This window comes from Micromonospora sp. LOL_025, from assembly GCF_048060285.1.
Taxonomy (GTDB): domain Bacteria; phylum Actinomycetota; class Actinomycetes; order Mycobacteriales; family Micromonosporaceae; genus Micromonospora.
In genome coordinates this window covers 1-56,215 of sequence record NZ_JBHMIR010000019.1, presented here as the reverse complement: position 1 = coordinate 56,215, position 56,215 = coordinate 1, and the positions used below count along the sequence as shown (strand labels likewise).

57 protein-coding genes (1 of these 57 cut by a window edge) are annotated in these 56,215 nt (G+C 74.2%); 48 read left to right on the top strand and 9 right to left on the bottom strand.

The window, feature by feature from the left end; genetic code table 11:
* The 12 genes from pyrF to ACFHW0_RS21650 form a co-directional block, all read left to right on the top strand.
* On the top strand, positions 1–723 hold the 3' portion of the coding sequence (gene pyrF / locus ACFHW0_RS21705) for an orotidine-5'-phosphate decarboxylase (protein ID WP_416610323.1). Its footprint begins 117 nt before the window's first position; only the last 723 of its 840 coding nucleotides appear in the window; the start codon falls outside the window, past its left edge; it ends in the stop codon at positions 721–723.
* Positions 724–898: 175 nt separating this feature from the next.
* Entirely contained in the window at positions 899–1,216 is a 318-nt protein-coding gene (mihF, locus tag ACFHW0_RS21700; protein WP_007458370.1) for an integration host factor, actinobacterial type, read from the top strand.
* A 25-nt stretch (positions 1,217–1,241) separates the two neighbouring features.
* On the top strand, positions 1,242–1,775 hold the full coding sequence (locus tag ACFHW0_RS21695) for a guanylate kinase (RefSeq protein ID WP_416610322.1): 534 nt from the start codon (positions 1,242–1,244) through the stop codon (positions 1,773–1,775).
* A 46-nt stretch (positions 1,776–1,821) separates the two neighbouring features.
* Positions 1,822–2,085 (top strand): DNA-directed RNA polymerase subunit omega, encoded by a 264-nt coding sequence (gene rpoZ, locus ACFHW0_RS21690; protein ID WP_007075826.1) that lies wholly within the window; start codon positions 1,822–1,824, stop codon positions 2,083–2,085.
* 14 nt (positions 2,086–2,099) lie between these two features.
* The gene (coaBC, locus tag ACFHW0_RS21685; protein WP_416610320.1) at positions 2,100–3,308 is read left to right on the top strand and encodes a bifunctional phosphopantothenoylcysteine decarboxylase/phosphopantothenate--cysteine ligase CoaBC; all 1,209 of its coding nucleotides are present in this window, start codon (positions 2,100–2,102) and stop codon (positions 3,306–3,308) included.
* Between the two features lie 88 nt (positions 3,309–3,396).
* Entirely contained in the window at positions 3,397–4,590 is a 1,194-nt protein-coding gene (gene metK / locus ACFHW0_RS21680; protein WP_091632919.1) for a methionine adenosyltransferase, read from the top strand.
* Positions 4,587–6,590 (top strand): primosomal protein N', encoded by a 2,004-nt coding sequence (locus ACFHW0_RS21675; RefSeq protein ID WP_416610426.1) that lies wholly within the window; start codon positions 4,587–4,589, stop codon positions 6,588–6,590. The genes metK and ACFHW0_RS21675 overlap by 4 nt, the downstream gene beginning before the upstream one ends.
* A gap of 256 nt (positions 6,591–6,846) precedes the next feature.
* A complete protein-coding gene (locus ACFHW0_RS21670; protein ID WP_416610317.1) occupies positions 6,847–7,830 on the top strand; it encodes an AAA family ATPase in 984 nt (327 codons plus the stop codon).
* A 144-nt stretch (positions 7,831–7,974) separates the two neighbouring features.
* On the top strand, positions 7,975–9,246 hold the full coding sequence (locus tag ACFHW0_RS21665; RefSeq protein WP_416610316.1) for a cytochrome P450: 1,272 nt from the start codon (positions 7,975–7,977) through the stop codon (positions 9,244–9,246).
* A 42-nt stretch (positions 9,247–9,288) separates the two neighbouring features.
* Complete coding sequence (gene def / locus ACFHW0_RS21660) at positions 9,289–9,849, top strand: peptide deformylase (RefSeq protein WP_121395221.1); 561 nt, start codon at positions 9,289–9,291, stop codon at positions 9,847–9,849.
* A gap of 4 nt (positions 9,850–9,853) precedes the next feature.
* Positions 9,854–10,780 (top strand): methionyl-tRNA formyltransferase, encoded by a 927-nt coding sequence (gene fmt / locus ACFHW0_RS21655; RefSeq protein ID WP_416610313.1) that lies wholly within the window; start codon positions 9,854–9,856, stop codon positions 10,778–10,780.
* Positions 10,777–12,390, top strand: a complete 1,614-nt coding sequence (locus tag ACFHW0_RS21650) for a transcription antitermination factor NusB (RefSeq protein WP_416610311.1) — start codon at positions 10,777–10,779, stop codon at positions 12,388–12,390. The genes fmt and ACFHW0_RS21650 overlap by 4 nt, the downstream gene beginning before the upstream one ends.
* A 119-nt stretch (positions 12,391–12,509) precedes the next feature.
* Here the strand turns inward: ACFHW0_RS21650 and ACFHW0_RS21645 are convergent, their stop codons facing one another.
* Entirely contained in the window at positions 12,510–13,232 is a 723-nt protein-coding gene (locus ACFHW0_RS21645; protein ID WP_416610309.1) for a VOC family protein, read from the bottom strand.
* 171 nt (positions 13,233–13,403) lie between these two features.
* Here ACFHW0_RS21645 and ACFHW0_RS21640 point away from each other — a divergent pair, with 171 nt between their 5' ends.
* On the top strand, positions 13,404–15,146 hold the full coding sequence (locus ACFHW0_RS21640; protein ID WP_416610307.1) for a M28 family peptidase: 1,743 nt from the start codon (positions 13,404–13,406) through the stop codon (positions 15,144–15,146).
* Positions 15,147–15,192: 46 nt separating this feature from the next.
* On the opposite strand, the gene ACFHW0_RS21635 is transcribed toward ACFHW0_RS21640, so the two are convergent.
* Together ACFHW0_RS21635 and ACFHW0_RS21630 are read right to left on the bottom strand one after the other, a co-directional pair.
* Positions 15,193–16,083, bottom strand: a complete 891-nt coding sequence (locus ACFHW0_RS21635; protein WP_416610305.1) for a septum formation family protein — start codon at positions 16,081–16,083, stop codon at positions 15,193–15,195.
* A 110-nt stretch (positions 16,084–16,193) separates the two neighbouring features.
* Positions 16,194–17,081, bottom strand: a complete 888-nt coding sequence (locus ACFHW0_RS21630; RefSeq protein WP_416610304.1) for a septum formation family protein — start codon at positions 17,079–17,081, stop codon at positions 16,194–16,196.
* A gap of 247 nt (positions 17,082–17,328) precedes the next feature.
* Between ACFHW0_RS21630 and rpe the strand changes: the two genes are divergently transcribed.
* The 28 genes from rpe (at position 17,329) to argH (ending at position 45,162) form a co-directional block, all read left to right on the top strand.
* Positions 17,329–18,009, top strand: a complete 681-nt coding sequence (rpe, locus tag ACFHW0_RS21625; protein WP_121395207.1) for a ribulose-phosphate 3-epimerase — start codon at positions 17,329–17,331, stop codon at positions 18,007–18,009.
* Position 18,010: 1 nt separating this feature from the next.
* Positions 18,011–18,967 carry a response regulator gene (locus ACFHW0_RS21620; protein WP_121395205.1) on the top strand — a complete coding sequence of 319 codons (957 nt, stop codon included), beginning with the start codon at positions 18,011–18,013 and terminating at the stop codon, positions 18,965–18,967.
* 414 nt (positions 18,968–19,381) lie between these two features.
* Positions 19,382–20,443 (top strand): bifunctional diaminohydroxyphosphoribosylaminopyrimidine deaminase/5-amino-6-(5-phosphoribosylamino)uracil reductase RibD, encoded by a 1,062-nt coding sequence (gene ribD / locus ACFHW0_RS21615; protein ID WP_366644324.1) that lies wholly within the window; start codon positions 19,382–19,384, stop codon positions 20,441–20,443.
* Position 20,444: 1 nt separating this feature from the next.
* Entirely contained in the window at positions 20,445–21,125 is a 681-nt protein-coding gene (locus ACFHW0_RS21610; protein WP_416610301.1) for a riboflavin synthase, read from the top strand.
* Positions 21,125–21,823, top strand: coding sequence for a nicotinamide riboside transporter PnuC (gene pnuC / locus ACFHW0_RS21605; RefSeq protein ID WP_416610299.1), 699 nt, complete (start codon positions 21,125–21,127; stop codon positions 21,821–21,823). The genes ACFHW0_RS21610 and pnuC overlap by 1 nt, the downstream gene beginning before the upstream one ends.
* A 76-nt stretch (positions 21,824–21,899) precedes the next feature.
* Positions 21,900–23,165, top strand: a complete 1,266-nt coding sequence (locus tag ACFHW0_RS21600) for a bifunctional 3,4-dihydroxy-2-butanone-4-phosphate synthase/GTP cyclohydrolase II (protein WP_416610297.1) — start codon at positions 21,900–21,902, stop codon at positions 23,163–23,165.
* Positions 23,166–23,167: 2 nt separating this feature from the next.
* A complete protein-coding gene (gene ribH, locus ACFHW0_RS21595; RefSeq protein WP_416610295.1) occupies positions 23,168–23,665 on the top strand; it encodes a 6,7-dimethyl-8-ribityllumazine synthase in 498 nt (165 codons plus the stop codon).
* Between the two features lie 107 nt (positions 23,666–23,772).
* Positions 23,773–24,036, top strand: a complete 264-nt coding sequence (locus ACFHW0_RS21590) for a phosphoribosyl-ATP diphosphatase (RefSeq protein WP_416610293.1) — start codon at positions 23,773–23,775, stop codon at positions 24,034–24,036.
* A gap of 45 nt (positions 24,037–24,081) precedes the next feature.
* Positions 24,082–24,927: an ATP phosphoribosyltransferase gene (gene hisG, locus ACFHW0_RS21585; RefSeq protein WP_416610291.1), complete on the top strand. Its 846-nt coding sequence runs from the start codon at positions 24,082–24,084 to the stop codon at positions 24,925–24,927.
* 44 nt (positions 24,928–24,971) lie between these two features.
* A complete protein-coding gene (locus tag ACFHW0_RS21580) occupies positions 24,972–25,964 on the top strand; it encodes a DMT family transporter (RefSeq protein ID WP_416610289.1) in 993 nt (330 codons plus the stop codon).
* Positions 25,961–26,434 (top strand): PH domain-containing protein, encoded by a 474-nt coding sequence (locus tag ACFHW0_RS21575; protein ID WP_416610287.1) that lies wholly within the window; start codon positions 25,961–25,963, stop codon positions 26,432–26,434. Before ACFHW0_RS21580 ends, ACFHW0_RS21575 begins: the two co-directional genes overlap by 4 nt.
* 337 nt (positions 26,435–26,771) lie before the next feature.
* Entirely contained in the window at positions 26,772–27,395 is a 624-nt protein-coding gene (gene infC / locus ACFHW0_RS21570) for a translation initiation factor IF-3 (RefSeq protein ID WP_089000940.1), read from the top strand.
* Between the two features lie 19 nt (positions 27,396–27,414).
* On the top strand, positions 27,415–27,609 hold the full coding sequence (gene rpmI / locus ACFHW0_RS21565; protein ID WP_007458415.1) for a 50S ribosomal protein L35: 195 nt from the start codon (positions 27,415–27,417) through the stop codon (positions 27,607–27,609).
* A gap of 31 nt (positions 27,610–27,640) precedes the next feature.
* Positions 27,641–28,033, top strand: a complete 393-nt coding sequence (gene rplT / locus ACFHW0_RS21560; protein ID WP_416610284.1) for a 50S ribosomal protein L20 — start codon at positions 27,641–27,643, stop codon at positions 28,031–28,033.
* 32 nt (positions 28,034–28,065) lie between these two features.
* Positions 28,066–28,911, top strand: coding sequence for a TrmH family RNA methyltransferase (locus ACFHW0_RS21555; RefSeq protein WP_416610282.1), 846 nt, complete (start codon positions 28,066–28,068; stop codon positions 28,909–28,911).
* A gap of 213 nt (positions 28,912–29,124) precedes the next feature.
* Complete coding sequence (gene pheS / locus ACFHW0_RS21550; protein ID WP_416610281.1) at positions 29,125–30,213, top strand: phenylalanine--tRNA ligase subunit alpha; 1,089 nt, start codon at positions 29,125–29,127, stop codon at positions 30,211–30,213.
* Positions 30,214–30,252: 39 nt separating this feature from the next.
* The gene (gene pheT, locus ACFHW0_RS21545; protein ID WP_416610278.1) at positions 30,253–32,799 is read left to right on the top strand and encodes a phenylalanine--tRNA ligase subunit beta; all 2,547 of its coding nucleotides are present in this window, start codon (positions 30,253–30,255) and stop codon (positions 32,797–32,799) included.
* Positions 32,800–33,060: 261 nt separating this feature from the next.
* Positions 33,061–34,266 carry a nucleotide sugar dehydrogenase gene (locus ACFHW0_RS21540; protein WP_416610276.1) on the top strand — a complete coding sequence of 402 codons (1,206 nt, stop codon included), beginning with the start codon at positions 33,061–33,063 and terminating at the stop codon, positions 34,264–34,266.
* A complete protein-coding gene (locus ACFHW0_RS21535) occupies positions 34,263–35,057 on the top strand; it encodes a glycosyltransferase family 2 protein (RefSeq protein ID WP_416610274.1) in 795 nt (264 codons plus the stop codon). Before ACFHW0_RS21540 ends, ACFHW0_RS21535 begins: the two co-directional genes overlap by 4 nt.
* 8 nt (positions 35,058–35,065) lie before the next feature.
* Complete coding sequence (locus ACFHW0_RS21530) at positions 35,066–36,091, top strand: NAD-dependent epimerase/dehydratase family protein (protein WP_416610272.1); 1,026 nt, start codon at positions 35,066–35,068, stop codon at positions 36,089–36,091.
* A gap of 190 nt (positions 36,092–36,281) precedes the next feature.
* Positions 36,282–37,283, top strand: a complete 1,002-nt coding sequence (gene argC / locus ACFHW0_RS21525; protein ID WP_416610270.1) for an N-acetyl-gamma-glutamyl-phosphate reductase — start codon at positions 36,282–36,284, stop codon at positions 37,281–37,283.
* A 55-nt stretch (positions 37,284–37,338) separates the two neighbouring features.
* Complete coding sequence (argJ, locus tag ACFHW0_RS21520; RefSeq protein WP_416610268.1) at positions 37,339–38,511, top strand: bifunctional glutamate N-acetyltransferase/amino-acid acetyltransferase ArgJ; 1,173 nt, start codon at positions 37,339–37,341, stop codon at positions 38,509–38,511.
* Positions 38,508–39,572: an acetylglutamate kinase gene (argB, locus tag ACFHW0_RS21515; protein WP_416610266.1), complete on the top strand. Its 1,065-nt coding sequence runs from the start codon at positions 38,508–38,510 to the stop codon at positions 39,570–39,572. Before argJ ends, argB begins: the two co-directional genes overlap by 4 nt.
* Entirely contained in the window at positions 39,569–40,996 is a 1,428-nt protein-coding gene (locus tag ACFHW0_RS21510) for an acetylornithine transaminase (RefSeq protein ID WP_416610264.1), read from the top strand. The genes argB and ACFHW0_RS21510 overlap by 4 nt, the downstream gene beginning before the upstream one ends.
* Positions 40,993–41,970, top strand: coding sequence for an ornithine carbamoyltransferase (gene argF / locus ACFHW0_RS21505; RefSeq protein WP_416610263.1), 978 nt, complete (start codon positions 40,993–40,995; stop codon positions 41,968–41,970). Before ACFHW0_RS21510 ends, argF begins: the two co-directional genes overlap by 4 nt.
* Positions 41,967–42,482 (top strand): arginine repressor, encoded by a 516-nt coding sequence (locus tag ACFHW0_RS21500; protein ID WP_416610261.1) that lies wholly within the window; start codon positions 41,967–41,969, stop codon positions 42,480–42,482. Before argF ends, ACFHW0_RS21500 begins: the two co-directional genes overlap by 4 nt.
* Positions 42,479–43,684, top strand: coding sequence for an argininosuccinate synthase (locus ACFHW0_RS21495; protein ID WP_416610259.1), 1,206 nt, complete (start codon positions 42,479–42,481; stop codon positions 43,682–43,684). The genes ACFHW0_RS21500 and ACFHW0_RS21495 overlap by 4 nt, the downstream gene beginning before the upstream one ends.
* Positions 43,685–43,698: 14 nt before the next feature.
* Complete coding sequence (gene argH, locus ACFHW0_RS21490) at positions 43,699–45,162, top strand: argininosuccinate lyase (protein WP_416610424.1); 1,464 nt, start codon at positions 43,699–43,701, stop codon at positions 45,160–45,162.
* Between the two features lie 40 nt (positions 45,163–45,202).
* Here argH and ACFHW0_RS21485 read toward each other — a convergent pair whose 3' ends face one another.
* Entirely contained in the window at positions 45,203–45,559 is a 357-nt protein-coding gene (locus tag ACFHW0_RS21485) for an MmcQ/YjbR family DNA-binding protein (protein WP_121398845.1), read from the bottom strand.
* 50 nt (positions 45,560–45,609) lie between these two features.
* On the bottom strand, positions 45,610–46,026 hold the full coding sequence (locus tag ACFHW0_RS21480; protein ID WP_416610257.1) for a DNA-binding protein: 417 nt from the start codon (positions 46,024–46,026) through the stop codon (positions 45,610–45,612).
* 99 nt (positions 46,027–46,125) lie between these two features.
* Between ACFHW0_RS21480 and ACFHW0_RS21475 the strand changes: the two genes are divergently transcribed.
* From ACFHW0_RS21475 to ACFHW0_RS21465, 3 genes are all read left to right on the top strand, one after another.
* A complete protein-coding gene (locus ACFHW0_RS21475) occupies positions 46,126–46,755 on the top strand; it encodes a DNA-3-methyladenine glycosylase (RefSeq protein ID WP_416610422.1) in 630 nt (209 codons plus the stop codon).
* Positions 46,756–46,921: 166 nt separating this feature from the next.
* Positions 46,922–48,031 carry an LLM class flavin-dependent oxidoreductase gene (locus ACFHW0_RS21470; protein WP_416610255.1) on the top strand — a complete coding sequence of 370 codons (1,110 nt, stop codon included), beginning with the start codon at positions 46,922–46,924 and terminating at the stop codon, positions 48,029–48,031.
* On the top strand, positions 48,028–48,651 hold the full coding sequence (locus tag ACFHW0_RS21465) for an FMN reductase (protein ID WP_416610253.1): 624 nt from the start codon (positions 48,028–48,030) through the stop codon (positions 48,649–48,651). The genes ACFHW0_RS21470 and ACFHW0_RS21465 overlap by 4 nt, the downstream gene beginning before the upstream one ends.
* A 43-nt stretch (positions 48,652–48,694) precedes the next feature.
* Here the strand turns inward: ACFHW0_RS21465 and ACFHW0_RS21460 are convergent, their stop codons facing one another.
* The 3 genes from ACFHW0_RS21460 to ACFHW0_RS21450 form a co-directional block, all read right to left on the bottom strand.
* The gene (locus tag ACFHW0_RS21460) at positions 48,695–49,576 is read right to left on the bottom strand and encodes a universal stress protein (RefSeq protein ID WP_416610251.1); all 882 of its coding nucleotides are present in this window, start codon (positions 49,574–49,576) and stop codon (positions 48,695–48,697) included.
* Between the two features lie 128 nt (positions 49,577–49,704).
* Positions 49,705–50,601 (bottom strand): universal stress protein, encoded by an 897-nt coding sequence (locus ACFHW0_RS21455; RefSeq protein WP_416610249.1) that lies wholly within the window; start codon positions 50,599–50,601, stop codon positions 49,705–49,707.
* A gap of 289 nt (positions 50,602–50,890) precedes the next feature.
* The gene (locus tag ACFHW0_RS21450) at positions 50,891–51,145 is read right to left on the bottom strand and encodes a hypothetical protein (RefSeq protein WP_416610247.1); all 255 of its coding nucleotides are present in this window, start codon (positions 51,143–51,145) and stop codon (positions 50,891–50,893) included.
* 96 nt (positions 51,146–51,241) lie between these two features.
* On the opposite strand from ACFHW0_RS21450, the gene ACFHW0_RS21445 reads away from it, so the two are divergent.
* The 3 genes from ACFHW0_RS21445 to ACFHW0_RS21435 all read left to right on the top strand — a co-directional run bounded on the left by ACFHW0_RS21445 (position 51,242) and on the right by ACFHW0_RS21435 (position 53,872).
* The gene (locus tag ACFHW0_RS21445; RefSeq protein WP_121395152.1) at positions 51,242–51,724 is read left to right on the top strand and encodes a GNAT family N-acetyltransferase; all 483 of its coding nucleotides are present in this window, start codon (positions 51,242–51,244) and stop codon (positions 51,722–51,724) included.
* 52 nt (positions 51,725–51,776) lie between these two features.
* The gene (locus ACFHW0_RS21440; RefSeq protein WP_416610245.1) at positions 51,777–52,421 is read left to right on the top strand and encodes a hypothetical protein; all 645 of its coding nucleotides are present in this window, start codon (positions 51,777–51,779) and stop codon (positions 52,419–52,421) included.
* A gap of 131 nt (positions 52,422–52,552) precedes the next feature.
* Positions 52,553–53,872 (top strand): hemolysin family protein, encoded by a 1,320-nt coding sequence (locus ACFHW0_RS21435; RefSeq protein WP_416610243.1) that lies wholly within the window; start codon positions 52,553–52,555, stop codon positions 53,870–53,872.
* Between the two features lie 4 nt (positions 53,873–53,876).
* On the opposite strand, the gene ACFHW0_RS21430 is transcribed toward ACFHW0_RS21435, so the two are convergent.
* Entirely contained in the window at positions 53,877–54,260 is a 384-nt protein-coding gene (locus ACFHW0_RS21430) for a PaaI family thioesterase (RefSeq protein ID WP_192581459.1), read from the bottom strand.
* Positions 54,261–54,365: 105 nt separating this feature from the next.
* Here ACFHW0_RS21430 and tyrS point away from each other — a divergent pair, with 105 nt between their 5' ends.
* Positions 54,366–55,652: a tyrosine--tRNA ligase gene (gene tyrS / locus ACFHW0_RS21425; RefSeq protein WP_416610241.1), complete on the top strand. Its 1,287-nt coding sequence runs from the start codon at positions 54,366–54,368 to the stop codon at positions 55,650–55,652.
* Positions 55,653–56,215: the final 563 nt, after the last annotated feature.

Genomic DNA, 56,215 nt, shown 5'->3' with positions numbered 1-56,215 from the left:
GGGCTTGACCGGTTCGCCCGGACGGTCACGGAAGCCCTCGGTGACCGGGTCGCGGTGATCAAGCCGCAGTCGGCCTTTTTCGAGCGGTTCGGCTCGAAAGGTATCGCGATTCTTGAGTCAACTATCCGACAGTTGCGCGAAGCCGGCTCGCTCGTTCTGCTGGACGTCAAGCGCGGCGACATCGGCTCGACCGTCGCCGCGTACGCCTCGGCGTACCTCGACCCATCCAGCCCGGTCCATGCGGACGCGGTGACCGCGAGCCCGTACCTCGGTGTCGGCGCGCTCGCGCCGATGTTCGAACTGGCCGCCGAGCACGGCGGCGGGGTCTTCGTGCTGGCGCTCACCTCCAACCCCGAGGGCGCCGCCGTGCAGCGCGCGCGCACCGCCGACGGACGCACCGTCGCGCAGGCCGTCATCGACGAGATTTCCCAGCTCAACGCGGGTGCGCAGCCGCTCGGCAGCGTCGGGCTGGTGGTCGGCGCGACCATCGGTGACACCGGTCACGACCTCTCCGCCGTGAACGGTCCGCTGCTCGCCCCGGGCCTCGGGGCGCAGGGCGCCACCGCGGCCGATCTGCGCGTCGTCTTCGGCTCCGCCCTGCCCGCCGTGCTGCCCTCGTACTCCCGGGAGGTGCTGGGTGCGGGCCCGGATCCGGATGCGCTGCGGGCCGCCGCCGACCGCGCCCTGACCGGCTGCCGGGCCGCCCTCGCCGCTGGTGACTGACTGACGGCTCGGTCACCTTTGTAAAGATCATCGCGCGTCCACGTTGCCGAATGCGCCGTCGACCGCTAGTTTTCCCCGCGCTGGGAACCACGGACCCCTTGGTTCACAGCGACACCACGTTTCACAGATGCGGCGGTGCGTCCCGCCCGTCGCGATAGGGACCTGAGGAGAACTGGTGCCGCTCCCGTCACTGACCCCCGAACAGCGCGCTGCCGCGCTGGAGAAGGCCGCGGAGATCCGCAAGGCCCGTGCTGAGCTGAAGGAGCAGCTCAAGCAGGGCAAGACCACCCTCGGAGCCGTCCTCGAGCGTGCCGAGTCCGACGACGTCGTCGGCAAGCTCAAGGTCTCCGCCGTGCTGCAGGCGATGCCGGGTATCGGCAAGATCCGGGCCACCCAGATCATGGAGAAGCTCAAGATCGCCGACAGCCGTCGCCTGCGTGGCCTCGGCGAGCAGCAGCGCAAGGCACTGCTTGGAGAGTTCGCCGCCAACTGAGCCTGGCTGCGTGTAGAAACAAGCAGTGAGCACGGATGACGAGGCGCGCCCGGCGGCTCGGCTCACTGTCCTGACGGGGCCTTCGGGCTCCGGCACGGAGAGTGTCGTCGAGCGCGTCCGGGCGCGTTCTCCGTCCGTGTGGATCCCGGTGCCGGCCACCACGCGATCTCGCCGGGAGGGCGAGCTGGACGGCGTCGACCGGCTCTTCCTGACCCCCGCCGAGTTCGACCGGATGGTCGCCGCCGGGGAGCTGCTGGAGTGGAGCCGGGCCGGGCCCCACCGGCGGGGCACCCCCCTCGGACCGTTGCGCTCCCGGCTCGCCGCCGGTCAGCCGGTGCTGATCGGCCTCGACCTGGCGGGCGCGCTGCTGGTCCGGGCGGTGCTGCCCGACGCCCGGCTGGTGCTGCTGCACCCGCCGGGGAACCTCCCCCCGCAGGCCACACCGGCCGCGTTCGCACACACCCTCGCGCACGACCTCACCGGGCGGGTCGTCGACGAGCTGGTAGGCTTGTCCGGTTCTTCTTTCCTGGCTCCGGCGCCACCGCACACGCGCGGTTGACCGCCAGCACCGCCACGCGCGGTGCGATAGACGCAGAGGTTAATTCGTGGGATCCATCGCAAACCCCGAAGGCATCACCAACCCGCCGATCGACGAGCTCCTCGAGAAGACGACCTCGAAGTACGCGCTGGTGATCTTCGCCGCCAAGCGCGCACGCCAGGTCAACGCCTACTACAGCCAGCTCGGTGAGGGTCTGCTGGAATACGTCGGCCCGCTGGTCGAGACCACGCCGCAGGAGAAGCCCCTCTCCATCGCCATGCGCGAGATCAACGCGGGCCTGCTCACCGCCGAGCCGACCGACCAGCCGTAATCCGCCCCGCGTCGATGTCCCCCCGGATCGTCCTCGGGGTAGGCGGCGGCATCGCCGCCTACAAGGCGTGCGAGCTGCTGCGGCTCTTCACCGAGTCGGGCCACCAGGTCCGGGTCGTGCCGACCGCGTCGGCGTTGCGCTTCGTCGGGGCCCCGACCTGGGCCGCGCTCTCCGGCCAGCCCGTCGCCGACGACGTCTGGTCGGACGTGCACGAGGTGCCGCACGTCCGGCTCGGTCAGCAGGCCGACCTGGTGGTGGTCGCGCCGGCCACCGCCGACCTGCTGGCCAAGGCCGCCCACGGCCTCGCCGACGACCTGCTCACCAACACGTTGCTGACCGCCCGCTGCCCGGTCGTGCTGGCCCCGGCCATGCACACCGAGATGTGGGAGCACCCGGCCACCGTCGCCAACGTCGCGACGCTGCGCTCCCGGGGCGTGCGCGTCGTCGAGCCCGCCGTCGGCCGGCTCACCGGCGCCGACACCGGCAAGGGCCGGTTGCCCGACCCGGCGGAGATCTTCGCGGTCGCCCGCCGGGCCCTCGCCCGGGGCGTCGGGGCACCCGCCGACCTGACCGGGCGGCACGTGGTGGTGACCGCCGGTGGCACCCGCGAGCCCCTCGACCCGGTCCGCTTCCTGGGCAACCGCTCGTCGGGCAAGCAGGGCTACGCCTTCGCCCGCTGCGCGGTGGCCCGGGGCGCCCGCGTCACGCTGATCTCGGCAAACGTCTCGCTGCCCGACCCCGCCGGCGTCGACCTGGTCCGGGTCGGCACCACGGGCGAGCTGCGCGACGCCACGCTGGCCGCGGCGGCCGAGGCCGACGCGGTGGTGATGGCGGCGGCTCCGGCCGATTTCCGTCCCGCGACCTACGCGCCTGGCAAAATCAAGAAGTCGGACGACGGCAGTGCGCCCACCATCGAGCTCGTCACCAACCCGGACATCGCGGCCGAGCTGGGCCGGCGCCGTCGCCCGGAGCAGGTGCTGGTGGTGTTCGCCGCGGAGACGGGCGACGCCGAGGCCAACGGCCGGGCCAAGCTCGCCCGCAAGCGGGCGGATCTCGTCGTGATCAACGAGGTCGGGCCCGACAAGGTCTTCGGCGCCGAGACCAACGCGGCGACGGTCATCGGCGCGGACGGTTCGGTCAGCCGGATGCCCGAGCGGTCCAAGGAGGACCTCGCCGACGGCGTCTGGGATCTCGTGGTGGCCCGATTGCCCGGCCGTTCCTGACGGCTGGAACCGGGCACGACCGAAGAGGCCAGGCGCTGACGCGGATGACTACACTGCCGCGGAACGACTTCCACAATTTAGGAGTGCCGTGACACGCCGCCTCTTCACTTCCGAATCGGTCACGGAAGGCCACCCGGACAAGATCGCTGACCAGATCAGCGACGGCATCCTCGACGCCCTGCTCGCCGAGGACCCACGCAGCCGCGTCGCCGTGGAGACCCTGATCACCACCGGTCAGGTGCACATCGCGGGCGAGGTGACCACCAAGGCGTACGCCGACATCCCGACCATCGTCCGCCGGACCATCCTCGACATCGGCTACGACTCGTCGAAGAAGGGCTTCGACGGCGCCTCCTGCGGCGTGAGCGTCTCCATCGGCGCCCAATCCGAGGACATCGCGCAGGGCGTCGACAACGCCTTCGAGCTGCGTACCGGGGCGTCGGAGAGTGCGCTGGACGCGCAGGGCGCCGGCGACCAGGGCATGATGTTCGGCTTCGCCTGCTCCGAGACGCCGGAGCTGATGCCGCTGCCGATCGCCCTGGCGCACCGGCTGGCCCGGCGGCTCTCCCAGGTCCGCAAGGACGGCACGATCCCGTACCTGCGCCCCGACGGCAAGACCCAGGTCACGATCGAGTACGAGGGGCTGCGCCCCGTCCGGCTCAACACGGTGGTCGTCTCCAGCCAGCACGCCGCGGACATCTCGCTGGACTCGCTGCTCACCCCCGACGTGCGCGAGCACGTCATCGCCCCGGAGCTGGAGAGCCTCGGGCTAGACACCGAGGGCTACCGGCTGCTGGTCAACCCGACCGGCCGGTTCGAGATCGGCGGGCCGATGGGCGACGCCGGCCTCACCGGCCGCAAGATCATCGTCGACACCTACGGCGGCTACGCCCGGCACGGCGGTGGCGCGTTCTCCGGCAAGGACCCGTCGAAGGTGGACCGCTCGGCGGCGTACGCGACGCGTTGGGTGGCCAAGAACGTGGTCGCCGCCGGCCTGGCCGAGCGGTGCGAGGTCCAGGTCGCGTACGCGATCGGCAAGGCCCACCCGGTCAGCCTCTTCGTCGAGACGTTCGGCACCGAGACCGTGCCGGTCGCCTCGATCGAGAAGGCCGTCTCCGAGGTCTTCGACCTGCGCCCGGCCGCCATCATCCGGGACCTGAACCTGCTCCGCCCGATCTACCAGCAGACCGCCGCCTACGGCCACTTCGGCCGGGAGCTGCCGGACCTGACCTGGGAGAGCACCGACCGGGCCGCCGACCTCAAGTCGGCCGCGGGAGCCTGACCGGCACCAGGCGCAGCGACCGGCGACCCGCGGACGGGTCGCCGGTCGCTCGCGTCTGCGTCGACGTCCCCCTGGCCCACCTGGACCGCCCGTTCGACTACCTCGTTCCGGCCGAGTTGGACGCCGACGCCGTCCCCGGCGTACGCGTGAAGGTCCGCTTCGCGGGGCAGCTCGTCGACGGCTGGCTGCTGGAGCGGGCCGACGACTCGGGACACACCGGCCGGCTGGCGTACCTGGAGAAGGTCGTCTCGCCCGAGCCGGTGCTCGCGCCGGAGGTCGCCCGGCTGGCCCGGGCGGTCGCGGACCGCTACGCCGGCAGCCTCGCCGACGTGCTCCGCCTCGCCGTTCCGCCCCGGCACGCCCGGGTGGAGAAGGACGTCCGCGCCCGCGCCGCCGTCCCCGGCGTGGACTCCGCCGTTCCCGGCGTGGACTCCGCCGTTCCCGGCGTGGACCTCGACGCCTGGCGGGACTACCCGGCCGGGCCGGCCCTGCTGCGGGCGCTCGCCGACGGGCGGGCCCCGCGGGCGGTCTGGTCGGCGCTGCCGGGGGAGGACTGGCCCGCCCGGTACGCCGAGGCCGTCGCCGCCACCGTGGCCGGCGGCCGGGGCGCGGTGGTGGTCGTCGCCGACAACCGCGACCTGGACCGCCTCGACGCCGCCCTGCACGACGCCCTGGGCCCGGGGCGGCACGTCTGCCTCTCCGCCGCGCTCGGTCCCGCCCGGCGCTACCGGGCGTTCCTCGCCGCCCGGCGCGGCGACGTGGCGGTGGTGGTGGGCACCAGGGCCGCGATGTTCGCCCCGGTCGCCCGGCTCGGGCTGGTGGCGATCTGGGACGACGGCGACGACCTGCACGCCGAGCCCCGGGCCCCCTATCCGCACGCCCGCGAGGTGCTGCTCACCCGCGCCCAGCTCGGCGACGCCGCAGCGCTGGTGGGCGGGTACACCCGCACCGCGGAGGCGCAGCTGCTGGTGGAGACCGGGTGGGCCCGGGAGGTGGTGGCCGACCGGGCCACCGTCCGGGCCCGGATGCCGGCGATCGCGCCCACCGGCGACGACCCGCAGCTGGCCCGGGACCCCGGGGCGGCCACCGCCCGGCTGCCCAGCCTGGCCTGGACCACCGCCCGGGACTCGCTGCGGGCGGACCTGCCGGTGCTGGTCCAGGTGCCCCGCCGCGGCTACCTGCCCTCGGTGGCCTGCGCCGAGTGCCGCACCCCGGCCCGGTGCCCGCACTGCGCCGGCCCGCTCGCGCTGCCCTCTGCCGAGGGCACCCCGGCCTGCCGCTGGTGCGGGCGGGTCGCCGCCGCGTACGCCTGTCCGGAGTGCGGCGGGCGGCGGCTGCGCGCCTCCGTCACCGGCGCCCGGCGCACCGCCGAGGAGCTGGGCCGGGCCTTTCCCGGCGTGCCGGTGCGCACCTCCGGGCGGGAGGAGGTGCTGGCCGCGGTCCCCGGCGGCGCCGGCCTGGTCATCGCCACCCCCGGGGCCGAGCCGGTCGCCGAGGGCGGCTTCGGGGCGGTGCTGCTGCTCGACTCGTGGGCCCTGCTCACCCGGGCCGACCTGCGGGCGGGGGAGGAGGCGCTGCGCCGCTGGCTGGCGGCCGCCGCGCTGGCCCGTCCCGCCTCCGCCGGCGGCCGGGTGGTGGTGGTCGCCGACGGGGCCCTCGCCCCCGTGCAGGCGCTGCTGCGTTGGGACGCCGGCTGGTTCGCCGCCCGGGAGTTGGCCGAACGGCGGGAGCTGGGCTTCCCGCCGGCGGTGCGGATGGCCAGCGTCACCGGCCTGCCGGCCGCGGTGGCCGACCTGCTGGCCGAGGCCCGGCTGCCGGCGGAGGCCGAGCTGCTCGGGCCGGTGCCGGCCGACGGGGAACGGGAGCGGATGCTGGTCCGGGTCCCCCGGGCCCGGGCCGGCGCGCTGGCCGGCGCGCTGCACTCGGCGGCGGGGGTGCGCACCGCCCGCAAGGCCGCCGAGCCGGTCCGCCTCCAGGTCGACCCGCTGGCCCTCTTCTGACCGGCGTCCCGGCCGGTCCGGCGCCGCTTCCACCGCCCGACCTGGCCCGTCGTCGCACGCCGTGTCCGGCGGTGTGTCGACACGCGGGTGATAGCATCGCCCGTCATGCCCGGGCGTACGACGGCTCCAGGTCGCGGCGCGGCGCCGGACGCGCCGAGCCGGGGTCGTCGCAGGATCGCGCGACGATGGCGGGAGCGCGTCGGTTCGGCGCGGTGTCGATGATTCCAAACAGCCGGTGATCAGGGGTGGACCAGTCGTGACCGTTCGTCAGTCGATCGTCTTCAATGGTGACCTCGGCAGCGGCAAGAGCACCGTCTCCGTGGTCATCGCCGAGCGGCTCGGCCTGCGCCGGGTCAGCGTCGGCGACCTCTACCGCCAGATGGCGCAGGAGCGGCAGATGACCGCGCTCCAGCTCAACCTGCACGCGGAGCTGGACCAGGCCGTCGACGGCTACGTCGACCAGCTCCAGCGGGACATCGCGGCCTCGGGCGAGCGGCTGGTCATGGACTCCCGGCTGGCCTGGCACTTCTTCACCGACGCGCTCAAGGTGCACATGATCACCGAGCCGGGCGAGGCGGCCCGCCGGGTGCTCGCCCGCCCCTCCGGCCCGGCCGAGAGCTACGCCTCGATGGAGGAGGCCAAGGCCAAGCTGCGCGAGCGCAGCGAGAGCGAGCGGGGCCGGTTCATCGTCCGCTACGGGGTGGACAAGGCCCGGCTGCGCAACTACGACCTGATCTGCGACACCACCCGCGCCTCGGCCTCCGAGGTCATCGAGCACATCATCGACGCGTACGAGGGCCGGCTGTGCGCGGACGTGCTGCGCGACGCGCCGCCGCTGCTGCTGCTCGACCCGGCCCGCGTCTACCCGACCGAGGACATCGCCCACCTGCGCGACCTGTGGGACTCGGAGTTCGTCGGCGAGGTGGCCGCCGCCGGCGACGAGGCGTTGGAGCCCCTGCGGATCGGCTACACCGGCGAGTACTTCTTCGTCGTCGACGGGCACCGCCGCCTCAGCGCCGCCCTGCAGAACGGCTTCCGCCTGGTGCCGGCCCAGCTCGTCGCCGAGGTGGACGAGCCGGTGGTCGGTGGGATGAGCGCGGTGGACTACTTCGCCGCCCAGGCCCGGCCCGGCCTGATCCACGACTGGGAGGCCGCCCACAAGATCGAGCTGCCGCTGCCCGAGCACGCCCTGCTCGGCGGCGACGCGGTCCTGGCCGGGGAGCCGGGCACCGGCGTCTGAGCCGGGCACGGCCCCGTGCCGCCCGGGCCAGGAAGCGTCGCCGCCGGTCCCCGTGGGCCGGTGCGCCACCCGCCCAACGGGGGCAGCCGGATGTCGCCGCCCGGGGCATGATGAGGTCTCTCGGCCACGGACGGGAGGCTGACCATGGACGCCGCCGATGCTGTCGCGCTGCTCATGTCGCCGGGAGGACGGATCGACCCCTACCCGACGTACGAGCGGCTGCGCGCCCTCGGGCCGGTGGTCCAGGCCGGTCCGGCGATGTACGCGGTCACCGGCTACGCCGAGGCTGACGAGCTGCTGCGTGACCCCCGGGTCGGGGTGCTCGACGACGCGCTGCGTGACCGGTTCATGCCGGGCTGGCGGGACAGCCCCGCCATCGCGTCGATCTCCCGGTCGATGCTGCGCACCGACCCGCCCGACCACAGCCGGATGCGCCGGCTGGCGGCGGGCGCCTTCACCCCCCGCCGGATCGCCGCCCTGCGGGACGTGGTGGCGGCTCAGGCCGAGGAACTGGCCGACGCCATGGCGGAGCGGGGCGCCGGCGGCGAGCCCGTCGACTTCCTGGCCGAGTTCGCGTACCCGCTGCCGGTCGGGGTGATCTGCGCGCTGCTCGGCGTGCCGGCGGCGGACCGGCCGCTGTTCCGGCGCTGGGCGGCGGACCTGACCGGGGTGCTGGAGCCGGTGATCACGCCGGACGAGCTGACCGTGGCCGACCGGGGCGCGAGCGAGCTGCGCGACTACTTCGCCGGGCTGGTCGCGGCCCGCCGGCGCAGGCCGGCCGACGACCTGACCACCGCGCTGGTGCAGGTGCACGACGCCGACGGTGAGCGGCTCTCCGGCGACGAGTTGCTGGCCAACCTGGTGGTGCTGCTGGTCGCCGGCTTCGAGACGACCACCAACCTGCTCGGCAACGGCCTGGCCGTGCTGCTGGCGCACCCGCGCGCGGCCGACGCGTTGCGCGGGCATCCGCAGCTCGCCCCGGCGTACGTCGAGGAACTGCTCCGCTACGACCCGCCGGTGCAGCTCACCACCCGGCTGAGCAGCGCGCCGGTCACCGTGGGCGGCGTCGAGGTGCCCGCCGACGGCTGGATCCTGCTGCTGCTCGCCGCGGCCAACCGGGATCCCCGGCGCTACCCCGAGCCGGAACGCTTCGACCCGTGGCGGGCGCAGAGCCACCCGCTGTCCTTCGGCGCCGGCCCGCACTACTGTCTCGGCGCCGGCCTGGCCCGGCTGGAGGCGCAGGTCGCCTTCCCGCTGCTGCTGCGCCGACTGCCCGGGCTCGCCCTGGCCGCCCCGCCGCGGCACCGGGCCCGACTGGTCCTGCGCGGCTACGAGAGTCTCCCCGTGACCATCGACACGCAACGGTCCGCCCCGCTTCGCGGCACGCCGGCCGGGGCGGCCGACGGCACTCCGTAGACTGGTACGGCACCAGTCCGCCCGCCGAAGGAGCCATGCCGAGTGACCGTCCAGCCCATCCGTCTGTTCGGGGATCCGGTGCTGCGCACGCCGGCCGATCCGGTGGTCGACTTCGACGTCGAGCTGCGCAAGCTCGTCGCCGACCTGACCGACACGATGCGTGAGCAGAACGGCGCCGGCCTCGCCGCGCCGCAGCTCGGTGTGGGCCTGCGGGTGTTCACCTTCGACGTCGACGACGTGGTCGGCCACCTGGTCAACCCGGTGCTGGAGTTTCCCGACGCCGAGGAGCAGGACGGTCCCGAGGGCTGCCTGTCCATCCCCGGCCTCTACTTCGACACCAAGCGCCGGCAGAACGTGATCGCCAAGGGCTTCAACGGCTACGGCGACCCGATGCAGATCGTCGGTACCGGTCTGATGGCGCGCTGCGTGCAGCACGAGACCGACCACCTCGACGGGGTGCTCTTCGTGGACCGGCTGGACCCGGCCGGGCGCAAGGAGGCGATGAAGGCGATCCGCCAGGCGGAGTGGTACGACCCGGCCACCCCGCCGACGGTCAAGCTCAACCCGCACGCCTCCGGCAGCCCCTTCGGCCTGGGTCGGTGAGCCGGTGCGCGTGATCTTCGCCGGTACGCCGGCCGTCGCCGTTCCCGCCCTGGCCGCCGTGGCGGCCTCCCGTCACGAACTCCTCGCCGTGGTCACCCGGCCGGACGCCCCCGCGGGGCGCGGTCGCGGGCTGTCCCGCTCCCCGGTGGGGGCGTGGGCCGACGAGCACGGGATCGAGGTGCTCACCCCCGCCCGGCCGCGTGAGCCGGAGTTCCAGGACCGGCTGCGCGAGCTGGCCCCCGACTGCGTCCCCGTGGTCGCCTACGGCGCGCTGGTGCCGCCGGCCGCCCTGGAGATTCCCCGCCACGGCTGGATCAACCTGCACTTCTCGCTGCTGCCCGCCTGGCGCGGGGCCGCGCCGGTGCAGCACGCCGTGCTGCACGGCGACGAGCTGACCGGGGCGAGCGTGTTCCAACTGGAGGAGGGGCTGGACACCGGTCCGGTCTACGGCACGCTGACCGACGAGATCCGTCCGACCGACACGTCCGGCGACCTGCTGGAGCGGCTGGCCCACTCCGGCGCCGGCCTGCTGGTGGCCGTCCTCGACGCGATCGACGACGGCACGGCCCGGGCCGAGCCGCAGCCCGCCGACGGGGTGTCGCTGGCACCGAAGCTGACCGTGGAGGACGCCCGGGTGCGCTGGTCCGATCCCGCCTTCGCGGTGGACCGGCGGATCCGGGCCTGCACCCCGGCGCCCGGCCCGTGGACGACGTTCCGGGGCGAGCGCGTCAAGCTGGGCCCGGTCACCCCGGTGCCCGACGGTCCGGAGTTGAAGCCGGGCGAGCTGCTGGTGGAGAAGTCCCGGGTGCTGGCCGGCACGGCCACCACCCCGGTGCGGCTCGGCGAGGTCCGGGCGGCGGGCAAGCGGGCGATGCCGGCGACCGACTGGGCGCGGGGCGTCCGGGTCGCCGCGGGGGAGGAAGTCGCGTGACGGGCACTTCGGAAGGGCCCTCGGGCGACCGTCTCTCCGGCGAACGGGGCGGTGAGCGCTCCGACGGCGAACGGCGCGGTGAGCGTTCCGGTGGTGAGCGCTCCGACAGCGGGCGTTTCGGCGGTGAGCGCTTCGGGCGCGAGCAGCGTCCCTCGGGCGGCCAGCGCGGCGAGCGGCCGGCGCGGGGCGGCCAGTGGGGTGCCCGGGCCGGCGGCGACCGCCGCGACGGCGGCCGGCGCCCCCCGGCCCGCCCGACGGTCGACCTGCCCCGCCAGGTGGCCTACGAGGCGGTCGCGGCGGTGCACCGGGACGACGCGTACGCCAACCTGGTGCTCCCGTCACTCCTGCGCGACGCGGGGCTGGTCGGCCGGGACGCCGCCTTCGCCACGGAACTGACCTACGGCACGCTGCGCCACCTCGGCACCCTCGACGCGATCCTCAGCGACGCCGCCGGGCGGGACGTGCAGCGCATCGACCCGCCGGTGCGTGACGCGCTGCGGATCGGGGCCTACCAGCTGCTGCACACGCGGGTGCCGGCGCACGCCGCGGTCTCCTCGACCGTCGACCTGGTCCGGGCGGTGGGCCCCGGCGCGACGGGCTTCGCCAACGCGGTGCTGCGCGAGGTCGCCGGCCGCGACGCCGACGCCTGGGTGACCAAGCTGGCCCCGTCGGCGGAGAGCGACCCCGTCGGGCACCTGGCCCTGGCGTACAGCCATCCGCAGTGGATCGTGCGGGCCTTCGCCGAGGCGCTCGGCGGCGACCTCGGCGAGACCACCCGGCTGCTCATCGAGGACAACGAGCGCCCGCCGGTGCACCTGTGCGCCCGGCCCGGGCTGGCCGATGCGGCGGAGCTGGCCGACGAGGCCGGGGGCGCACCGGGGGCCTTCTCCCCGTACGCGGTCTATCTCTCGGGTGGCGCGCCCGGCGACCTGCCGGCGCTCGCGCAGGGGCGTGCCCACGTGCAGGACGAGGGCTCCCAGCTGGTGGCCAACGCCCTGGCGGTGGCCCCGCTCGACGGCCCGGACGGGCGCTGGCTGGACCTGTGCGCGGGCCCGGGCGGCAAGTCCGGCCTGCTCGGCGCCCTGGCCGCCCAGCGGGACGCGCGGCTGACCGCGGTCGAGGTCTCCGAGCACCGGGCGCGGCTGGTCGAACAGGCCACCCGCGGCCTGCCGGTGACCGTGCTGCACACCGACGGCCGCACCGTCGGCGCGGACCCGAAGCTGCCGGAGGCGCACTTCGACCGGGTGCTCGTCGACGCGCCCTGCACGGGGCTGGGGTCGCTGCGCCGTCGCCCGGAGTCCCGCTGGCGGCGCCAGCCCTCGGACCTGCCGCCGCTGACCCGGTTGCAGCGCGAGCTGCTGGCCGCGGCGCTGCGCGCGACCCGTCCGGGCGGGCTGGTCGCCTACGTCACGTGCTCCCCGCACACCGTGGAGACGCACGTGACGGTGACCGAGGCGGCCCGCCGCTCCGGGGTGCCCGTCGACTTCGTCGACGCCCGGCCGCTGCTGCCGGCGGGCATGCCCGGTCTCGGCGACGGGCCGACCGTGCAGCTGTGGCCGCACCGGCACGGCACCGACGCGATGTTTCTCGCGATGCTTCGCCGCACCTGAGCGGGGCTCCCCACGGGCTCGTCCGGCCGCGACGCGGGGTTGACGGCCGTGGCCCGCTCACCGGGCGTGCCGCGGCCGTGGCCCGCGCACGGTGACCGTCGGGCCCTGAAGGGCACCCCTCACGCCTGGTCGAGGTCCCAGACGAAGCAGAAGGGCTTGCCGGCGGGATCGGCGTACACCCGCCAGTTGTCCCCCTCGCCGGGCAGGCGGGTGGCGCCGAGCGCGAGCGCCGCCGCCTCGGCCGCCGCCACGTCGTCGACCCGCACGTCGAGGTGGATCTGCTGCGGGTGGGCGGGGTCGGGCCAGCGCGGCGGCGAGTAGTCGGCCACCTGCTGGAACAGCACCGGTTGGGCGCCGTCCTCGCCGATCATCGCCATGCCGTCGCCCTCGTAGGTCACCGGCTTGCCGAGCAGCTCCGCGTAGAACACGCTGAGCGCCCTGGCGTCGGGGCAGTCCAGCATCACGCCCGCGAGCGTGGTGCGCGGGTCGTCGGCGTTGAGGCACAGGTCGAACGGGTGCCCGGCCGGGTCTGCCAGGGTGTGCCACCGCTCGTTGCGGCGCAGCAGCGTCGCGCCCAGTTCCTGCGCCCGGGCGGTGGCCACCGCCAGGTCGGGCACGCGCAGGTCGAGGTGGGCCTGCTGGGGGCGGGCGGGATCCGGCCACCTCGGTGCCACGTGGTCCGGCGCGAGCTGGGTCGCCACCCGCCAGCCGTCGTCGGTGGTCATCGTGATCCAGTCGTCCTCGGCGTAGATCTGCCGCCACCCGGCCAGCTCCTGGTAGAACCTCGCCAGGCCGGCGATGTCACGGGTGTCCAGCGCGACGGTCCACAAGGTGCCGATCATCGTCTCTCCCCCTCCGGCGGACGTCGACACATGATTGCCCACCGGTACGACACCACGCCCGTCGGTCCGTCGGCGGTACGCGGGCGCGGCGGGACGCGTCGCCCTTTCGTCTGCTTCCACGAGCGCGCTCCACGGTGGCATCATCAGGCGGCCACCTATCGAGGAGCGTCCATGAAACGAAGAATCCTGACCGCCGGCCTCGCGCTCGCCGTCGTCACCGGCGGCATGGCGGCGCCGACCGTCGCGCCGGCGTCGGCGGCCCCGGCCGCCGGCGTGCTCGCGCCCGCCGCGCAGGCCCTGGCCGCGCCGGACATCGCGATCGCCGACGTCCAGGCCCACCTGACGCAGTTCCAGAGCATCGCCACCCAGAACGGCGGCAACCGGCGGGCCGGGTCCGCCGGTTACACGGCCTCCGTCGCGTACGTCAAGACGAAGCTCCAGGCCGCCGGGTACACGGTGACCGAGCAGGTCTGCACCGACTGCACCTACCGGTCGAACAACCTGATCGCCGAGTGGCCCGGCGGCCCCGCCGACCAGGTCGTCATGTTCGGCGCGCACCTCGACGGCGTCTCCGCCGGCCCGGGCATCAACGACAACGCCACCGGCTCGGCCGCGCTGCTGGAGAACGCGCTGGTGCTGGCCCGGCAGAACCCAACGATGACCAAGCGGGTCCGGTTCGCCTGGTGGACCGACGAGGAGCAGGGCCTCAACGGCTCGGACTTCTACGTGCGTTCCCTCAGCGCCACCCAGCGGGGATACGTCAAGGGTTACTACAACTTCGACATGGTGGGCTCCACCAACGGCGGCTACTTCATCAACCGGATCACCTCCACCACCGCCGCCCCGCTGAAGGCGTACTGGGACTCGCTGAACATCCAGCCCGAGGAGAACGTCGAGGGCCAGGGACGCTCCGACGACTACTCGTTCCAGCAGGCCGGCATCCCGACCTCCGGGTACGCAGCCGGCGCCAGCGCCCGGAAGACCTCGGCGCAGGCCGCCAAGTGGGGCGGCACGTCCGGCTCGGCGTACGACCCGTGCTACCACCGGTCCTGCGACACCACCTCGAACGTCAGCGCCACGGTGCTCAACCGCAGCGCCGACGGGATCGCGTACGCCATCTGGCAGCTCGCCGTGGGCACGGGGACCAACGACTTCTCGGTCGCGGTGAGCCCGACGTCGGGTTCGGTGCAGCGGGGCGCGTCCACCACGGCGACGGTCGCCACGGCCACCACCGGCGGCACCGCCCAGACGGTCGGCCTGTCGGCGACCGGCGCCCCGGCGGGCGTCACCGTGTCCTTCAGCCCGTCGTCGGTCACCTCCGGCGGCTCCGCCACCATGACGGTCAGCGCGTCGGCCTCCGCCCCGGTGGGCACGTACACCCTCACCGTCACCGGCGCGGGCTCCGGCGGCGTCTCGCGCTCGGCCAGCTACACCCTGACCGTCGGCGGGAGCGGCGGCTGCGCCGGTGGGCAGCTCATCGGCAACGGTGGGTTCGAGACCGGCTCGTCGCCGTGGACCGCCTCGTCGGGTGTCATCACGAACGACACCCGCCAGCCGGCGCGGACGGGTTCGTACAAGGCGTGGCTGCTGGGGTACGGCTCGACGCGGACCGAGACGCTGTCGCAGTCGGTGACGATCCCGGCGGGCTGCGCGAGCTACACGCTGTCGTTCTGGCTGCACGTCGACACGGCGGAGACGACGACGAGCACCGCGTACGACCGGCTGGTGGTGCAGGTGGGGACGGCCACGCTGGCGACGTACTCGAACCTGAACGCGGCGGCGGGCTACACGCAGCGGTCGTTCAACGTGGCCGGGTACGCGGGACAGACGGTGACGCTCAAGTTCACCGGCACGGAGGACGCCTCGTTGCAGACCAGCTTCGTCATCGACGACGTGACGCTCCAGGCCAGCTAGGCGCGGCAGGGGTCGGGGCGGCCATCCGCGGTGGCCGCCCCGGGCCTCAGGTGACCGGCAGGCCCCTCGTGCCGGCGCCCTTCACCGACCTGGTGAGGTTGCGGTCGCTGACCCACAGGAAGCACTGCACGCCCCGGTTGCCGTTGCGCCACTCCCGCTCGAACGGGTGGTAGTAGATCGAGCCGGCCCGGTACTGCAGGTCGCCGTTGTCCGGCACCCTGGCGTACTTCGCGATGAGCGTCCGGCACGCCCGGTGCACCTTCCGGGTGTCCCGGCTGAAGTCGTCGTAGCTGGTGTCGGGGGCCTGCCACACGCCGACGAACTCGGCGCGGTGCTTGCTGGTGCAGGCCACCGGCACCATCTCCCGCACCTCGTCGGCCCGCGTCTTCGGGTTGAAGCAGCGGTGGGCGAGCGGGGCGGCGCCGCTCAGCGCGCCCTTCAGGCTGCCCGTGCGGGCCTTCGCGGCGGCCTCGTCGAGGCTGGTCTGCTCGCTCAGGTCGCAGCGGAACCAGCGGGCGCCCCCGCCCCAGGCCTGCGGCGACGGCAGCACCACGGTCAGCCCGAGCCGGCCGGCCCGCCAGTCGCCGCCGACCAGCTCGTTGACCTTGACGTCGCACTCGGCGCGGGCGGCGCGCATGCCGGCCGAGCCGGCCGGCGGGGGTGTGACCCGGTCGGCCCCCGCCCCGGTCAGCGTGCCGACGTGCACGGTCTCCGTGCGGTGCGACGCCGCGCAGTCGACGGGGTGGTACGCGGTGAGGTAGCCGACGTCCTGCACGCCGGCGTGGCAGACCCCGGCGGCGGGCACGAACGCCTGCGGCGCGGCGGGCGCCGGCCAGTCGTCGGTCAGGTCACGGTCGGTGCCGGCCGGGGTGCCGCAACCGGCGAGCGCCAGGGCCGCCACCGCGCCCACCGTGGCCGCCGTCCACCACCGTCGCATCCCGACCTCCCGCCGTTCGAGGGCCGCACCCGGCGGCGGCCAGCGCGGCGGTCCCGCCGGCGCGGAGGCGGCCGGACACGCCACGGTGCGGCAGCATACGGCACCCTCGCTCAGCTCGCGGGCAACCCTTGCGGGCCGGCGCCCCGCATGGAGCGGGTCAGCTTCCGGTCGTCGCTCCACAGGAAACACCGCACCCCCCGGTCGCCCTCCTGCCACTCCCGCTGCGACGGGGGATAGAAGATCGAGCCCGCCCGGTACGGCAGGTCGCTGTTGTTGGGCACCTCGGCGAAGGCGGCGATGAGCGCCATGCAGCGGGTGTGCGCCTGCCGGTGGGACCGGCCGAAATCGGCCCAGGTGATGTCCCGCTCCAGGTAGACGCCGACGAACTCGGCGCGGTGCGGTTCGGTGCACAGCACCGGTGCCATGTAGTTCAGGTTGTCGCCGATCAGCTTGGGGTCGAAGCAGCGGTGCAGCAGCGGGGAGTCGCCGATCATCGCGCCCCGCAGGCTGCCCGTGCGGTTCACCGGCCGGGTGTTGTCGATGCTGCCGGTCTCGCTCAGGTCGCAGCGGAACCAGCGGGCGCCCCCGCGCCACGCGGGGGCGGAGGGCAGCGCGACGGTGAGCGTGACGCGGGCGGCGTGCCAGTCGCCGCCGAGCACCTCGCGGGCGCGCTGGTCGCACTCGGCGCGGGCGGGACGCAGGGTCGCGGATCCCGGTTCGGGCCGGTCGCCGTCGGCGGCCGGGCCGGCGAACCTGCCCACGTGCACGGTCTCGGCCAGGTGGTTGCGGGAGCAGTCCACCGCCTCGTAGGTGCGGGCCTGCACGACGGCGGTGATCCGGGGCAGGCAGGCGTCCGTGGCCGGCACGAACAGCTGCGGCGCCCGCAGCGCCGGCCAGTCGTCGGTGAGGTCGCCGTCGGAGCCGCCCGGTCGTACGCAGCCGGACAGCAGGACCGTCAGCGTGCCGGCCAGCGCCAGCGCCGCGAGCCACCGTCGCATCGTCCGCCCTTCCCGGGAGCTGACGCGTCGACCGCCGCCGGGCCACCGCGCGGGCGTACGGCTCACGTCACCGTCCCTGATGGAGTCTTGCCGCGTTTCGGTCGTCCGGCCAGTCGCGGATGGCCCTTCGTCCGGTTTCGCCGACCCGGGAGGACCAATTCTGCACCACTGGTCACTGCCGGGTCACCGGGTGTCCCGGTGGTGGCGCGCTGCGGGTGGTCGTCGGCCGCGTTCGTACACTGGCCCCGTGACCGTACCGCCGCCGATCGTCGCGCCCAGCATCCTCGCCGCCGATTTCGCCCGCCTCGCCGAGGAGGTCCGTGCCGTCGAGAACGCCGCGGACTGGCTGCACGTGGATGTCATGGACAACCACTTCGTGCCCAACCTGACCATCGGGCTGCCCGTGGTGCAGAGCCTGCGGGCCGCCACCGAGCTGCCCTTCGACGTGCACCTGATGATCGAGGACCCGCGCCGGTGGGCGCCCGGGTACGCCGACGCCGGGGCGTACAACGTCACCTTCCACGCCGAGGCGTGCGACGACCCGGTGGCCCTGGCCAAGGACCTGCGCTCGGCGGGGGCCAAGGCCGGGCTGGCGATCGACCGGGACACCCCGATCGAGCCGTACCTGGAGCTGCTGCCGAGCTTCGACACGCTGCTGATCATGACCATCAAGGCCGGCTTCGGCGGGCAGCGGTTCATCCCGCAGCTGCTGGACAAGGTGCGTACGGCCCGTCGGCACGTCGACGCCGGCCACCTCGAACTGCGCATCGAGGTCGACGGCGGCATCGCCGCCGACACCATCGCCCAGGCTTCCGAGGCGGGTGCCGACGCGTTCGTCGCCGGCACCGCCGTCTACGGCGCCGACGACCCCGCCGAGGCCGTCCGGAAGCTGCGGGCACTCGCGGAGCGCGCCGCCCCCGGAGCCTGACGTGGAACCGGCCGGGGACCGTCCGGACGTCATCCTCGTCGTCGACGACGACGAGGACATCGCGCGTTTCGTCGCGTTCAACCTCCGGCTGCACGGCTTCGAGGTGATCCACGCCAGCGACGGGCAGGAGGCGCTCGAGGTGATCGAGCGCCAGCGCCCCGACCTGGCGGTGGTCGACCTGATGATGCCGCGCATCGACGGGTTGGAGCTGACCCGGCGGCTGCGCGCCGACCCGATGACCTCCGCCCTGCCGGTGATCATGCTGACCGCCAAGGGCATGACGGTGGACAAGGTGCACGGGCTCAGCGCCGGCGCCGACGACTACCTGGTCAAGCCCTTCGACACCGCCGAACTGGTCGCCCGGGTCAGCTCCACGCTGCGCCGCAACAAGGAGTTCCGCGAGGTCTCACCGCTGACCGGGCTGCCCGGCAACAGCCGGATCCGTCGGGAGATCTCCGACCGCGTCCGCAGCGGGGTCGACTACGCCGTCGGCTACATCGACATCGACCGGTTCAAGAGCGTCAACGACCGGTACGGCTTCGTCCGCGGCGACGACTTCATCTCGGCCCTGGCCCGCAGCCTGCACCGGGCGGTGGTCTCCGTCGGGCTGCCGCCGGCCTTCCTGGGGCACGTCGGCGGGGACGACTTCGTCATCGTCTGCGCCCCGGAGCAGGTCCGGCCGCTCACCTCCCGGGTCTCCGCCGACTTCGAGAAGGCCGCCGACTCGCTCTACGACCCGGTCGACGCCGCGCGCGGCTACGTGGAGCTGAAGGACCGCCGGGGCAACATCCGACGGGCCGCCCTGGTCACCCTCTCTATCGGCGTGTCCCTCTCCGACTCCGGCAAGCGGTTCACCGACCCGCTGGAGGCGATCGCGGTCGCCTCCGAGATGAAGACGGTGGCCAAGAGCCAACCCGGCTCGTACGTGGCGGTGGACCGCCGGCGCGGGGTTACCTGATTCGTGCGCTGTTGCTGTGAACTACCACGCCCGGGTGGCGCGACCCCCCGTCCGGCGTGTAACACTTCCCGTGTACCCACCACGCGCTGGCGGGACTCGGTGTAATTCCGAACCGGCGGTGATCCACGGTGTGACCGTGGTAAGCCCGCGACCCGGTCGGCCTCGTGCCGCCCGGTGGACCTGGTGAGAATCCGGGGCCGACGGTTGGGAGCGGGAAACCCCGCCCCAGACAGTCCGGATGGGAGACAGCGCGCGGGACGGACGGGCCCTGCCCGGCCGCTGAGTTCAGCGTGCCGTGCGCGCCCCCCGGGGCGGCCCTGCCGTACCCGGATCTCCGCCGCCGCACGCTCGCGGCCCCATGCCGTTGCCTCCCGTGACCGCCCGCGCGTCGACCGGCGAGTGAGAGGGCAGGGCATGGCCGGCGTCTCCGTCGACGAGGCGATGCGTCGCGCGGTGGAACTCGCCGCGCGCGGTCTCGGCACGACCAGCCCCAACCCGGTGGTCGGCTGCGTGCTGCTCGACGCCGACGGGCAGGTGGTCGGCGAGGGGTTCCACGCCTACGCCGGAGGGCCGCACGCCGAGATCGTCGCGCTCGCCCAGGCGGGGGAGCGGGCCCGCGGCGGCACCGCCGTGGTCACCCTGGAACCCTGCGACCACACCGGCCGCACCGGCCCCTGCAGCACCGCCCTGGTGCGCGCCGGCGTCGCCCGGGTCGTCATCGCCGTGCCCGATCCCAACCCGCTCGCCACCGGGGGCGCCGCCACGCTGCGCGCCGCCGGGATCCAGGTCGACACCGGGGTACGCGCGTGCGAGGCGGAGGCCGGCAACGTCGCCTGGCTCACCTCGATGCGCCGGGGCTGGCCGTACGTGATCTGGAAGTTCGCCGCGACGCTGGACGGCCGGTCGGCGGCGGCCGACGGCACCAGCATGTGGATCACCTCCGAGGCCGCCCGGATGGACGTGCACGCGCTGCGCGGCACCGTCGACGCGGTGCTCGCCGGGGTGGGCACGGTCCTCGCCGACGACCCCCGGCTCACCGCCCGCAACCTGCGCGACGGCACGCTCGCCATCCGGCAGCCGCTGCGGGTCGTGGTGGACACCGACGGGCGTACGCCGGCCGACGCCCGGGTCCGCGACGGCGCGGCGCGCACGTGGATCGCCACCGCGGCGGAGGTCGGCACCGGGCCCGACGGCCGCGTCGACCTGCCGGCGCTGCTCGCCGCGCTGCACCAGCGCGGGGTCCGCGCCGCGCTGCTGGAGGGCGGTCCCAAGCTGGCCGGCGCCTTCCTGGCTGCCGGCCTGGTCGACAAGATCGTCGGCTACGTCGCGCCCCGGCTGCTCGGCGCCGGCCCGACCGCCCTGGTCGACGCCGGTGTGAACACCATCGCCGAGGCCATCGACCTGGAGTACGTCGACGTCACGCAGGTCGGACCCGACCTGCGGATCACCGCGCTGCCCCGGAAGAGGGAGGGCTGACATGTTCACCGGCATCGTCGAGGAGTTGGGTGAGGTCGTCCGGATCACGGAGACGGCGGGTGACTCGGCGCTGGTCGCGGTCCGCGGCCCGCTGGTCACCTCGGACGCCCGGCACGGCGACTCGATCGCGGTCAACGGCGTCTGCCTGACCGTGGTCGACGTCGAGAACGGGACCTTCACCGCGGACGTGATGGGGGCGACGCTGCGCCGCTCCGCGCTGGGCGCGCTGCGCGCCGGCGACCCGGTCAACCTCGAGCGGGCCGCCGCGCTGAACAGCCGCCTCGGCGGGCACCTCGTGCAGGGGCACGTCGACGGCGTCGGCGAGGTCGTCGCCCGCGAGCCGGCCGCGCAGTGGGAGACCGTCCGGTTCCGGCTGCCCACCGCCCTGGCCCGGTACGTGGTGGAGAAGGGCTCGATCACGGTCGACGGCGTCTCGCTGACCGTCGCCGACGTGGGTGCGGACTGGTTCTCGGTGGGACTGATCCCCACCACGCTGAAGCTGACCACCCTCGGCGCCCGGCGCGTCGGCGACCCGGTCAACCTCGAGGTGGACGTGCTCGCCAAGTACGTCGAGCGGCTGCTCGCCGCCCGGCTGGCCGATCCCGCCCTCCCGGACGCCGGCTTGCCCGGCGGGCTGCCGGTCACCCTGCCGGGTGCCGCCGCGCAGGGCGGGGTGGCCTGATGGGCCCGCTCGGGTGGTTGCTCGACGCGCAGATCAGCATCGCCGGCTCGCCGGTGCTGGTCCGCGAGATCGTCGGCAACGGCTTCGGGCTGGCGTCGGCGGTGTTCGGCCTGCGCCGGCTGGTCTGGGCCTGGCCCGTCGGCATGATCGGCAACGCGTTGCTGTTCACCGTCTTCCTGGGCGGTGTCTTCGCCACCCCGCAGGCGCACGACCTCTACGGGCAGGCGGGCCGGCAGGTCTTCTTCTTCTCGGTCAGCGTCTACGGCTGGTGGCGCTGGTCGCGCAACCGCCGCCACGGCGGCGCGGGCGACGGGGCCGCGGTGGCGCCCCGCTGGGCCACCGGCCGGGAACGGCTCGGCCTGCTGCTCGCGGCCGGGATCGGCACCGCCGCGGCGTACCCGCTGCTCGCCGCACTCGGCTCCTGGGGGCCGCTGCCCGACGCCTGGATCCTCACCGGCAGCCTGCTCGCCACCTACGGCATGGCCCGCGGCTGGGTGGACTTCTGGCTCATCTGGATCGCCGTTGACGCGGTCGGCGTGCCACTGCTGCTGCGCGGCGGGTTCTACCCCTCGGCCGCCATGTACCTCGTCTACGGCGCCTTCTGCGCCTGGGGCCTGATCGCCTGGTGGCGCACCTCGCGGGCCGCCCGCCCGGCGCCCGCCCCGATCCCGTCGACCTACTCGGAGGCCGTGGCATGAGCGAGCGAAGCGAGCGAATCATCAGGGTCAGTGCGGTGGTGCCTCATGTCGGCACGGAGCGAAGCGGAGTGCCGGCATGAGCACCTTTGGCAGCATCGAGCAGGCGGTGGCGGACATCGCCGCCGGCCGGCCCGTCGTCGTGGTCGACGACGCCGACCGGGAGAACGAGGGCGACCTGATCTTCGCCGCCGAGCTGGCGACGCCGGAGCTGCTCGCCTTCATGGTGCGCCACACGTCCGGCTACATCTGCGCGCCGCTGACCGAGAGCGAGTGCGACCGGCTGGACCTGCCGCCGCAGCACCACACCAACCAGGACCGGCGCGGCACCGCCTACACGGTGACCGTGGACGCCCGGGAGGGCGTCAGCACCGGCATCTCCGCCGCCGACCGGGCGCACACCATCCGGCTGCTCGCCGACCCCGGCACCGGCCCGGCCGACCTGGCCCGCCCCGGGCACGTGGTGCCGCTGCGGGCCCGCGAGGGCGGCGTGCTGCGCCGGCCCGGCCACACCGAGGCCGCCGTCGACCTGACCCGGCTGGCCGGGCTGCGTCCCGCCGGCGTGCTCTGCGAGCTGGTCAACGACGACGGCACCATGATGCGGGTGCCGGACCTGGAGAAGTTCTGCGCCGAGCACTCCCTGACCCTGATCACCATCGCCGACCTGGTCGCGTACCGGCGGCGGACCGAGAAGCAGGTCGAGCGGGTCGCCGACGCCCGGATGCCCACCCGGCACGGCGTGTTCCGCGCCCTGGGCTACCGCAGCGAGCACGACTCGGCCGAGCACGTCGCCCTGGTCGCGGGTGAGATCGGCGACGGGCACGACGTGCTGGTGCGGGTGCACTCCGAGTGCCTCACCGGGGACGTGTTCGGCTCGGTGCGCTGCGACTGCGGCCCGCAGCTCGACGCCGCCCTGGACCGGGTCGCCCGGGAGGGCCGGGGCGTGGTGCTCTACGTACGCGGCCACGAGGGGCGCGGCATCGGGCTGCTGCACAAGCTCCAGGCGTACCAGCTGCAGGACCAGGGCCGGGACACGGTCGACGCCAACCTCGACCTGGGCCTGCCGGCCGACGCCCGCGACTACGGCACCGGCGCGCAGATCCTCTACGACATCGGGGTGCGCTCGATGCGACTGCTCACCAACAACCCGGCCAAGCGTGCCGGCCTGGAGGGCTACGGGCTGACCGTCACCGGCCGCGAGGGGCTGCCGGTGCGCCCGCACCCGGAGAACGTGCGCTACCTGCGCACCAAGCGGGACCGGATGGGGCATCTGCTGGACGAGCTGGACGAGGTGACCGAGGCCCCGATGGGCCGCCCCGTCCTCGGCGACGAGATCGGAGCGTAGGCATGGCGGGTTTCGGTGAACCGGGCGTGACGGCGGTGGACGCCGCCGGAATGACCGTCGGCGTGGTCGCCGCGCGCTGGCACGGCGAGCTGACCGACCACATGCTCGACCGGGCGGTCGCGGCCGCCGAGGCGTGCGGCGCCCGGGCGGTCACCGCCCGGGTGGCCGGCTCGGTCGAGCTGCCCGTGGTGGCCCAGGCCCTCGCGCGGCGCTGCGACGTCGTGGTCGCGCTCGGTGTGGTGGTCCGTGGCGCCACCGCCCACTTCGACTACGTCTGCCGCTCGGTCACCGACGGGCTGACCCGGGTGGCGCTGGACGAGGGCAAGCCCGTCGCGCACGGCGTCCTCACCGTCGACACCCTCGCGCAGGCCCGGGACCGGGCCGGGCTGCCCAGCTCGGCGGAGGACAAGGGCTGGGCGGCCACCGTCGCCGCCCTCGACGCGGCCCTGGCCATCCGCGCCCTCGCCAGCAACGGCCACCGGGTCGGCTTCGGCGGCTGACCCGGTGCCCGACGTGGGGACGCACCCGTCGTGCGGGCGTTCCCGGTCGGTGAGCGGGGCCTGACCCGGCGCGTCGGGGCCGTCAGGGCGGCTGGAAGAATCGCGGCGTGAAGACGTTCGAGGAGTTGTTCGCCGAGCTGCAGGCCAAGGCCGTCGCGGGCACCCCCGGCTCGGGCACGGTCGCCGCGCTCGAGAAGGGCGTGCACTTCATCGGCAAGAAGGTCGTCGAGGAGGCGGCCGAGTCGTGGATGGCCGCCGAGCACGAGGGGCCGGAACGCACCGCCGAGGAGATCTCCCAGCTGCTCTACCAGGTCCAGGTGCTGATGCTGGCCAGCGGTCTCGACCTGAAGGACGTCTACCGACATCTGTGAGTGCGCCCCGCCGTTGATCAGATTCGATCGAAGGAGCACTCCGTCATGCTGCGTGTCGCCATCCCGAACAAGGGCACCCTGGCCGAGCCGGCCGCCCAGATGCTGCGCGAGGCGGGCTACCGCCAGCGCACCGACCCGAAGGACCTGGTCTGCCGGGACGAGGCCAACGACGTCGAATTCTTCTACCTGCGCCCGAAGGACATCGCCACCTACGTCGGCTCCGGCGACCTGGACCTGGGCATCACGGGCCGGGACCTGCTGATCGACTCCGGCGCTCCCGCCGAGGAGGTCGTCGACCTCGCCTTCGGCCGGGCCACCTTCCGCTTCGCCGCCCGCCCCGACGACATCGCCTCGGTGCGGGAGCTGGGCGGGCACCGGATCGCCACCGCGTACCCGGGGCTCGTGGAGCGGCACCTCGCGGAGCTCGGGCTCAAGGCCGAGGTGATCCGCCTCGACGGCGCGGTGGAGAACGCCGTCCGGCTCGGCGTCGCCGACGTGGTCGCGGACGTGGTGGAGACGGGCGCCACGCTGCGCCAGGCCGGCCTGGTGGTCTTCGGCGAGCCGCTGCTGCGCTCGTCGGCGGTGTTGGTCCGCCGCGCCGACGCCCCGACCCACCCGCAGGCCGCGCAGCTGCTGCGCCGGCTGCACGGGGTGCTGGTCGCCCGCCGTTACGTGATGCTCGCCTACGACGTGCCGGCCGGCCTGCTGGACCGGGCCAGCTCGCTGACCCCGGGCATCGAGTCGCCGACCGTCTCGCCGCTGCACCGCGAGGGCTGGGTGGCGGTGCAGGCGATGGTGCTCCGTGACGACGTGCACCGGATCATGGACGAGTTGTACGAGCTCGGCGCCCGCGCGATCCTGGTCACCAACATCCACGCCTGCCGGCTGTGAGACGCCCGGCCACGCCGGGGGCGGTTACGGGGCGCCCGCCCGCGGTGTCGGGCCTGCCGCCGTGGGCGGCGCTGACCCTGGTCACCCTCGCCGGCGTCGCCTCGGCGGCCCAGGGCGCGATCAACGCCGAGCTCGGCGAGCGGGCCGGCAACGCGACCCTGGGGGCGGTGGTCAACAACCTCGGCGGGGCGCTGCTGGTCGGCCTCGTGGTGCTGGCGCTGCCGTCGGCGCGCACCGGCCTGGCCGCGCTGCGCCGGGCCGGGCTGCCCTGGTGGGCGTACCTGGGCGGGCTCGGCGGCGCGGGCATCGTGCTGGCCGGCGCGTACATCGTGCCGGTGCTCGGGGTGGCGATCTTCACCATCGCCCAGGTCGCCGGGGGCAGCCTCGGCGGGCTGGCCGTCGACCGGGCCGGGCTGGCGCCGGTGGGGCGGCTGGCGCTCACCCGGCCACGGGTGGCCGCGGCGCTGCTCGGCGTGGCCGCCGTGACGCTGGCCCAGCTCGGTCAGCCCGTCGGCGACCTCGCCCTCGGCCTGGTCCTGCTCGCCGTGGCCGGCGGGCTGGGCGTCGCGCTCCAGTCCGCGCTGAACGCACGGGTCTCCGCCGCCAGCTCGGCCGCCGCCGGGATGGTGGTCAACTTCGCCACGGCCACGCCCGTCGTGCTGCTGGTCGCGGCGCTGGCCGGCGCCCTCAGCGGGCCGGGCCCGACCTGGCCGGACGACTGGTACCTCTACACCGGCGGCCTGCTCGGCGTCGTCATCGTGGCCGCCCTGCTGGTCGGGGTCCCGGCGGTCGGTGTGCTGCGCACCGGGCTCGCCCTCGTCGCCGGCCAGCTGGGCGGCGCCCTGCTGCTGGACGCGCTGCTGCCGGGCGGCCCCGGCCTGCGGCTGCCGGTGCTCGCCGGGGCGCTGCTCACCCTGGCGGCCGCCCTGGTCGCCGGTCAGGGGCGCGGCCGCCGGGGTCCCGGGGACTCCGTCCCGCCTGTGGAACGTGTGGCGGCGCCGGAACGGCCCGCATCGGGTGGCAGACTGGTGGGGTGAGCGAAATCGAGTCCGTCCACCTCCGCCCGCGCCGCATCCGAGTGGTCTGCTGGACCTGCGCGGCCGTGCTGTTCGTGGTGTTCAGCCTGCTGGCCACCTCGCTGAGCGGCGCGACGGGCAACGGCTACGGCAGCTTCCAGCGGGGCGACCAGATCGCGATGGTCGGGCTCGGCGTCCTCGGCGCGCTCGCCTTTCTGATCTTCACCCGTCCCCGGGTCGACGCGAACGCGTCGGGGGTGCGCGTGCGCAACGTCGTCGGCTCGTACGAGCTGCCCTGGGAGGTCGTCCGGGGGGTCCGCTTCGACCGGGGTGCGCCCTGGGCCAGCCTGGAGCTGCACGACGACGACCTGCTGCCGATGATCGCCCTGCAGGCCGCCGACAAGGAGCGGGCCGTCGAGGGGGTCCGCGCCCTGCGCCGGCTGCACCAGGCGCACCAGGCCCGGCTCACCGAGGGCGCCACCGGCCGCTGACCCCCGGTGCCCGGTTGGGAGGGTGTCCGGGCGAGGGTGTAGTGTTACGAAGTCGACCAGGCTGTCTTCGTGTGTGCGCATCGCGCCCATGCATGCAGTCTTGAAAGAGGAGCGCCTGCTCCCACCCGAGTCGCCACCACGGTGGCCGGGTCCGGTCACCGGTTCCGGGCACGTCCCGGCACCGGATGCGCGATCATGTGATCGTGCCGACCGGTCGAGCGGGCCCTGGCATGCGCCGGGGCCTTCTGCTTTCCAGGTCGGCTCCCACCCGGGAGCCGCGAGGGTCGGCCACGTAGAGATTCCGACTCGAGGAGGCCCCATCAGCGTCGAACCACGCGTGAACGAGCAGATCCGGGCACGTGAGGTCCGACTGGTCGGCCCCGAGGGCGAGCAGGTGGGCATTGTCCCGCTGGAGCGCGCCCTTCAGCTGGCCGCGGACGTCGACCTGGACCTGGTCGAGGTTGCGCCGATGGCGCGCCCGCCGGTGTGCAAGCTCATGGACTTCGGCAAGTTCAAGTACGAGAGCGCACTGAAGGCGCGCGAAGCGCGGCGTAACCAGCAGCAGACCGTCATCAAGGAGATGAAGCTCCGGCCGAAGATCGACCCGCACGACTACGAGACCAAGAAGGGTCACGTGGTGCGGTTCCTCAAAGCGGGCGACAAGGTCAAGGTGACGATCATGTTCCGCGGTCGCGAGCAGAGCCGTCCGGAGCTGGGTTACCGGCTCCTGCGCCGGCTCGAGTCGGAGATCTCGGAGCTGGGGTACGTCGAGGCCGCTCCGAAGCAGGACGGTCGAAACATGATCATGGTGCTCGCGCCGCACCGCGCCACCAAGGCCGCCGCGGTCGCCGCCACGGCCACCCGGGGCGGGCCCAGGGAGCGGGACGCCGAGGGCGCCCCGGCCGGCGAGCCCGCAGCGGCCGGTGACACCGGCACAGTCGCCGACAACAGCGGCGAGTAACAGGGGAGAGACGTTCCACATGCCGAAGATGAAGAGCCACACGGGAATGGGCAAGCGGGTCAAGGTGACCGGCAAGGGCAAGATCGTTGCCCAGCAGGCCGGCCTCCGGCACAACCTGGAGAAGAAGCCCTCCACCCAGACCCGTCGGCTGACCGGCACCGTGGTGCTGGCCAAGGCCGATGTCAAGCGCATCAAGAAGCTGCTCGGCCGCTGACGCGCGCCACCTTACGTAATTAGGAGTTGAGATGGCACGCGTCAAGCGGGCTGTGAACGCCCAGAAGAAGCGTCGTACCCTGCTGGAGACCGCGAGCGGCTACCGCGGTCAGCGCTCCCGCCTCTACCGCAAGGCCAAGGAGCAGGTGCTGCACTCGATGCAGTACGCCTACCGGGACCGTCGCGACCGCAAGGGCGACTTCCGGCAGCTGTGGATCCAGCGGATCAACGCGGGCGCCCGCGCCAACGGGATGACCTACAACCGCCTGATCCAGGGCCTGCGCCTGGCCGGCATCGAGGTCGACCGCAAGATCCTGGCCGACCTGGCCGTCAACGACGCCACCGCCTTCGCGGCGATCGTCGAGCTGGCCCGGGCCGCGGTCGCGGCCGAGGGCACCGGCGGCGCGGCGGCCCAGGCCGCCTGATCCCCGCGCACCAGCAGATCGAGGCGTCTCCCATGCAGTCACCATCGCGCGGGAGACGCCTCGACGCTGTCTCCGGCCCCTTCACCCCGCGTACCCCCAGGGTGGTCGCCGCCCGCCGGTTGCAGCGCCGCCGGGACCGCGAGGCCGCCGGCCGCTTCCTGGCCGAAGGGCCGCAGGCGGTCCGCGAGGCCCTGGCCCGCCCGGGCGTGGTCACCGAACTCTTCGGTACGCCCGCCGCCCTGGACCGGCACGCCGACCTGGCCGCCGTCGCGGCCCGTGCCGACGTGCCCGTCTCCGAGGCGACCGACGAGGCGCTCGCCGCGCTGGCCGAGACGGTCGCCCCGCAGGGCCTGGTCGCCGTCTGCCGCCACCTCGACGTGCCGTTGGAACGGGCCCTGGCCGACGGGCCCCGCCTGGTGGCCGTGCTCGCCGAGATCCGCGACCCGGGCAACGCCGGCACCGTGCTGCGCACCGCCGACGCCGCGGGCGCCGGTGCGGTGGTCTTCGCCGGCGAGGCCGTCGACCCCTACAACGGCAAGTGCGTGCGGGCCTCGGCCGGCAGCCTCTTCCACGTCGACGTGGTCCGCGCGCCCGACCCGGTGGACGTCGTCGCGGCGCTGCGCGCCGCCGGGCTCACCGTCCTCGCCACCAGCGGCTACGGCGAGGACGACCTCGACGACCTCGCCGACGACGGACGGCTCGCCGCCCCCACCGCCTGGCTCTTCGGCTCGGAGGCGCACGGCCTGCCCGAGGCGCTCACCGCCGCCGCCGACGCCCGGGTCCGGGTGCCCCTGCACGGGCGCGCCGAGAGCCTGAACCTGGCTGCGGCCGCCGCCGTCTGCCTGTACGCTTCGGCGAGAGCACAGCGGCGGCCGTGACCCGGCCGCCCCAGGCACGGACCACAGGGGAGAGCATCCGCCCATGAACGCGCCACGGCGTTCGTTTAGCCAGCCCGCCGGTGTCGGCGGGCGGCGGGCCTGACCTGCTCTCCGCACAACTCCCACCGGCGGGCTGCGGCACAGCCGCGCGTCCGTAGACTCGCTTCGCCGCCCGTGAGGGCTGGCGCCGCCGTGAGGGAGTGCCCGTACGCCATGAGCTACCGCAACGATCCGTACGACCCGAAGCAGGTCGCCCTGCTCGACCCGGCCGCCCTGGCCGAGGCCGTCGCCGCCGCCGAGAAGGCGTTCGCCGAGGCCGGTGACCCGGACGCGCTGACCGCGCTGCGTCCGGCGCACCTCGGCGACCGGTCCCCGGTCTCGCTGGCCCGCCGCGAGATCGGCGCGTTGCCGCCGGCCGCGAAGTCCGACGCCGGCAAGCGGGTCAACGAGGCCCGCCGCGCCATCGACGCCGCGTACGCGGCCCGCCAGGAGGTCCTGGACCGCGAGCAGGCGCAACGGGTGCTGGTGGAGGAGCGCGTCGACGTGACGCTGCCCCACGACCGGCGGCCCCGGGGCGCCCGGCACCCGATCAGCACCCTGATGGAGCAGATCAGCGACCTGTTTGTCGGCATGGGCTACGAGGTGGCCGAGGGGCCCGAGGTCGAGCTGGAGTGGACCAACTTCGACGCCCTGAACATCCCCGCCGACCACCCGGCGCGCGGCCTGATGGACACCTTCCACGTCGCCCCCGCCGACGGCTCCACCCATGCGGCGGGCTCCGGGCTCGTCCTGCGTACCCACACCTCGCCGGTGCAGGCGCGCACCATGCTGACCCGCAAGCCACCGATCTACGTGATCGTGCCGGGCCGGGTCTACCGCACCGACGAGCTGGACGCCACCCACGCGCCGGTCTTCCACCAGGTGGAGGGTCTCGTCGTCGACCGGGGCATCACCATGGCGCACCTGCGCGGCACCCTGGACCACTTCGCCCGGGCGATGTTCGGCGAGGGCGCGAAGACCCGCTTCCGGCCGCACTACTTCCCCTTCACCGAGCCGTCCGCCGAGTTCGACGTCTGGTTCCCCGAGCACCGCGACGGCCCGCGTTGGGTCGAGTGGGGCGGTTGCGGCATGGTCAACCCGCGGGTGCTGCGCGCCTGCGGCATCGACCCCGAGGTCTACTCCGGATTCGCGTTCGGGATGGGGATCGACCGGACGGTGATGTTCCGGCACGGGGTCAGCGACATGCGGGACATGGCCGAGGGCGACGTGCGGTTCACCCGCGCGTTCGGGGCCGGGGCGTAGGCGATGCGGGTACGAGTTACGGAGACGGTGGTCTGAGTCATGCGAGTTTCTGTCAGTTGGCTGAGGGAGTACGTCGACCTCCCCGCCGACCTGCCCACCGGCGACCTGGAGCAGGCCCTGGTCGGCCTCGGCATCGAGGTCGAGTCCGTGGTGGACCTGCGGGAGACCGTCACCGGTCAGCTGGTGGTCGGCGAGGTCCGCGAGATCGAGGAGCTGACCGGCTTCAAGAAGCCGATCCGGTTCTGCCGCGTCGACGTCGGCGACGCCAACGGCACCGGCGAGCCGCAGGAGATCGTCTGCGGGGCGCGCAACTTCGCCCCCGGCGACCGGGTCGTGGTGATCCTCCCCGGCGGTGTGCTGCCCGGCGGCTTCGCCATCGGCGCGCGCAAGACGTACGGGCGCAACTCCAACGGGATGATCTGCTCCGCGCGGGAGCTGGGCCTGGGTGACGACCACGACGGCATCATCGTGCTGCCCGGGGACACCCCGGCCAAGCCGGGTGACGACGCGCGGCCCGTCGTCGGCCTCGACGACGTCGTGGTCGACCTGGAGATCACCCCCGACCGGGGGTACGCGATGAGCGTCCGCGGCCTGGCCCGGGAGCTGTCGCACGCCCTCGGGGTGCCGTTCCGGGACCCGGGCCTGGCGCCCGCGCCCGGCGGCACCGACACGCCGGCGTACCCGGTCGAGGTGCGCGACACCGTCGGCTGCGACCGCTTCGCCGCCCGCCTCGTACGCGGCGTCGACCCGACGGCTCCGACTCCCGACTGGATGCAGCGGCGGCTCACCGTCGCCGGCATCCGCAGCATCTCGCTGCCGGTCGACATCACCAACTACGTGATGCTCGAACTGGGCCAGCCGATGCACGCCTTCGACGCCGACCGGATCGCCGGGCCGCTGGTGGTGCGCCGCGCCGAGGCGGGGGAGAAGCTGACCACCCTGGACGGGGTCACCCGGGCCCTCGCGCCCGAGGACATGGTGATCTGCGACGACACCGGACCGATCTCGCTGGCCGCCGTGATGGGTGGCGAGACCAGTGAGGTCGTCGCCGGGACGACGGACGTGCTCTTCGAGGCCGCCCACTGGGACCCGGTGATGGTCGGGCGCACCGCCCGCCGGCACAAGCTGTTCAGCGAGGCGGCGAAGCGGTGGGAGCGGGGCGTCGACCCGGCCCTGCCGCTGGTGGCCGTCGCGCGGGCGGTCCGGCTGCTCACCGAGCACGCCGGTGGCGCGGCCGGTGACGAGATCCTCGACATCGACCACGTCCGGCCGCGCACCCCGGTCGTCCTGCCGGCCGACCTGCCGACCCGGCGGATCGGCGTGAACTACCCGCCGGCGCGGGTGGCCGCCCTGCTGGAGCAGGTCGGCTGCACGGTCGCCCGGGGCGCCGACCGGCTGGTCGAGGACCCGGGCGAGGTCGGCGTGGCCGCCGGCACCGGCGGCGCCCTCAGCGTCACCCCGCCGACGTGGCGGCCCGACCTGACCGACCCGGCCGACCTGGTCGAGGAGGTGGTCCGCCTCGACGGGTACGACCGGGTGCCGTCCGTGCTGCCGACCGCGCCGCCCGGCCGCGGCCTGACCTGGCAGCAGCGCCGCCGCCGGGCCGTGGCCCGGTCGCTCGCCGAGCGTGGGTACGTGGAGGTGCTCGCGCACCCGTTCGTCGCCCCCGGGCTGGCCGACCAGCTCTGCCTGCCCGCCGACGACCCGCGTCGGCGGGCGGTACGGCTGGCCAACCCCCTGTCGGAGGAGGAGCCGCTGCTGCGCACCACGCTGCTCGGCCCGCTGCTCGGCATCGTGAAGCGCAACCTCGGCCGGGGCCAGCGCGACCTCGCCCTCTACGAGATCGGCGCGGTGTTCCACCCACGTCCCGACGCCGGCCGCCCGCCGGCGATGGGCGTGGACCGGCGACCCACCGACGAGGAGTTCGCCGCCGCCGACGCGGTGGTGCCCGACCAGCCCCGGCACGTCGCCGTCGTCCTGACCGGCGACGTGGAGCCGGCCGGCTGGTGGGGCGCGGGCCGCCCGGCCGGCTGGGCGGACGCCGTGGAGGCCGGGCGGGACGTGCTGGCCGCCGCCGACGTCCCGGCGGACCGGATCGAGGTCCGCGCCGCCGAGCACGCCCCCTGGCACCCCGGCCGCTGCGCCGAGCTGCTGGTCGACGGCACGGTGGTGGGGCACGCCGGCGAGCTGCACCCGGCGGTCGTGGCGGCGCTGGAGCTGCCCCGGCGCACCAGCGCCATGGAACTCGACCTGGACGCGCTGCCGGCCGCCCCGGTGGCGTCCGCGCCGGTCGTCTCGGGCTTCCCTCCGGCGCTGATCGACGTGGCGCTGGTCGTCGACGCCTCGGTGCCCGCGGCGCAGGTGCAGCAGGCCCTCGTCGAGGGAGCCGGCGGGCTGCTGGAGGGGGTGCGCCTGTTCGACGTGTACGCCTCGGAGCAGCTCGGTGCGGGGCGCAGGTCGCTGGCGTACAAGCTCACCTTCCGGGCCCCGGACCGGACGCTGACCGTGGAGGAGGCGGTGGCCGCCCGGGACGCGGCGGTCGCCCGCGCCACGGAACGCTTCGGCGCCACCCTGCGCGGCGCCTGAGCGACGACGAGGGCCCCTTCCGCCGGCGCGGGAGGGGCCCTCGTCGTTCCCGGCCCCGGGTCGCCCGGCTCCTGCGGGCGGGGCCCGGCCGGGGTCGACGACCGGAGGGTGAGCGGGATGTTACGCGGTATAGCGCATCGGCTGAAAGGTCAGCGGCCTTCGCATCTTTGGCTACCCGTGAGTCACATCCGAGCGGTTAACCTGCTTGGATTCCGAATGTAGCCGGAGTCACACCCCCGCCACCCCCACGGGAGTCCAGTCATGTCCGAGGATCCGCCGTTCGCCGCCGTGGACGTCTGCATCGTGGGCGGCTGCGGCCGGGTGGGGTTGCCGCTGGGTGTCGCCTTCGCCTCGCGCGGCCTGTCCGTGCTGCTGTACGACATCAACGCCGACGCGGTCGCCACGGTCAACGCGGCCACCCTGCCCTTCGCCGAGCCCGGCGCGGCCGAGGCGCTCGCGGAGGCGGTCGCCGCCGGCCGGCTGCGGGCCACCACCGACCCGGCGAGCGTCGGTGCCTCCGAGCACCTCGTCGTGGTGGTCGGCACCCCCGTCGACGAGCACCTCAACCCGGACCTGGGTGCGGTGCCCCGGGCTCTGGAGCGCTGCGCCGAGCACCTGCGCGACGGGCAGCTCGTCGTGCTGCGCAGCACCGTCTACCCCGGGGTCACCGCGCTGACCGAGAAGCTGCTCGCCGGCAAGGGCATCCGCGCCGACGTGGCGTTCTGTCCGGAGCGGATCGCCGAGGGGCGGGCGATGACGGAGTTGTTCGCGCTGCCGCAGATCGTCGCCGCCCGTACGCCGGGGGCGCTGGCCCGGGCCGAGAAGCTCTTCCGGCATCTCACCGAGCAGATCGTGCCGCTCGAGCCGGAGGAGGCCGAGCTGGCGAAGCTGTTCACCAACACGTGGCGCTACATCAAGTTCGCCACCGCCAACCAGTTCTGGATGATGGCCAACGACTTCGGGCTGGACTTCGCCCGGATCCGGCACGCCGTCGCGTACGACTACCCGCGCGCGGCGGACCTGCCGATGCCCGGGTTCGCGGCCGGGCCGTGCCTGTTCAAGGACACCATGCAGCTGGCCGCGTTCAACCGCAACAACTTCGTGCTCGGCCACTCCGCCATGTTGATCAACGAAGGGCTGCCGCTGTACCTGGTCTCCCGCCTGGAGGACCGCTTCGACCTCTCCGAGCAGACCGTGGGCATCCTGGGGATGGCCTTCAAGGGCGGCAGCGACGATCCCCGGGAGAGCCTGGCGTACAAGCTGCGCAAGATCCTGGCGCTGAAGACCCGCGAGACGCTCTGCACGGATCCCTACGTGGCCGACGAGCGGCTCGTCGACCTGGAAGAGGTGCTGCGCCGGGCCGACCTGCTGGTCATCGCCGCCCCGCACGAGCAGTACGCCCGCCTGGAGACCGACAAGCCGGTGATCGACATGTGGGGCCTGACCGGGCAGGGGGTGCGGGTGTGAAACCCCGGGTGTCGGTGATCGTCCCGGTCTACAACGAGGGCGACGCGATCGTGCGCTGCCTGGAGCGGATGCTCCGGGAGATGCTGCTCCCCGCCGAGGTGCTCGTCGTGCACGACATGCCCGAGGACACCACCGTGCCGTACGTGGAGGCGGTCGCCCGGACGGATCGGCGGGTGCGGGCGGTGCTCAACACGTACGGTCGCGGTCCGGCCAACGCCATCCGGTTCGGCATCGACGCGGCGCTCGCCCCGGTCGTGGTGGTCACGATGGCCGACGGCTGTGACGACCCCCGCCAGATCGACGAGTTGGCCCGGCTGGTCGACCGGGGTGTGGTGGTCGCCGCCGCCTCCCGCTACATGCCCGGCGGCCAGCAGGTCGGTGGGCCGCGGCTGAAGCGGATGATGTCGCGCTGGGCCGGCCGCAGCCTCTACACCTTCGCCCGGGTCGGCACCCGCGACGCCACCAACAGCTTCAAGGCGTACGACACCGCGTTCGTCCGGGAGGTGGGGATCGAGTCGCGGACCGGCTTCGAGATCGGGCTGGAGCTGACGGCGAAGGCGACCCGGCTGCGGCTGCCGGTGGCCGAGATCCCCACCATCTGGCTGGACCGGCCGCTGGGGGAGTCCCACTTCGACCTCGGTCGCTTCCTGCCCGGCTACCTGCGCTGGTACTTCTTCGCATACGGTCGACGGCTGAGCCGGGAGAAGCTGGCGGGGCGCGGCACTCCGAGCGGGGTCGTGCCCGCCCAACGCGACCCGCAGCACAGCACCGAGTTCGAGAAGACCGCATAGGAGCGCACGTGGCGAAGGTCCTGGTAACTGGTTCGGCCGGCTTCATCGGTGGCTACCTCGTCTCCGAGCTGTTGGACCGGGGCCACGAGGTCGTCGGCGTCGACGACTTCTCCAAGTACGGTCCGGTCACCCACAGCTACGACGAGCACCCCCGGTTCCGGTTCGTCGAGGGTGACGCCCGGGACGCGGACCTGCTCACCGAGCTGCTCGACGGCTGCGAACACCTGGTCGCCGGGGCGGCGATGATCGGCGGCATCTCCTACTTCCACGCGTACGCCTACGACCTGCTCGCCACGAACGAGCGGATCATGGCGGCCACCTGCGACGCGGCGATCCGCGCCCGGCGGGACGGCCGGCTGGCGAAGGTCACCTACCTCTCCTCCTCGATGGTCTTCGAGTCCACCGGGCACTGGCCCAGCCGGGAGGGCGACGAGCGCCGCATCCCGCCGCCGCTGTCGTCGTACGGGTTCCAGAAGCTGGCCGTGGAGTACTACGCCCGGGCGGCCTGGGAGCAGTACCAGGTGCCGTACACGATCGTGCGGCCGTTCAACTGCGTCGGTGTGGGGGAGGGGCGTGCCCTGGGCCAGGCCGAGGTGCTCTCCGGCAACGTCAAGCTGGCCATGTCGCACGTCGTACCCGACCTGGTGCAGAAGATCGTGAAGGGGCAGGATCCGCTGCACATCCTCGGTGAGGGCAACCAGGTCCGCCACTACACCTACGGCGGCGATCTGGCCCGGGGCATCGCCACGGCGATCGAGCACCCGGCGGCGCGCAACGAGGACTTCAACCTCTCCACGGCCGAGTCCACCACGGTGCTGGAGTTGGCCGAGCTGATCTGGCGCAAGATCAAGGGCTCGGACGTGCCGTTCCGGTACGTCTCCGACGAGCCCTTCCGCTACGACGTGCAGAAGCGGGTGCCGGACGTGACCAAGTCCCGGGATTTGCTGGGCTTCACCGCGACCACCTCGCTGGACGAGATGCTCGACGAGGTGATCCCGTGGGTCACCCGGGCGGTCGAGGAAGGCCGCCTCTGAGCAGCACCCGCCGTCCGGGAGCCGCCCGCACCCTCCTGCCCGCTCTCCCGCGCCCGCGGGCGGTGACCGGGTGAATGGGTGGCGGGTGGGCGGCGGGTAGTCGCCTCATCCTCATGCAGTCGGCTGTATGAACTTGCAGGAAGGCGTCGGAACTTGTTAGCCTCCTCTGCATAGTCATGCGGAGGTGGGGATGGGTATCCGAGTCGCGGTCGCCGGGGCGAGCGGCTACGCAGGCGGCGAGCTGATCCGCCTGGTCGCCGGGCACCCGGAGTTCGACCTGGTCGCCGCCACCGCGCACAGCCAGGCCGGGCACCGGCTCGACGTCGTACACCCGCAGCTCGCCGGCCTGGACATGGTCCTCGGCGAGACGGACGCGGCGACGCTGGCCGACGCGGACCTGGTCTTCCTGGCCCTGCCGCACGGTCAGTCGGCCGCCCTGGCGGCGCAGCTCCCGCCCGAGGTGCGCGTCGTCGACCTGGGCGCCGACCACCGCCTCGCCGACCCGTACGCCTGGGCCAACTACTACGGCGGCACGCACGCCGGGCCGTGGACCTACGGCCTGCCCGAGCTGCCCGGCCAGCGGGAGCTGATCGCGGGCGCCACCCGGGTCGCCAACACCGGCTGCTACGCCGCCGCGATCATCCTGGCCCTCGCCCCGCTGGTCGCCGCCGGTGCCGCCTCCCCGGCCGACGTGGTGGTCGTCGCCGCCTCCGGCACCTCCGGCGCGGGCAAGGCGGCCAAGCCGCACCTGCTCGGCAGCGAGGTGATGGGTGACCTGTCGCCCTACCGCGTGGGCACCCACCAGCACGTCCCGGAGATCAAGCAGGCCACCGGCGCGACCGGCCTGTCGCTGACGCCGGTGCTCGCGCCGATGCCCCGGGGCATCCTCGCCACGGTGACGGCCGTGCCGGCCCGGGGCGTCGACCCGCGGGCGGTGCTCGCCGAGGCGTACGCCGGCGCGCCCTTCGTGCACGTCCTGCCGGAGGGCGCCTGGCCGCACACCGCCGCCACCCTCGGCTCCAACTCCTGCCACCTGCAGGCCACGGTCGACGTCGACTCCCGCCGGATGATCGTGCTGAGCGCGCTGGACAACCTCGGCAAGGGCGCCGCCGGCCAGGCCGTGCAGAACGCCAACCTCATGTGCGGCCTGCCGGAGACGACGGGCCTGTCCGTCTGGGGGATCGCGCCGTGAGCGCGAGGAGTGCGGCGCGGCGGAGCCCCGCGGTCGCGAACGAAGGAGTAGCGCCGTGAGTGTCACGACCCCGCGGGGGTTCCGGGCGGCCGGGGTGGCCGCCGGGCTCAAGGCCAGCGGCGCGAGCGACGTCGCGCTGGTCGTCAACGACGGCCCGGACGCCGGTGTCGCCGGCGTGTTCACCGCCAACCGGGTGAAGGCCGCGCCGGTGCTCTGGACCCAGCAGGTGGTACGCGGCGGCGTCGCCCGCGCCGTGGTGCTCAACTCCGGCGGCGCCAACGCCTGCACGGGCCCGGCCGGCTTCCAGGACACCCACGCCACGGCCGAGCACACCGCCGCCGCGCTCACCGGGGCCAGTGCCCGGCTGATGCTGGGCGCCGCCGACGTGGCGGTCTGCTCGACCGGGCTGATCGGCGAGCGGCTGCCGATGCAGAAGCTGCTCCCCGGCGTACGCTCGGCGATCCGCCGGCTGTCGCGCGACGGCGGCGCGGCCGCCGCCGAGGCCATCATGACCACGGACACCCGGCCCAAGACCGCAGTGGCCCGGGGCAGCGGCTGGACCGTCGGCGGCATGGCGAAGGGCGCCGGCATGCTCGCCCCGGCGATGGCCACCATGCTCTGCGTGCTGACCACGGACGCGGTGGCCGGGCCCGAGGCCCTCGACGCCGCCCTGCGGGAGGCGTGCCGGGTCACCGTCGACCGGATCGACTCCGACGGCTGCATGTCGACCAACGACACGGTGCTGCTGCTGGCCAGCGGCGCGAGCGGCATCGCCCCGACCCAGGCCGAGCTGACGGCCGCGGTCACCGCCGCCGCCCACGACCTGGCCCAGCAGCTCATCGCCGACGCCGAGGGCGCCACCAAGCAGATCGCCATCGACGTGGTCGGCGCGGAGAGCGAGGACGACGCGGTCGAGGTGGGGCGGTCGGTGGCCCGCAACAACCTGGTGAAGACCGCGCTGTTCGGCAACGACCCGAACTGGGGACGGATCCTCGCCGCCGTCGGCACCACCGCCGCCGCGTTCGAGCCAGACGCGGTCGACGTCGCCGTCAACGGCGTCTGGGTGTGCCGCTCCGGCGCCGCCGCCGAGGACCGGTCGAAGGTCGACCTGACCGGCCGGGACGTCACCATCCGGATCGACCTGCACGCCGGTGCCGCCGAGGCAACGATCTGGACCAACGACCTGTCCCACGCGTACGTGCACGAGAACTCGGCCTACTCGACATGAACCTCTCCACCGACCTCACCCGCGCCCAGGTCAAGGCGGCCACGCTGATCGAGGCGCTGCCCTGGCTGGCCCGCTTCTCCGGCTCGACCGTCGTGGTCAAGTACGGCGGCAACGCCATGGTCGACCCCGAGCTCCAGCGCGCCTTCGCCGCCGACATGGTCTTCCTGCGCTACGCCGGTCTCCGGCCGGTCGTGGTGCACGGCGGCGGCCCGCAGATCTCCGCCATGCTCGGCCGGCTGGGCATCGCCAGCGAGTTCCGGGGCGGCCTGCGGGTCACCACGCCGGAGGCGATGGACGTGGTCCGGATGGTCCTGGTCGGCCAGGTCGGCCGGGAACTGGTCGGCCTGATCAACGCCCACGGCCCGTTCGCGGTGGGCCTCTCCGGCGAGGACGCCGGGCTGTTCACCGCCGTGCGGCGGCCCGCGTACGTGGACGGGCAACCGGTCGACGTCGGGCAGGTCGGCGACGTGGAGTCGGTCGACGTCTCGGCGGTCACCGACCTGATCGGGGCCGGCCGCATCCCGGTGATCTCCACCGTGGCGCCCGACGCCGACGGGGTGCTGCACAACCTGAACGCCGACACCGCCGCCGCCGCGCTCGCCGTCGCCCTCGACGCCCGCAAGCTGGTCGTCCTCACCGACGTGCCGGGTCTCTACGCCGACTGGCCCGACACCGACAGCCTGATCAGCGAGATCACCGTCGACGAGCTGGCGGTGCTGCTGCCGTCGCTGTCCAGCGGCATGGTCCCCAAGATGGAGGCGTGCCTGCGGGCGGTGCGGCAGGGCGTACCGGCCGCGCACGTCGTCGACGGCCGGGTCGCCCACTCCACGCTGCTGGAGGTCTTCACCTCGGAAGGATTCGGAACCATGGTCGTGAGCGCGAGGAGTGCGGGAGCGGAGCGACCAAGCCCCGCAGTCGCGAACGAAGGGGGTGTCGTGAGCGCGAGGAGTGCGGGAGCGGAGCGACCAAGCCCCGCAGTCGCGAACAACGAGGACACCGTCAGCGCGCGGAGCGGGCCCGTCAGCCCCGCCGCCAGCCAGGAAGGCACGATCGCCGGATGAGCACGCTCGTCGAGCGCTGGGCACAGTCCATGATGGACAACTACGGCACGCCGCCGCTCGCCCTCGTCGCCGGCTCCGGCGCCGTCGTGGTCGACGACGCCGGCCGCGAGTACGTCGACCTCGTCGGCGGCATCGCCGTCAACGCCCTCGGCCACGCCCACCCGGCCGTGGTGGCCGCCGTGTCGAAGCAGGTCGCCACCCTCGGGCACGTCTCGAACCTGTACGTCGCCGAGCCGCCGGTGGCCCTCGCCGAGCTGCTGCTGGCCCTGGCCGGACGGCCGGGGCGGGTCTTCTTCGCCAACTCGGGGGCCGAGGCCAACGAGGCGGCGTTCAAGCTCTCCCGGCTCACCGGCCGCTCGCACGTGGTCGCCACCCGGGGCGGCTTCCACGGCCGGACGATGGGCGCGCTCGCCCTCACCGGCCAGCCGGCCAAGGCCGACCCGTTCCGCCCGCTGCCCGGCGAGGTGACCCACGTCGACTACGGCGACGTGGCGGCCCTGGAGGCGGCGGTCACCGACGCCACCGCGATGGTGATCCTGGAACCGGTGCAGGGGGAGAACGGCGTGGTGGTCCCGCCGGCCGGCTACCTGGCCGCCGCGCGCCGGATCACCGCCCGGCACGGCGCGCTGCTGGTGCTCGACGAGGTGCAGACCGGTGTCGGGCGTACCGGGCACTGGTTCGCGCACCAGGCCGAGGGGATCGAGCCCGACGTGGTGACCCTGGCCAAGGGGCTCGGCGGTGGGCTGCCCATCGGCGCCTGCCTGGCCTTCGGCCGCGCCGCCGAGCTGCTCGCCCCTGGTTCGCACGGCACCACCTTCGGCGGCAACCCGGTGAGTTGCGCCGCCGCCCTCGCGGTGGTGTCGACCATCGCCAGCGAAGGGCTGCTCGACCACGTCAAGCGGGTCGGCGAGCGGCTGCGCCGGGGGATCGACTCGCTGGGCCATCCGCTCATCGACGGCGTACGCGGCGCGGGCCTGCTGCTCGGTGTGGTGCTGGCCGCGCCCGTCGCGAAGGTGCTCGCCGAGGCGCTGCGGGAGGCCGGCTTCCTGGTCAACCCGGTGCAGCCCGGCGTGGTACGGCTCGCCCCGCCGCTGATCCTCACCGCCGCCCAGGCCGACGACTTCCTGGCCGCCCTCCCCGCCGCCCTGGACGCGGCGTCCCCGGCCGCCGCCGGCTCCGTCCCGTCCGCCGGCTCCGTCGCGCCCGCTGCCGGCGCGTCCCCGATCACCGCCACCCGCGCCCCCGGCTCCGGCCCCGGCTCCGCGCCGGATCTTGGTGGGAAACGGCCCCTGGAGGGGCCGGAACCTACCAAGATCTCGACGCCGTCCACCGGGTCCACGCCGTCCACGGCGCCCACGTCCATCGTGCCTACGCCTACCGCGCCCACCGTGGCGATGCCGAGCACGACGGAGGCGGGGGCGTGATCCGGCACTTCCTGCGGGACGACGATCTGAGCCCTGCCGAGCAGTCGGCCGTGCTCGACCTCGCGGCGCGGATGAAGGCCGACCGGTTCGGTCACCGGCCGCTGGCCGGGCCCCGGTCGGTGGCGGTGCTGTTCGACAAGCAGAGCCTGCGTACCCGGTTCTCGTTCGACGTCGGCATCGCCGAGCTGGGCGGGCACCCCCTCGTGGTGGACACCCAGGTCACCCACTTCGGGCGGGGCGAGACCCTGGCCGACGCCGGCCGGGTGCTGTCCCGCTACGTCGCGGCGATCGTGCTGCGTACCCACGGCGACGACCGGATCGCCGAGGTGGCCGACGGCGCCAGCGTGCCGGTGGTCAACGCGCTCACCGACGGCTTCCACCCCTGCCAGCTCCTGGCCGACCTGCTCACCGTCCGCGAGCACTGCGGCGGCACCGCCGGGCGGACGCTGGCCTACGTCGGCGACGCGGCGAACAACCTCGCCCACTCGTACCTGCTGGCCGGTGCGACCGCCGGCATGCACGTCCGGGTCGCCGGGCCGGCCGGCTTCGGCCCCGACCCGGAGGTGGCCGCCAGGGCCGCGAAGATCGCCGCCGGCACCGGGGGATCGGTGCAGGCGCTCACCGACCCGGTCGCGGCGGTGGCCGGCGCCGACGTGGTCGCCACGGACACCTGGACCTCGATGGGCCAGGAGGACGACGGGCTGGACCGGGTCACCCCGTTCCTGCCGTACCAGGTCAACGCCGCGCTGCTCGCCCACGCCGCGCCGGACGCCGTCGTGCTGCACTGCCTGCCCGCGCACCGGGGCGAGGAGATCACCGACGAGGTGCTCGACGGCCCGCGCAGCGTCGTGTTCGACCAGGCGGAGAATCGGCTGCACGCCCAGAAGGCGCTGCTGACGTTCCTCCTCGGGGCCGCGCCCGCCGCCCCGGACGCGGCGGCGCCGGGCCTCGCCGCGACCAGGGAGACACCATGACCGCCCCGCTGACCCGCGCCGCCCGGCACGCCCGCATCGTCGAGCTGATCCGCGACAAGGCGATCCACTCGCAGACCGAGCTGGCCGACCTGCTCGCCGGCGACGGGATCCAGGTCACCCAGGCCACCCTCTCCCGGGACCTCAAGGAGCTGGGCGCGGTCACCGCGCGCGGCGGCGACGGGCGGGCCGTCTACCACATCCCCGAGGACGGCCACCGGCCGCTGCGCGACGCCGAGGCGGCGCCGGCCCGGCTGGTCCGGCTGCTGCGCGAGCTGCTCAACGGGGTCGACGCCAGCGGCAACATCGCCGTACTGCGCACCCCGCCGGGCGCAGCCCAGTACCTGGCCAGCGCGTTGGACCGAGCGGGCCTGCCCGAGATCGTCGGCACCATCGCCGGCGACGACACCATCCTCGTCGTGGCCCGCGAGGCCGTCGGCGGGGCCGCGCTCGGCGACAAGCTCGCCGGCTGGGCCCGCCGCGAAGAGAACGTCGAAGGGAACACCACGCCATGACCGAGCGGGTCGTACTCGCCTACTCCGGAGGGCTCGACACCTCCGTCGCCATCCCGTACCTGGCCGACCGGACCGGCGCCGAGGTGATCGCGGTGGCGGTCGACGTCGGGCAGGGCGGCGAGGACCTCGGCGCGATCCGGCAGCGCGCCCTGGACTGCGGCGCCGTGGAGTCGGAGGTCATCGACGCGCGCGACGAGTTCGCCGCCGAGTACTGCCTGCCGGCCGTCCGTGCCAACGCGCTCTACATGGACCGCTACCCGCTGGTGTCCGCGCTGTCCCGGCCGCTGATCGTCAAGCATCTGGTGGCCGCGGCCCGCAGGCACGGCGGCACCATCGTGTCGCACGGCTGCACCGGCAAGGGCAACGACCAGGTCCGCTTCGAGGTGGGCCTCGGCGCGCTCGCCCCCGACCTCAGGATCGTCGCGCCGGCCCGGGACTACGCCTGGACCCGGGACAAGGCGATCGCCTTCGCCGAGGAGAAGGGGCTGCCGATCGACGTGTCGGCGAAGTCCCCGTACTCCATCGACCAGAACCTGTGGGGCCGCGCCGTCGAGACGGGCTTCCTGGAGGACATCTGGAACGGTCCGGTGGAGGACCTCTACTCGTACACCTCCGACCCGGCGCAGGAGCGCGACGCCGACGAGGTCGTGATCACCTTCGACGCCGGCGTCCCGGTGGCGATCGACGGCGAGACCGTCACCCCGTACCAGGCGATCCTGGAGCTCAACCGGCGCGCCGGCGCCCAGGGCGTCGGCCGGCTCGACATGGTCGAGGACCGCCTCGTCGGCATCAAGAGCCGCGAGGTGTACGAGGCGCCCGGCGCGATCGCGCTGGTCACCGCCCACCAGGAGCTGGAGGCGGTGACCGTGGAGCGGGACCTGGCCCGGTTCAAGCGCGGCGTCGACCAGCGCTGGGGCGAGCTGGTCTACGACGGCCTCTGGTTCTCGCCGCTGAAGCGCTCGCTGGACGCGTTCATCGACGACGCGCAGCGGCACGTCACCGGTGAGGTGCGGCTGACCCTGCACGGCGGCCGGGCCACCGTCACCGGACGCCGCTCCGAGGCCAGCCTCTACGACTTCGGCATGGCCACCTACGACACGGGGGACACCTTCGACCAGTCCCTGGCGAAGGGCTTCGTGCAGCTCTGGGGCCTGCCCAGCAAGATGGCCGCCGCGCGGGACGCCCGGCTGGGCGGTTGCTGAGCATGGGCACCACAATGGGCGGCGTGGACGACAAGAGCCTGACCGAGAACAGTGCCGCCACCAACCGCACGAGCCTCTGGGGCGGCCGCTTCGCCGGTGGCCCCGCCGAGGCCCTGGCCCGACTGTCGGTGAGCGTGCAGTTCGACTGGCGGCTGGCCCCGTACGACATCGCGGCGTCCCGGGCGCACGCCCGGGTGCTCGCCGGGGCCGGCCTGCTCGACCCGGAGGAACTGGGCCGGATCCTCGCCGCCCTCGACGACCTGGAGGCCGCCTGCGCCTCCGGGCAGTTCCGTCCCACGGTCGACGACGAGGACGTGCACACCGCCCTGGAGCGCGGCCTGCTGGAGCGGCTCGGCAGCCTCGGCGGCAAGCTGCGCGCCGGCCGGTCCCGCAACGACCAGGTCGCCACCGACCTGCGGCTCTACCTGCGCGACCACGCCCGGGGCGTGGCCGGTCGGCTGGTCGAGCTGGCCGAGGCCCTGGTCGAGCAGGCCGAGCGGCACGTGGAGACCGCCGCGCCCGGCATGACGCACCTCCAGCACGCCCAGCCGGTGACGTTCGGGCACTGGCTGCTGGCCCACGTGCAGCCGCTGCTGCGCGACCTGGAGCGGCTCAGCGACTGGGACCACCGCACGGCGGTCAGTCCGCTCGGCGCGGGCGCGCTGGCCGGCTCGGGCCTGCCCCTGGACCCGGTGGCCGTCTCCAAGGAGCTGGGCTTCCGCACGTCCTTCGCCAACTCGATGGACGCGGTCGCCGACCGGGACTTCGTCGCCGAGTTCCTGTTCGTCACCGCGATGATCGGGGTGCACCTGTCCCGCCTCGGCGAGGAGGTGGTGCTCTGGACCTCGCAGGAGTTCGGCTGGGTGGAGCTGGACGACGCGTTCGCCACCGGTTCGTCGATCATGCCGCAGAAGAAGAACGCGGACATCGCCGAGCTGGCCCGGGGCAAGTCCGGCCGGCTCGTCGGCGGGCTGGTGAGCGTGCTCACCATGCTCAAGGGCCTGCCGATGAGCTACGACCGGGACATGCAGGAGGACAAGGAGCCGGCCTTCGACGCGGTCGACACCCTGGAGCTGCTGCTGCCGGCGCTCGCCGGAATGATCTCCACGATGACCGTTCGCGCCGACCGCCTCGTCGCCGCCGCGCCGGTCGGTTTCTCCCTCGCCACCGAGGTCGCGGACTGGCTGGTGCGCCGCAACGTGCCGTTCCGCGACGCGCACGAGATCACCGGGAAGCTGGTGGCGCTCTGCGTGGCCCGCGACTGCGCCCTCGACGAGGTCAGCGACGACGACCTCGCGGCGGTCAGCGAGCACCTCGACCCGTCGGTGCGCGACGTGCTCTCGGTCCGCTCGGCGCTCGCGGCCCGGATCACGCCCGGCTCGACCGGTCCCGGGCCGGTCGCCGACCAGCTCGCCACCGCCGCCGACAAGCTCGCCGGCTGGCGGGAGTGGGCCGCCGAGCGGGTCGTGCCCCGCTGAGTCGCCGACCCCGCGCGGCGCCGCCGGTGTCGCGCGGGGTTCAGCCCGCCGGGCGCTCCCGCTTCGGGAGCTTCGCCACCACGGCGTCGTACGACCCGTCGACCGCCTCGATCAGCTCCTCCTCGTCGATCCCGCCGGCCAGGCGTAGCGTGTTCCAGCCGGCGCGCCCGATGTACGGCGACGGCCTCGCGTCGCCCGGGTGCCGGTGCAGCCACTCGTCGGCCACCTCCCGGCTCGGGCCGCACTTCACCCCGACGGTCGGCTCGTCGCCGCCGGCGGAGCCGAGGAAGGCGAAGATCCGGCTGCCGACCTTCACCACCTCGTCGCCCTCCCACGGCTGGTCCAGCCAGGCCCCCGGCTTCCCCAGGCAGTACGCCAGCATCTCCTCGCGCGTCATCGCGTCCTCCTCGACACCGTTCCCGCGCCCAGTCTCGTCCATCGGCGGCGTCATTCGGTGGTGGCGGTGCGGGCGGAGAGCCGTTCGAAGCGCTGCTTGGCGGCCTGCGCGCTGCCCAGCCCGAGCCCGTACGCGATCTGCTGCCAGGTCAGCCCGCGGCTGCGGGCCAGCGTGAGCAGCCCCGCCTCCATCGCGTCGACCTCGGCGCGCAGGTGCGGGACGAGGGTGAGCGCCGCGACGAGGTCCGCCTCGTCGACGGGCTCCTCGCCGGGCTCGACCTCGGCTCCGCCGGCGGCCAGGGCGGTGACCAGCGCGACCGCCTCGTAGGCGTCCGGCACGTAGGGGTTGGTGTGCCGGCGGCGGCGTGCCTCGGTGCCGGCGTGCCGCTCGGTGATCCGGTGCAGGGCGGCGTAGGTGCGGTGCGCCCGGGACGCGCCGGCGTCGGGGGCGGTGAAGGAGTCGGTCATGCCCCCACTCCATCACGTCAACGATTTCTTGTCAACGGACTGTTGAGGACCGGTCTCGACCGGCGGCCGGGCACGCCGGCGGATAGGGTCGTTGCCGTGGTGGCGTACTCCGACCGCCGCCCCGCCGATCTCGCGGGGCTGGCCGACCTGCTCGCCGGCCCGGTGGTGCCGGCCGCCCGGGGCCTGCTCGGCTGCCGGCTCACCGCCGGCGACGTCACCGTCCGGATCACCGAGGTCGAGGCGTACGCCGGGACGGCCGGCGACCCGGCGTCGCACGCGCACCGGGGCCGCACCCCGCGCAACGCGGTCATGTTCGGGCCGGCCGGGCACGCCTACGTCTACTTCACCTACGGCATGCACTGGTGCGTGAACGTGGTCACGGGGCCCGACGGGGAGGCCTCGGCGGTGCTGCTGCGCGCGGGCGAGGTGGTCGACGGCATCGAGGCGGCCCGGGCCCGACGCCCCGCCGTACGCCGGGACGTCGATCTCGCGCGCGGGCCCGCCCGGCTCTGCGCGGCCCTGGGTGTCGACAAGAGTGCCTACGGCCGCTGGCTGCTCGGCGACGGCCCCGTCCGCCTGCGCCCGGCCGAGGCGCCGGTGCCCGGCGAGGCGGTCGCCGCCGGGCCCCGCGTCGGCGTCACCGGCGCGCACGACGTGCCGTGGCGGTTCTGGATCGCCGGCGACCCGACCGTGAGCGCCTACCGCCGGCACGTGCCGCGCAGCCGCTGACCTGCCCGGGGGCGCCCCGGCGCGCGATCGACGCGGGCGGCGCGACGGGCGTGACGGCGGCCACCGGCGGTGCCTCCGGCGACGGAATAGTTGACTCGTCAAATATGTTGTGCGGTGCGTCCGGGAGCCGCAGCGGCCCCGGCCGGGACAACGCGAGGAGCTGGTCATGCAGTTCGGAGTCTTCACCGTCGGCGACGTCACGGTCGACCCGACCACCGGTCGCGAGCCGACCGAGCATGAGCGGATCAAGGCGATGGTCGCCATCGCGCTCAAGGCCGAGGAGGTCGGCTTGGACGTCTTCGCCACCGGTGAGCACCACAACCCGCCGTTCGTGCCGTCGTCGCCGACCACCATGCTGGGCTTCGTCGCGGCCCGCACCGAGCGCCTGCTGCTCTCCACCGCCACCACGCTGATCACCACCAACGACCCGGTGAAGATCGCCGAGGACTACGCGATGCTCCAGCACCTCGCCGACGGCCGGGTGGACCTGATGATGGGGCGCGGCAACACCGGGCCGGTGTATCCGTGGTTCGGCCAGGACATCCGCAACGGCATCCCCCTCGCCGTCGAGAACTACGACCTGCTGCACCGGCTCTGGCGCGAGGACGTGGTCGACTGGAAGGGCCGCTTCCGCACCCCGTTGCAGTCGTTCACGTCGACGCCGCGTCCGCTCGACGGCGTGCCGCCGTTCGTCTGGCACGGCTCGATCCGCAGCCCCGAGATCGCCGAGCAGGCCGCCTACTACGGTGACGGCTTCTTCGCCAACCACATCTTCTGGCCCAAGGAGCACACGCAGCGGATGGTCGGGCTGTACCGGCAGCGCTTCGCGCACTACGGTCACGGCTCCGCCGACCAGGCCATCGTGGGCCTCGGCGGGCAGGTGTTCATGCGGCGCAACTCGCAGGACGCGGTGCGGGAGTTCCGGCCGTACTTCGACAACGCCCCGGTCTACGGGCACGGCCCGTCGCTGGAGGAGTTCACCACGCAGACGCCGCTGACCGTGGGCAGCCCGCAGCAGGTGATCGACCGCACGCTGGGCTTCCGCGACTACGTCGGCGACTACCAGCGCCAGCTGTTCCTCATGGACCACGCCGGCCTGCCCCTGAAGACCGTGCTGGAGCAGCTCGACCTGCTCGGCGAGGAGGTCGTCCCCGTGCTGCGCAAGGAGTTCGAGTCGCTGCGCCCGGCGCACGTGCCCGCCGCGCCCACCCACGCGTCGCTGCGGGACGCCGCCGGGACCCCCGCCGACCGGGCCGGGGCGGAGGCCCGTCGATGACCAGCCGCACCCTCGCCGTGGTGTCGGCCGGGCTGGGGCGGCCCTCGTCGACCAGGCTGCTCGCCGACCAGCTCGCCGCGGCCACCCGCGACGAGCTGGCCCGGCGCGGCGACGACGTCGACGTACGCCCCGTCGAGCTGCGCGAGCACGCCCACGACATCGTCAACCACCTGCTGACCGGCTTCCCGTCGCCCGCGCTGCGGGAGGTGCTCGACACGGTCACCGGCGCGGACGGGCTGATCGCCGTCACGCCGATCTTCCACGCCTCGTACAACGGGCTGTTCAAGTCGTTCTTCGACCTGGTCGAGTCCGGCGCGCTCGCGGACCGGCCGGTGCTGGCCGGCGCCACCGGCGGAACGGCCCGGCACTCGCTGGCGCTGGAGCACGCCCTCCGGCCGATGTTCGCCCACCTGCGGTCGGTCGTGGTCCCCACCGCGGTCTTCGCCGCCCCGGAGGACTGGTCCGCCGGGGCCGCCGACGGCGCGCTGCGGGCGCGGATCGTCCGCGCCGGCAGCGAGCTGGCCGAGCAGATCCACCGACGGTCGCCGTCCACCGGCCCCGCCGACCCCTTCGCCCTGACCACCAGCTTCGACGAGCTGCTCGGGGGTCGGGACCACTGACCGCCGCCGGCCCGCCGACCCGGGGCCGGCGGGCCGGGGCACGTCAGCGGGCGTGACCGTACGGGCGGGCCACCAGCACCGGGCAGTGCGCGTGCTGCACGAGGGCCTGGCTGACCGAGCCGAGCAGCAGCCCGGCGAACCCGCCCCGGCCCCGGGAGCCGACCACCACCAGCGCCGCGTCCCCGCTGGCCTCGACGAGCGCCTGCTCGGCCTTCGGCGCCCGGAGCACCCGCCCCTCGACGGCCAGCCCCGGGTGGCTGCCCCGGACGGCCGACGCGGCGGTGGCCAGCAGCTCGGCGGAGCCCGCGTGCGCGGCGGCCTGCGTCTCCGTCACCTCGTCCGCCGCCGGGCGGTCCCCGTCCGGCGGCTGGACGTGCACCAGCACCAGCCCGTCGCCACGGCGGGCCGCCTCGTCGGCCGCGTACCCGACCGCCAGCTCGGCGGGCTCCGACCCGTCGACCCCGACCAGCACCGGCCCGGCGACCGGGATCGGCTCCTCGGCGGGGCGCACCACCAGCACCGGGCAGTGCGCGTGGGCGGCCACCTGTGTGCCCACCGAGCCGAGCAGCAGCCCGGCGAAGCCGCCCAGCCCCCGGCTGCCCACCACCACCAGCTCGGCCCGCCGGGACTCCTCGACCAGCGTCGCACCCGGCCCGCCCGCCACCTGGCGCACCTCGACGGTCAGCCCCGGGCAGCGCCCGGCGAGATCGGCGGCCGTGCGTTCCAACATCTTCTGCGCGTCCTCGGTCGGCGCCGGCAACCCCACGTCGTACGGGTTGAGCGGCACGCCGTAACCGAGCGGGTGCAGGTAGCCGTGCACCAGGTGCAGGGGGCGGGACCGCAGCACGGCGGCCCGCGCGGCGTGCTCCGCCGCCAGCAGGCTCGCCGGCGATCCGTCCACGCCCACCACCACGGGTCGGTTCATCAGCCCTCCCAGAGATCGATCAGGCCATTGTCGACGCGGCACCGCCGACCCGCCGGCATTTGCGTCGACGCCGTCGCGCCGGCCGGGGGGAGCGGCCGACGCGACGGCGTCGCGGTGCGATGACCGGGTCAGGACGCGTCGGCCTGCTTGGGGTGCCGCACGATCACCAGCGGACAGTGCGCGTGGTGCAGGACCGCGTGGCTGACCGAGCCGAGCAGCAGCCCGCCCAGCGCGCCCCGCCCCCGCGCGCCCACGACCACCAGCTGGGCCTTCTTCGACTCCTCGACGAGCACGCCGCCGGGGGAGCCGCGGACCAGCCGGTGCTGCGTCGGCACGTCGGGGTAGCGCTCGGCGAAGCCGGCGAGGGACTCCACGAGGGCGCGCTCCTCGTCCGCGGCGAAGGCGTCCAGGTCGTAGACCAGGGGCAGGATGTCGCCCGGGCCGACCGGCGTGGGGTAGAGCCAGGCCTGCACCGCGACCAGCGGGGCGCCCCGGCGGCTCGCCTCCTCGAAGGCGGAGGCGACGGCCTCGAGGGAGCACTCGGAGCCGTCGACGCCCACCACGACCGGGCCGTCGGCGCGCTGCTCGCCGCGTACCACCAGGACGGGGACCTTCGCGTGGGCGGCGACCTGCACGGTGACGGAGCCGAGCAGCAGCCCGGCGAAACCGCCCAGGCCTCGGTGGCCCAGCACCAGCAGGGCGGCGTCCCGGGACTCGTCGAGCAGGACGGGAGTCGCCGCGCCGTCGACCACCACGCCGGTCACCGGCACGTCCGGGGCGGTCTTGTTGGCCTCGGCGATGGCCTCGGCGACGTACCGCTCGGCCTGGTTGCGCAAACCGGCGCCGGCCGGCGCGCCCTCGGCGGCACCGAGCGGGGCGCGCGTCAGGGGCCAGATGAAGGCGTGCACGACCCGCAGCGGGCGCTGTCGCTGCGCCGCCTCCCGCGCCGCCACCCGGACCGCGTCGAGCGCGGCGGCCGAGCCGTCCACACCCACCACGACGGGGGCACCGGCGTTGATGGTCATCGACTCCTCCTTCGTCCGCCCTCAGCCTGCGTCATCCGAACGCTACCCGTCAGAGGCGGCCGTCCCGACCAGCGGGACCTTGGTCCCGGATCGCAGACCGCCGGCCGCCGGCCCGGTCGTCCGCGCCCGCCGGCTGATCCGTCCGGCCCGCGTCGCCACCGGCGGGGACCGCCCGGGCGGACACTCCGTCGCCCCCGGGCGGGACCGCCGACCGGCCGGGACACCGATCATCTCGGCCAGGCGGGCGGCAACCGCGACCGCGACCGGTGTGGACGCTGTCCGTCATCCGTCATCCGTCGCCGACCGGCCGGCCGCGCACCACCAGCTCATCGACCTCCAGCCTGCCGATGCGCAGCTCGCGGATCACCGCCCGGCGGATCGCCAGCCGCCCGATCGCGAGCGCGCCGACGGCGGCGGCACCGCAGGCCAGCGCCCCCACGGCCAGCGCCCCGACCGACGCCGCCCCCGCCGCCCGCGCGCCCGCCGCCGCCGCACCGGTGGCGCTCGTCCCGACCACCCGCGCGCTCCGTACCGTTCGTCCCATCCCGCCATTGTCGGCGCACCGGCGGCGGCGCGCGCCCGGATCATGCGCACCCGGCCCCCGATCCGGTTGTCGGTGGTGGGTCCTATCCTCGGCCCCGTGACCGCCGAGCTGCACCTGCGTCCCGTGCGCGACGACGACCTGCCCCTCTTCTTCGCCCACGAGCAGGACGCGGAGGCCAACTGGATGGCCGCGTTCGGGCCGGAGGACCCGGCCGACCGGGAGCGGTTCGACGCCCACTGGCGGCGCGTGCGCGCCGACGAGCGGATCGTCCCCCGCACGGTGGTCGTCGACGGCGAGGTCGTCGGCCACGTGGTCGCCTTCCCCGTCGGCGAGCAGACCGAGGTCAGCTACTGGATCGACCCGCGACGCTGGGGTCGGGGGCACGCCACGGCGGCGCTCGCCGCGCTGCTGCGCGAGCTGCCCCAGCGGCCCGTGCACGCCCGCGCCGCCAAGGACAACCGCGCCTCGCTCGCCGTGCTGCGCAAGTGCGGCTTCGTCGTCACCGGCGAGGACAAGGGGTACGCCAACGGCCGGGGCACCGAGGTGGAGGAATGGGTGCTGGAGCTCGCCGGCGACTGACCCGCCGCCGCCCGCCGGGTCACCGCGTCCGCCCGAGCACTACTCTCGCGGGGTGAACTGGCTGGAACTGATCGGCTGGACCGGCTCCGCGCTGCTGGTCTGGTCGCTGCTGCAGACGCGCATCCTCCGGCTGCGTGCCCTGAACCTGGTCGGCTGCCTGATCCTGATCGGTTACAACGCCGCCGTGCAGGTCTGGCCCATGGTCGGGCTGAACGTCGTACTCGCCGTGATCAACGTCTGGTACCTGCGGACCATGCTCGCCACCCGCCACGACGAGACCACCTACCAGGTGGTCGAGGTCGGGGTCGACGACCAGTTCCTGGCCCACACGCTGAGTGTGCACGCCGCCGACATCGCCCGGTTCAACCCCGGCTTCCGCTGGCCCCCCGGCACCGCCGCCGAGCGTTCGGCATTCCTGGTCGTACGCGCCGACGAGGTGGTCGGCGTGGTGCTGTCGCACGCCGAGGCCGACGGCGTGGCGCAGGTCGACCTCGACTACGTGACCCGACGGTTCCGGGACTTCACCCCGGGCGAGTTCGTCTACCGGCGCAGCAGCCTCTTCACCGACCGAGGCTTCCACCGGGTGATCACCCCGCCCGGCATGGTCGCCCCGTACTACCACCGGCTCGGCTTCCGCCCCGAGGGCCGCTCGTACGTCCTCGACCTGCCCGCCCCGCCGGTCGCCCGGCAGGCCTGATCACATCGGGCACCGGACGAGGATTCGCCGGTCGGCCCGGTGGGCACAGACTGGCCTACGCCGGCCGTGACCCTCGGCCGGCGGTGCCCGTCGTGCCGGCGGGCACCTGTTCCGCGTGAGGAGAGCCGGGCGTGCAGAGCATCTGGACCCAACTGGCCCTGGTCGGTGTCCTGGTCATCCTCAACGCGGTCTTCGCCGGCAGCGAGATGGCACTGGTCTCGCTGCGGGACAGCCAGATCCAGCGGCTGGAACGCACCAGCCGAGCCGGCCGGGTGCTGGCCCGCCTCGCCAAGGACCCGAACCGCTTCCTGGCCACCATCCAGATCGGGATCACCCTCGCCGGCTTCCTGGCGTCGGCCGCGGCGGCGGTGTCGCTGGCCAAGCCCCTCGTGCCGCTCCTCAGCGCGCTCGGCGGCGCCGCCGAGACCGTCGCGATCGTGGTGGTCACCCTCGCGCTGACCTTCGTCACCCTGGTCTTCGGCGAGCTGGCCCCGAAGCGGATCGCCATGCAGGCCGCGGAGCGGTGGGCGCTGCTGGTCGCCCGCCCGCTCGACCTGCTGGCCTCCGTGACCCGGCCGGCCGTCTGGGCCCTCGGCGCCACCAGCGACCTGGTGGTACGCCTGGTCGGGCTCAACCCGAAGCACGAGCCCGACGAGATCGGCCCCGACGAGCTGCGGGACATCGTCGCCGGCAACCACGGCTTCACCAAGGAGCAGCGGACCATCATCGCCGGCGCCGTCGAGATCGCCGACCGGCAGCTGCGGGCGGTGCTCGTACCCCGGTTGCAGGTCTTCACGCTCGACAGCGGCACCACGGCGGAGGCCGCGCGGCTGCTGCTGGCCGCCACCGGCCACTCCAGGGCGCCGGTGGTCCGGCACGGCGGCCTCGACGACGCGGTCGGCGTGATCCACCTGCGTGACCTCGTCGGCGTCCCCGAGGACCGGCCGGTCGACGAGTGCGCGCGCCCGCCGATGCTGCTGCCGGACTCCCTGCCGGTGGTGGACGCGCTGCGGCAGTTCAAGGCCGAACGCCAGCACATCGCCCTGGTGGTGGACGAGCGGGGAGCCGTCGACGGGATCGTCACCCTGGAGGACATCCTCGAGGAGATCGTCGGGGAGATCTACGACGAGACCGACCGGGACGTGCGCTCCGTGCGCACCGAGCCGGACGGCGCGATGTGGCTCCCCGGCACCTTCCCCGTGCACGACCTCGCCGATCTGGGCGTCGAGCTGCCCGGCCGCCCCGGCGGCGACTACACCACCATCGCGGGTCTCGTGCTGGCCTGCCTCGGCCACATCCCCACCGTGGCGGGGGAGAGCGTCGTCGTGGACGGATGGGAGCTGGAGGTGACCCGCATCGACCACCGCGCTATCGCCGGGGTCCGACTGCGCCGGCAGGCCGAGCCGGCGTCCGACGCGGCCGAGGCCGTGCTGGACGAGGCCAGAAGCTGACCGGTCAGGCCGGATAGAGGTTCTGCAGCCGGACCTGGCCGCGGGCCACGAGCCGGGCGTCGGCGTCGGTGATCTCCACCTGCCAGAGCTGCTGGCTGCGCCCCCGGTGCACGGGGGTGCCCACCGCGGTCAGCTCGCCGTCGCGGACCGCGCGCAGGAAGTCGGTCTGGTTCGACACGCCCACGACGCGTCCGCGCTCGCCCAGCCACAGCGACCCGCCGATGCTGGCGGCCGTCTCGACCACCGAGCAGTACACGCCGCCGTGCTGGATGCCGAACGGTTGGTGCAGCTCAGGGCGGACCTGCCAACGGATCACCACCCGGTCGCCGTCGACCTCGTCGAGCTTGAGGCCGAGCAGGGCGACGAAGCCGCCCGTCAGATCCGGCATGTCCACGGCGTTCCCTCCTCGATCACGGCGCCGCCAGCCTACGCCGACGGCCGCCCGGCAAACCCGGTACGTTCCGCCCCCGGTCATGGGGGACAATCGGTGACCGTGACCGACAGCAGCCCCCCGCCGCCCGGGCGGGACTCCCTGACCGACGACCTGCGGTGGCGGGGCCTGATCCAGGACTCCACCGGCCTCGACGAGCTGCGTGCGCTGCTCGACGGCGGCTCCGCCGCCTACTACGTGGGCTTCGACCCGACCGCGCCGAGCCTGCACGTCGGCCATCTCATGCAGGTCGCCACGGCACGTCGGCTCCAGCTCGCCGGGCACCGGCCGCTGCTGCTCGTCGGCGGCGCCACCGGCCAGATCGGCGACCCGAAGGAGAGCGCCGAGCGGAGCCTCAACCCGCCCGAGGTGGTCGCCGGCTGGGTGGCCCGGATCCGCGACCAGCTCGCCCCCTTCGTCTCGTACGAGGGGGAGAACGCGGCGCAACTGGTCAACAACCTGGACTGGACCGGCGAGATGTCGGTGGTCGAGTTCCTCCGCGACGTCGGCAAGCACTTCCCGGTCAACAAGATGCTGGCCCGGGAGGTGGTCAGGGCGCGGCTGGAGAGCGGCATCAGCTTCACCGAGTTCAGCTACCAGCTGCTCCAGGCGAACGACTTCTTCGAGCTGCACCGCCGGCACGGCTGCCAGCTCCAGTTCGGCGGCTCGGACCAGTGGGGCAACATCACCGCCGGCGTCGACTACATCCGCCGGCGCGGTGCCGGCCCGGTGCAGGCGTTCACCACGCCGCTGGTGACGAAGTCCGACGGCACGAAGTTCGGCAAGACCGAGGGCGGCGCGATCTGGCTCGACCCCGAGATGACCAGCCCCTACGCGTTCTACCAGTTCTGGGTCAACGTCGACGACCGGGACGTGACTCGCTATCTGCGGTACTTCAGCTTCCGTTCCCGCGAGGAGCTGGAGGCGCTGGAGAAGGAGACCGCCGAGCGGCCGGCGGCCCGGGCGGCGCAGCGGGCGCTCGCCGAGGAGCTGACCACGCTGGTGCACGGCGAGCGGGAGATGGCGCAGGTGGTCGCCGCGAGCCAGGCGCTCTTCGGCCGCGGCTCGCTGGACGAGCTGGCGCCGGCGACGCTGCGGGCCGCGCTGGCCGAGGCCGGCCTGGTCCACGTCGACGAGCTGCCCGACGTCGCCGGGTTGCTGCGCGACGCCGGGCTGGTCCCCAGCCTTAAGGAGGCGCGCCGGGTGATCGCCGAGGGCGGCGCCTACGTGAACAACACCCGGGTCACCGAGACCGACGCCACGGTGGACCCCGGCGACCTGCTGCACGGCCGGTACCTGGTGCTGCGCCGCGGCAAGCGGTCGTTCGCCGGGGTCGAGCTACGCGGATAGCCGTACGTCGCCCGACGTGACGCGGGACGCCCCCGGCGGATTTGACGATCGATCCGCCGGGGGCGTAACTTTCTCTCTGCCAGCGCGGAACGGACGAACCGGGGCGAAGCCACCGGAGGCCGGGCGCGGGAATGAGCTTCGGGTCCGGTGTGTTGCACTCATCGGTGCCCGGACCGGGCGGTGCCCCGGATCCACCGCGAGGCGGATTTGGCGAGGCGGAACCGACCGGGTATGGTTCATCGCCGGTAGGGAACCGGGCGAGCTTGCGGGAGACCGCAGCGGCCGGCCTGCCGGAAGTCACGACCGACAGCGGCGGAAGCCGATGTCCTGTGGCGCCCGGAAATGGGATTGAAGTGGTGCGGTTCGCTGCGAAGCGGTTTGACACGGCGGAAACCAGCGGGTAACGTAGTAAAAGTGCCCGGCGCGGGAAGCGGCGGGTGCGGCGAACGAAATGCCCCGGGTCGGGGGCTCCACGGTGTGGGGTTTCCGGGCGGTGTGTGGTTGTTCTTTGAGAACTCAACAGGGTGCTTGATAAGCCAGTGCCAAATTGATTTATACCCCGG

Excerpts from the sequence above, each read along its gene's own strand:
- ACFHW0_RS21460 (WP_416610251.1), bottom strand. The coding sequence starts at position 49,576 with ATGAACCGACCCGTGGTGGTGGGCGTGGACGGATCGCCGGCGAGCCTG.
- ACFHW0_RS21450 (WP_416610247.1), bottom strand. The coding sequence starts at position 51,145 with ATGGGACGAACGGTACGGAGCGCGCGGGTGGTCGGGACGAGCGCCACC.
- pheT (WP_416610278.1), top strand. The coding sequence starts at position 30,253 with ATGCGAGTTTCTGTCAGTTGGCTGAGGGAGTACGTCGACCTCCCCGCC.
- ACFHW0_RS21480 (WP_416610257.1), bottom strand. The coding sequence starts at position 46,026 with ATGACCGACTCCTTCACCGCCCCCGACGCCGGCGCGTCCCGGGCGCAC.
- argC (WP_416610270.1), top strand. The coding sequence starts at position 36,282 with ATGGGTATCCGAGTCGCGGTCGCCGGGGCGAGCGGCTACGCAGGCGGC.
- ACFHW0_RS21610 (WP_416610301.1), top strand. The coding sequence starts at position 20,445 with ATGTTCACCGGCATCGTCGAGGAGTTGGGTGAGGTCGTCCGGATCACG.
- ACFHW0_RS21665 (WP_416610316.1), top strand. The coding sequence starts at position 7,975 with ATGGACGCCGCCGATGCTGTCGCGCTGCTCATGTCGCCGGGAGGACGG.
- hisG (WP_416610291.1), top strand. The coding sequence starts at position 24,082 with ATGCTGCGTGTCGCCATCCCGAACAAGGGCACCCTGGCCGAGCCGGCC.
- ACFHW0_RS21495 (WP_416610259.1), top strand. The coding sequence starts at position 42,479 with ATGACCGAGCGGGTCGTACTCGCCTACTCCGGAGGGCTCGACACCTCC.
- ACFHW0_RS21500 (WP_416610261.1), top strand. The coding sequence starts at position 41,967 with ATGACCGCCCCGCTGACCCGCGCCGCCCGGCACGCCCGCATCGTCGAG.
- argB (WP_416610266.1), top strand. The coding sequence starts at position 38,508 with ATGAACCTCTCCACCGACCTCACCCGCGCCCAGGTCAAGGCGGCCACG.
- ACFHW0_RS21645 (WP_416610309.1), bottom strand. The coding sequence starts at position 13,232 with ATGATCGGCACCTTGTGGACCGTCGCGCTGGACACCCGTGACATCGCC.
- ACFHW0_RS21555 (WP_416610282.1), top strand. The coding sequence starts at position 28,066 with ATGCAGTCACCATCGCGCGGGAGACGCCTCGACGCTGTCTCCGGCCCC.
- ACFHW0_RS21455 (WP_416610249.1), bottom strand. The coding sequence starts at position 50,601 with ATGACCATCAACGCCGGTGCCCCCGTCGTGGTGGGTGTGGACGGCTCG.
- rplT (WP_416610284.1), top strand. The coding sequence starts at position 27,641 with ATGGCACGCGTCAAGCGGGCTGTGAACGCCCAGAAGAAGCGTCGTACC.
- ACFHW0_RS21635 (WP_416610305.1), bottom strand. The coding sequence starts at position 16,083 with ATGCGACGGTGGTGGACGGCGGCCACGGTGGGCGCGGTGGCGGCCCTG.
- ACFHW0_RS21630 (WP_416610304.1), bottom strand. The coding sequence starts at position 17,081 with ATGCGACGGTGGCTCGCGGCGCTGGCGCTGGCCGGCACGCTGACGGTC.
- ACFHW0_RS21600 (WP_416610297.1), top strand. The coding sequence starts at position 21,900 with ATGAGCACCTTTGGCAGCATCGAGCAGGCGGTGGCGGACATCGCCGCC.
- pheS (WP_416610281.1), top strand. The coding sequence starts at position 29,125 with ATGAGCTACCGCAACGATCCGTACGACCCGAAGCAGGTCGCCCTGCTC.
- ribH (WP_416610295.1), top strand. The coding sequence starts at position 23,168 with ATGGCGGGTTTCGGTGAACCGGGCGTGACGGCGGTGGACGCCGCCGGA.
- rpmI (WP_007458415.1), top strand. The coding sequence starts at position 27,415 with ATGCCGAAGATGAAGAGCCACACGGGAATGGGCAAGCGGGTCAAGGTG.
- pnuC (WP_416610299.1), top strand. The coding sequence starts at position 21,125 with ATGGGCCCGCTCGGGTGGTTGCTCGACGCGCAGATCAGCATCGCCGGC.
- ACFHW0_RS21540 (WP_416610276.1), top strand. The coding sequence starts at position 33,061 with ATGTCCGAGGATCCGCCGTTCGCCGCCGTGGACGTCTGCATCGTGGGC.
- coaBC (WP_416610320.1), top strand. The coding sequence starts at position 2,100 with ATGTCCCCCCGGATCGTCCTCGGGGTAGGCGGCGGCATCGCCGCCTAC.
- ACFHW0_RS21470 (WP_416610255.1), top strand. The coding sequence starts at position 46,922 with ATGCAGTTCGGAGTCTTCACCGTCGGCGACGTCACGGTCGACCCGACC.
- argH (WP_416610424.1), top strand. The coding sequence starts at position 43,699 with ATGGGCGGCGTGGACGACAAGAGCCTGACCGAGAACAGTGCCGCCACC.
- ACFHW0_RS21430 (WP_192581459.1), bottom strand. The coding sequence starts at position 54,260 with ATGCCGGATCTGACGGGCGGCTTCGTCGCCCTGCTCGGCCTCAAGCTC.
- ribD (WP_366644324.1), top strand. The coding sequence starts at position 19,382 with ATGGCCGGCGTCTCCGTCGACGAGGCGATGCGTCGCGCGGTGGAACTC.
- ACFHW0_RS21510 (WP_416610264.1), top strand. The coding sequence starts at position 39,569 with ATGAGCACGCTCGTCGAGCGCTGGGCACAGTCCATGATGGACAACTAC.
- ACFHW0_RS21485 (WP_121398845.1), bottom strand. The coding sequence starts at position 45,559 with ATGACGCGCGAGGAGATGCTGGCGTACTGCCTGGGGAAGCCGGGGGCC.
- ACFHW0_RS21465 (WP_416610253.1), top strand. The coding sequence starts at position 48,028 with ATGACCAGCCGCACCCTCGCCGTGGTGTCGGCCGGGCTGGGGCGGCCC.
- ACFHW0_RS21640 (WP_416610307.1), top strand. The coding sequence starts at position 13,404 with ATGAAACGAAGAATCCTGACCGCCGGCCTCGCGCTCGCCGTCGTCACC.